Raw genomic sequence first — 57,671 nt, forward strand, 5'->3', positions numbered from 1 at the left:
CAAAGCTGAACTGAGAACCGCTCTTCATCGCCATGCCACCGCCCCTTCGATCGCTCACAAACAAAGTGAATCATATTCGTCGGGTTTTGCAATGGTCCCACAATGGCGCATACTTCGCCTGCCTTGAGATCGAAGGACACGCTCCTGACTGCGTCAGTGCGTTGGCCTCTTCTTTCGAATGACACCGAGAGCCCTCGCACTTCGAGCAGTGGTACCTTCTGTTCACTTGGGGAGGTCATGCAATTCCTCCTGACTCGCGTCCTTGCCGTTCTGTCGTGACGTGACACCAGACACTTCCATCAGAGACTTTCGTCGGCAGTGGAGATGCAAGCCTACATTGAGGCATGATGAAGTCGCAGCGGCCAGCAAAACCGCAACCGTGGGGCCGATCCTGCGGCGATGGCACGCGCCCTTTGATCTCCGCTAACCGTGGCCTCTGACCTGTTTGGGGCCGCCTGTATGGCCGGGCAGCGAGCAGAGCGCTTGTGTAGGGATGAGCAGCATGAGTGAGCATGGACTTTGCCTCGCGCGTTTCGACTACCTTACCGGCATACATCACCATGATCCGGTTGGCCCATCGTGAGACGAGCGTGAGGTCGTGCGTTATCAGGACCAGAGCCATTCCCGTTTCACGTTTGAGATCGGCGAGTAGTGCTAGAATATCGGCCTGGACAGTTGCATCGAGCGCAGTCGTCGGTTCATCCGCGATAAGAATATCAGGGCGATTTGCGATTGCCATGGCGATCAAGACGCGTTGCCTCATCCCGCCCGACAACTGATGTGGATAAGCCTCCATGCAGCCCCTAGGGTCCTGCAACTTCACCCTACGGAGCAGATCGACGCCTTCTTCCAATGCCGCACGCTTGCGAACGGATCGATGCGCACGGATAGCCTCGACAATCTGCTCGCCGATCGTAAGAACCGGGTTGAGTGCGGACATAGGATCCTGAAAAATCATCGAGATCCGGTCGCCTCTTAACGACCGCCACACTTTCTCAGACTGTCGTGACACGTCCTGTCCAAGAATTTCGACGGTTCCACCGGAAATTCGCACGCGATCGGGAAGAAGCCCCGCCAGAGCAAGGGCAGTCAGCGATTTTCCGCAACCGGATTCTCCAACGATCGCCAGAGTTTCACCTCTGACGACCTCGATATCAACACCGCAAACGGCGTCAACATGATGCCGATATCCCGGCACGGCTATCGCAAGATTGCGGGCGCGCAGCACGGTATCGCTGGTCAAAGCCGGGCTCCCCGTCGAAGCAGTTGCCCAAGTCCGTCGCCGATCAGGCTCAGTCCGAGGACTGCCAGAACAATTGCGGCACCCGGAATGAGGGTCATGTACGGTGCGGTCAGCAAAGCATCGCGAGAGGCGCCGATCATGCTTCCCCAACTGAGATGGTTACTGTCGCTCATCCCGAAAAATGCAAGGCCCGCCTCCGTCAGCACGGCGAGCGCTGTCAGAATGGAGGCTGACACTATCACTGGGGGCAGGGCATTCGGCAGGATATGATTAAAGACCGCGCGCAGGTGTCCGCCACCCATGACGACGGAAATTTTTACGAAGTCGAGTTCCCGGAGCGCCATAGCTTCTGCACGCGCAAGGCGGGCGACCATGGACCAACTCGTCAGTCCAATGGCGATTATGATGTTCGACAGATCAGCGCCCAGGATCGAGACCAGAATAATGGCAAAGAGGAAGTGCGGAATGACCTGGAAAAGTTCGGTAATCCGCATGAGGGCATGATCTATCCATCCTCCAAAATATCCCGACACGAGACCAATAGTGGTGCCAACACATGTGGCAATCAGTGTCGCAGCTATTCCCACGAGCAACGAGACGCGGCTTCCGTGAACAATCCCGGAGGCTATATCCCGGCCTAGAATATCTGTGCCCAACGGAAATTGCGGATCGTCTCTAGGAGCCAGGAACGGCATGCCGACCATTTCGAATGGGTCAGTCGGATAAAGCACATTCGCTAGAAAAGCCGTCGTCAGTTGCACGAATAGAATGAGCAAGCCGACGTGCAGAGACCACGGAAGCGTTCGCCAGGTTCGAAAAAATTGCCATAGTCTGTTCGGGACACGGAACATCACCTCAGGAAATGCCTGTCGTTCGGTATCGGTCGTCATTTCAAAGACACCCTTGGATCGAGTACGGCGTAAAGCATGTCCACACACAGATTCACCAGCACAACGAGCGTGCCGGTGATCAAAACCAACCCTGCGAGCAAATTGTAGTCACGCTGTTGCACCGCTTCGAAAGCAAGCCTTCCAAGACCCGGCCATGCGAAGACGGTCTCGACTAGAATTGCGCCGCTCAGAAGTGAACCGGCCTGCATCCCGACAAGTGTGATGAGCGGCAACGATGCGTTTCGAATGACGTGCCGCAAAACGGTCCGAGAGGCGACAACGCCCTTTGCTCTCGCCGTCCGGACGTGATCCTGGACGTATACTTCGAGCATGGACCCGCGCGTGAAGCGTGCGTAGATAGCAGAGTAGAGTGCTCCTAGCGTAATCATCGGCAGCACTAGGTGGCGGCCTACGCTCGCGGCATATTGGAAACCTGTCTCGATGCCGTGAGGCGCAACAAAACCACCGATCGGCAGCCAGCGAAATTTTACGCCAAACAGGATCATGAGACCAATTCCCAGAAGAAATCCCGGCGTGGCGTAAATTAGGAGAGCCATACCGCTGATGACGCGATCCTGCCATTTCCCGGCATGCGCGGCCGCGATCGCGCCACCCGTCATGCCTAAGGCGACAGCGACCACCATTGCCGACCCCGTCAAAAGTAGTGTTGGTAGAAGTCGCGATCCGATCAAATCGACGACGTTCATATTATTGCGGAATGAGAAGCCACGATCGCCGGACAGGACGTTGCGGGCGTAGAGAAGGAATTGAACATAAATTGGTTCGTCCAATCCGAATCTGGCTCGCAAATTTGCCAGATACGCGGCGTCTCCTCCGCCAGATTCTCCTGCCAAAACTTGCGCGGCATCTCCGGGAGCAAGATGCAGCAGGGTAAATGCCGCCAGAAACAGAAGGAAAAGCGTCGGGACCATCTGGCATGCCCGCACGGTTACGTAGAGCAACCGACCGTTCCGCTTTCCTATCTTTTCACCAGAATGGGGCTTACCTTCCGTCATCCTTCCAGCCACGCATCTTTGAGTGAGTCAAACACAGCAATTGAGCCCGTGCCGAGACCATGAAGACGCTTGGAGGCAATTGTGAACTGCCGGTTTTCGGCCAGCGTAAATGTCGGAATATCCGTTTGTGCGAGAACCTGAATTTTCTTGTAAAGCGCAACGCGCTTATCTTCGGTCGATGCCACATGGGCAGCCTCGATCAAGGCGTCCATTTCCGGGGAGCTGTAACCTGAACCGTTTGACCAGGGTATGTCCTTCAAAATGGCTTTGGTCCAGATCACGCGATCGATACCGATCTGCGGGTCACCCAGACCTGCGCGATATGATATTGCAAAATCAAAGTCGTTTTGCGAATAGACGCGGCGGAAAAACTGCGGGAGATCCTGATTGCGGATCGTTGCCTCGATCCCGATCGCCTTGAAAGCCTGTCGGGCGAACTCCGCAAATCTCTGGAAGCTCTCGCCAAACGGTAGCCAGTCGATGGTGATGGCAAATCTTGTACCGTCCGCCTTTCTTGCGTATCCGGCCTCATCGAGAAGCTGCTCCGCGATCGAGCGGTCGAATTTGTACGCGGGGAGCCCCTCGTTCGCGTAAAATTTTGTCTGTGTGGACAAAACAGGCGACGTCCCTGGCTTCGCCAGCCCTCGGGTGGTGACCTTGACGAACGCGTTTAGATCGAAGGCATGCGCGAAGGCACGGCGTACACGGACATCGTTGAATGGTGGCCTGCGGACGTTGAAATCGGCGACAATGGCCGACGCCAACCATTCATAGCCGTGGAAATCCACGTTCAGCGTTTCGCTCTTTTGTGCCAATGCCAGATCGCTGAGAGAGATTGGGGTGAGAGTACCCAGTTGAATGGCGCCGGATTCAAAAGCTGCGTAACGGGCGGTTGCATCAGGGATAACACGATAGACGATCTGATCGAGATATGGCTTCCCACTATCCCAGTAGTCGGGGTTGCGCTCGAGGACGATACGATCGCCGCGCACCCATTCCTTGAAGCGGAAGGGTCCTGTTCCGATCGGATTTACATTGTGGGGGTTGGTGAGAACATCCGTGCCTTCGTAAAGGTGTTTCGGCAGGATTGTCGACTCCAGGCCGTTCAACGCACCGAGAATGACGCCGGACGGGTTATTAAGTTTGAAGATGACGGTGAGTGGATCAGGAGTTTCCACCACGTCGACGGCCGCGAAAGTTGCCCGCGCGCGGGGATGAATTTTCATCCAGACGTTGTCATAAGTATATTTGACGTCAGCGGACGTAAACGGTTCGCCATCGTGCCAGCGAACGCCTTGCCGCAAATCGAAACGAAGTTCTTTACCGTCCTCGCTCGTTGTCCACTTGGTCGCCAGTTCCGGCTTGATTTCGAAGTTGTCGCCGAAAGTAATCAGTCCGTCGAAAATTTTGGCTGACACTGTCTGCACTTGTCCGGTCTGAACCACTGCTGAGGTGAGAACGTTTGGCTCGCCCGGATACACGACTGCGACAAGGGTTCCTCCGCGGATCGGCGTGTCAGCAAAGCTTTGCCCGGAAAATGCAAGGGTTGCAGCGGCACCCGCGAGAAAGGAACGCCTGCGCAGTGTTAAAATCGATGTACGAGAGTTGCTCATGGGGTCTCCGCGCCGGTTATGCAAAAAGGAATGCCTTCCCGGCATTCACAAGAATGGTGTCAGACTGGGGAGCATGGACGCGACCGCAAAGCACGTCACGAAAATGACGTTCAAGTGGATTTGCTCGGTCAAGGCCGTGATTTCCAGAAACGCTCAAAGCAAGTTCGAGAGCCTTCACAGCATTGTTGGTGGCGATATGCTTTACCAATTGCGCATGAACCGGATCGGGGACAGGGGCAGCATCGGCAGTGTGTGCCGCGTTTTCGATCAAGACTCGATTGACAAGAAGCAGAGCCTCAATTTCGCCGACAACGCCTTGGATTCGAGGTACAGTCGCCAACGAAGCGCCGAGGTTGGACGGGGCACGCTCTTTAAGGAAACTGCGGAGCCAATCCCTGCCTGCCTTGGCTATCCCGTCGTAGAGCGCAGCCGTGAGAATGCATGACCAGACGTCGATGATGGCCCGGCGCGACGCAAGTTCGGGCGAACCCGCCGGCAGGAACCCAGTGGCCGCGTTCTCTGGCAAATGCACATCGTTGAACCTGATCTCGTGGCTAGCGGTTGCGCGAAGCCCGGCGTGATTCCAGGTGGGAACGATTTCCAGACCGGGAGAGTTGCTTGGCACCAGCACGGTCCCCACCCTCGGATGCTCTTCATCGGTCCTCACAAGCGTCAACCACCATCCGACAATCGGGCTGCCGGTGGCATAGGCCTTACGACCGTTCAGTTTGAAGCTGCCATCGGTTTGCTGGCTGACGACGGTTCCCGGTAGTCCGCCGCGCACCGCCGAGCCAAGATCCGGCTCGGCCTGCAACGCATTCAGAACGCCGGTGCCCTTAAGGGCCGCCGCGGCGATCTCTTCATATGCCGGAGAAGGTTTTTTCCCCAGCAAGTGGTGCATCATGCAGTTCATCGCAACGAGCAGCCCGGTTGATGCCTCGCCTGCTCCAACAGCAGAGACAAGTCGAGCCGAGTCGGCCAGCCCTCCGCCCAGTCCTCCGAGCGAGGTGGGCACAGTGAGTGCGAGGAGCTTGTGCTCAGTCAGCCGTCTGAAGTTATCAAACGGAAACGTCGCATCTAGGTCGTATCTGGCAGCTGTTTTGGCAAACTCGTCTGTCAGGCTTTGAAGGAGCAGATCCGTTAGGATTGCTGGCGGTCGATTGTGCGTGTTCATGAAAAACTTTCGTTTCTGACCCGGTTGAGGGCGCCACCGCGATTTATGCGTGTGCGGCGACGGCTGCTTCCTGATCCAAAAACGGATAGTCGATGTAACCTTCTGGCCCGTTGGTATAATAGGTAGTGGTATCAGGTTCGGTTAGCGAAGCGCCGGCACGGAACCGCTCCGGCAAGTCCGGGTTGGGAGATATAAAGTCTCCCGAAAGAAACAGCGTCCGCGTAACCGGTCACAATTGCCTCTTCCGCTGTTTCCCGATCGTATCCGCTATTCAGGATCAAGGCCCCGTCGAACAGCTTCCTGATGATTGGCGCCAGGAAGGGCTGGCCAGGTCGGGGACCTGCTCCACCTTTCGCCTTGGAAACGAGCCTTTGATGCAGTGGAATGTCGCCGGTCTCATCGTAGCTCCTGCTTTCGAGCAGATGGATATAGGCGATGCCCCTGCGATTGAGTTCTTTTGCGACATAAGAAAAAAGGCTCAAGGGATCGGAATCGTCAATCTTGTCGGCGCGGAAATAGGGAGACAAACGAACGCCAACCCGGTCTGCTCCAAACTCGGAGATTACAGCATCGACCACCTCCAGCAAGAAACGGGCTCTGTTTTCGACTGAACCGCCATACTCGTCGGTTCGCTTGTTGGTCGCGTCCCTCAGAAACTGATCGATCAGAAATCCGTTGGCGGCGAGAAGTTCGATACCATCGAAACCGGCTTCACGGGATAAAGCTGCCGAACGCCTGAAATCTTCGACGATTGGTGCTATCTCGTGCAGTTCGAGCGCACGTGGCACAGGAAACTCTTCGAGACCTTGAGTTTTCATGATGCCACCAAAAGCGGCGATGGCCGAAGGAGCTACAGGATGTTCGCCGTCCGGCAGCCCAGAAAGCAATGCCTTGCGACCGACATGCGTGAGCTGCTGGAAAATCACCCCACCGGCTTCATGGACGCTTTCGACAACTTTCTTCCACTCTTGGCTTTGGTAATGGGTGTGATTTGCGGTCGAGAAGACCCTGGTCGCGCTGGATGGAGATACATGACAAGCTTCGGTGATAAGTAGGCCAGCTGATGCGCGCTGGGTGTAGTGGATCGCGACCAGCTCCTTGGGTGCCCGATCTGCATCTCCGCGTGCTCGACCTAGAGGAGCCATGACAATGCGGTTCTTCAATTCATAACGTCCGAGCGGGAAAGGTTCGAGTAGCTACATTTTTTGCCTCCGGTTCAGGAAGGCAGCTTGAATACTTCGCACCCTATATTGAAGTTCGAATGTTCTTAATTTTATAGATTTTGTAGATAATATAAGTCGTAGATTTCCAATCTTGCAACAGGATTTCACTCATCATCTAAAATAGATTGAGATCGCAGTGAAAGAGTTGGCACAAGATCGCTGTGTCGAGCACGCTCCGCAACAATACCGTGAATAGCAGTTAGGTTTCGGTAAAGTCGGGGTCTTAACACTGCGCGAACATGAAACGCCCTTTTTACTTTGCAACCTCAACGAACAGTCTAGATGCAGGGGACAACTGCTAAGGCAGCCGATTAATTTAGGCCGGACCAGCCCACATCCGGGCGTCGTGGCCTTAGGCTGTATTGGCGGCCTCCACCGGCAAGGTGCCAGAAAAGGGCGCTGCGCCGCGTGCAAGCTTGCCCGCAAAATGTGATTGGCGGTCAAGTGAAGCCGACATCACTGTTCGCCTCCGCAAGCTCCAGCGGCTAAAGCTGGGGCTTGCAAGCACATACTTGGCACCATTGCTTAGTGCGCGATGTCGACTACGACCTTACCGATGTGGTTTCCGCTCTTAAGTCGCCGGAAAGCATCCCTGAAGTCCGCGAATGGGAAGATCTGATCGATAGCAGGCTTCACCTGATGCATGTCCATCGCGCGGAGCAGAGCCTCGAAGTTCTCCCGTGGCCCAATCGCCGATCCCGCAACCGAAAGTGAACGCGCCAGAATGTCGTATGGTGGTAATCCACCGCCGAAACCGCTGGTAAAGCCCACAATCGTGATGTCGCCTCCAGGTCGGGTCGAGGCTGCAGACTTCACGATGGTCTTCTCGCCAGCGATATCGATGGTCTTGTCGACGCCTCTGCCATCGGTGAGAGCGAGGATTTTTCGATCCCAGTCTAGATGGCTTCGGTAGTTGACCACGCCATCGGCTCCCAGCTTTCTGAGGATTTCGGCCGTTCGTCCGAGGAGGTGATTGCCAGCACGCGAGCACCGAACATCCTTGCGACCTGAAGCGAGAATAGCGCAACTCCGCCGGTTCCCTGCACTAGAACGGTTTGGCCGGGCTGGAGGGGCGAAGACCGGTTGAGGGCGGTCCACGCCGTAACGGCGGCGCAAGGCAGCGACGCCGCCTCGACATAGGAGAGATATTCCGGCAGATGCACGATCGCATTCTCATGCACCACGAGATATTCCGCGAGCCATCCATTCGTCGTCATGCCCAGACTGTCGAGCTGGTACTCTGGTCGAGGCAGTCCACCAATCCATTGCGGATGGCAAGACGCGCTGACGCGGTCACCGACCTTTGTCCGCGTGACCCCGTCGCCTACCGCGACCACCTCACCTGCGCCGTCAGACAGGGGGATGCCGTTGGGCTGGGTTGGCCCGCCATATTCCCCGTCGAGAATAGCCTGGTCCCGGAAATTGAGGGAGGCGGCGTGCACGCGGATCAGAACATCGTTCCAACCCGGGGTAAACGTCGGCTCTTCATGTATTTCCAGTTCAGGCTTGGTGTCGGATGTCCATCGGACAGCTTTCATATCTTAAGTCCTTATACGATTTCGTGGGAAGGCGCGGCGATTGCGATGATACTCAGTTGGAGGGAAATCGCTTTCGTGCTGAGCGCGACGTTACATCTGCACTGCCCGTGCAAGGCGAACGGGCCAGTCTCCGTCTGGGTTGGTCGTGCCGTCGCCCATGCGCTCCATGATGGTTTCGAATACGATATCCCGGCGCTTGGCCAAGCGAGATCTCTCGGCCGCTGCGAGCGCACCTTCCATTTCGTTTCGCATCAGGTCGGTGCAGTAGGCGGGCGCGCCGGGCTGCTGTCGCCACGAGTTGGCCAATCCACCTGCGTCGAAAGCGTCAAAGCCAGTATCCTCGACCAGCAACATCGTGACCTGCCGAGCCTGGTCGCGGTCAGCCGCGACGGGAATTGCGATACGTCCCCGTGCGCCAGCAGGCTTGCCGTTATCTGTCGTTTGGCACTTAAACGTAAGAATGCGGCCGTTTATTTCTTGTTTGGCATTTAATTTGAGATTCTACAGGCAAGGAATCTCAAATTAAGTGCAACTGCGAAGAGGTCCGTGATTGACGTGCGCAGTCCACGATCTCGTCTATGTCTCTCCCGAAGCGAGCTTTGTTCTCTCCCATCAAATGGCTTCGCAGCATGTGAAGCATCTCCGGGCCCGCACGCTGGACGATGGCTACACCAGCTAAAAGAGCCGGCCTCAAGTGCAGCGGCAAGAGCGCGCTCGCTCGCGACGGAAGTTCGCTATTTTGCACCCTGAGGACGTCGTCGAGATCAGGAATAATGACGCCGAGCACCCTATAGTTTGATGGTTGGTAGTGATCGGGCAAAGGACTTGGGACGCGCCGCATCAGGAGGAGGCGAGCAACTTCGCTTGGCGGCATCCAGTTTTGCATGCCTAGCTCGGCCTCGTCGTCGAGAAGCTGTTCTCCTATAAGAGCACTATTGTGATAGCGACTGAAGGGAGAGCGTCGCGGCACCCCGTCAGCGTTCTGAAGGAGGTTACCACAAAGCGGACAGGTGATGCGCCAGCCGAGAAACCGGATACGAAGAACGGGATGCAACTCGTCAGTAATCGGACTACAGCTGCAACATAATTGCCGGGGCTCGCTTGCAATCAGGCGCCGCGACGACCGCGTGATGTTCGAGAACGTCATGCGCAACACCGTGGCGGGATCAAGGCGACCAAGATTTCGAACTGCTCATTTGCAACCCAGCGGCTCAGCGTGAACTGTTCGAAGCGGCGCGCCAATTGTACATCGCCGCCAATGGCCTCACGGGCGTCATTGACCCCGAAGCAGACGAGCGAGATCTGAAGGCGGTTGCTTAGAAAGCGCAATGTGTTGAGGACGATGCGTTGCTCGCGATATGTTCCAGCGAGAATGTTATGCACTTCGTCAATCACCAGCACTTGCACGCCGATTGCTTCCATGATGCGCAACGCAGCCTGCTCCATTTGTGCAATATCGGCGCGCGGCCGCTGTGGTGCGCCGAGGAGCGTCAGAAGTTCGGCATAAAACCGTCTCTCACCAGGCCGGCTGGTCATCTCCATTGCGAGAACCGGCGTTTTCAGTCTGCCGGTGAGCGAATTGAAGCTTGGCGGATGTTGCTCACGGAAACGATTCATGATCATTGTTTTGCCCATTCCACTGTCACCGTATATGGCAATGGAAGGCATTCGCGTCCCGCGTGGATGATCGACGAGGAGGTTGAGGCGATCAAGCACCTGCTTGGCACGAGGATAAACGAGCCAGCGACGTGATCTTATCGCGCGGATGCGCTGTTTGTCTGCTTCACCGAGCAGTACCGCGGCATTCGCAGTCAGGTGAGAGATTTCCGTGTTCATGCAAGGTCATTCCGTGTCCTCGAAAGCAACAGGTTTGCTGGAGTCGATCCCCCGAAGCGAGCCCCAACTGCCATCATCCACTTTCGTTTTCGCGCGGGCAGGGCGGCCTCGCCGGGCAGTCGCTGTCGCCTTGACCGCTGCATCCACCAGCTTGCGCTGCTCGATCGCTGTGCCAACGATGATGCGGGTATTCACCTCTCGTCGCCCCTTCGCCCGAAGCGCTCGGCGCGCCGCCAAGGCTTCGTGCAGTGTTATCGAAGGCAAGGTAAGATCGGCGTAGCGAGCTTCCACGAAGTTTCCCGATTGTCGCCGCACGAAGACACGAGACATGTCCCGAGGATCGTATTTGACGAGCAACCGGCGATTTGCATTCCCGACGTCGGCACTGAGGGCTGCCGACCAATAACGCAGTCCAAACAGGTGGATCCCGGTTGGTTGCAGTGTGCGCTCCTGCTCGGGCAGGAATGTCAGCCAAAAACGCAAGCGATCCTGCGGCAATCGGAGCGGAATTTCACCCTCGTGCTCGCGCCAGACGGCGATTGGCGGGCGGCCTAGACTGCCGTGGATCGACTGATGGTAGTTACCAACAATGTCGAGGGCGATGTATCGCTCGAGTTCGCGCAAAGTCAGCGCCGAATGCCGCTTCGAATCGTATTCGCCAAGCTCCTGTGCATTGCTGAACGTCGTACCGGGTAGTAAGTGGAGTTTTCCCATCTGGGTGCCGATCAACCGTTCGATATGGCCACCGAACCGCGGTTCGCCGGGTGGACGCCAATTGATCGCCATGCCCGCATCCTCACACCCCCTCTTGAAAGCACGACTCCTGAAGTCGCTGCCGTTATCGACGTGCAACGTCTCTGGAAGTCCGGCTACGGGCCACGGTTCGATGATCTCGCGCTCCCGCAGCCAAGGCGATTTGTCAAAGACGGAGTTTAGCAAGCATAAACTGGTCGAGAGCCGGGAGGGGGCGTCCATCGTAAGGTAGAAACCTGTCACCATCCGACTGCAGACGTCCATTGCCAGCGTTAGCCAAGGCCTCCCGATCGGTTGACGCGTCTCCTCGTCGACAACAAAAATATCTGCTTTCGTGTGGTCGACTTGGACGATCTGGAGTGGACGCGAGGCGGTGAGGCCTCCTGGCACGGCCGTTGTCCGCTTCACGATTTCGGATTCGCCGCGTCGTTTGGCGCGTTTGCGAAAGTTGATGTCCTGGATACGAGTTTCGATCGTCCGGCGGTGAGGCGGCTTGAGCCCTGCCGAAATGCAGTTGGTTTGCACATCCCGGACCAATTGAGAAACGCCCGGGCGGTTCTTATTCAAGTAGTATCGGCTGATGCTGGTGCGGATGATTTCCTCTCGCTTGTCGTCGAGCATCCTGCGGCCGTCAGGCCGGCCGGGTTTGCGCTCCACCAGCGACATTACCGTTCCTCCAGCTCGAAATAGCTTGATAAGACGGAATGCAGTTGCGCGACTGACTTTGAGTCCCGCAGCAAGCAGCGCCATGTCCCCTGCTGTTATCTTGCCAGACCGACGCATCAGAAATTCCCGGATGGCCTCCGTTCGCCGTAACGCCTCATCCCAAAGCGCTTCATCAACCTCGTCGGGAAATGGATCGTTCATTGCAGAAACACCGTCGATTTCGTCGAAGCCTGAATCTCATATTAAGTGCCAAAATCCAAGACAAAATCTCAAATTAAGTGCCAAGTCTCAAATTAAGTGCCGGGCTATCTTGTTGAAACTGCTAATCCGGAATCTTACGGTTAAATGCAAAACGACATTATCTGCGAGAGATCCCGAGCCGATCGCGTTCCATGCTTTTGCGACGTGACGACCGATTTGCTCGCTCACCCAATGGCTTTCGATCTGTCCTGAATCAAGAGCTTCGATCCTTCCGTCGCGGAATGGATAGTAGTTCGATGTGTCGATCACGACCACATCCTCAGGCACCTTCTCGAGTGTTGGTGCTATTCCGGCGAGAGCTTTTAGCGGAATGGAGAGGATGACGACATCGACGTCGACGACCGCTTCCTGCGCCGTCACTGCGTGCGCGCCCGATGACAACAGGCTGGTATCTATCGTTTCTGGGCCGCGGGAGTTTGCCACCTTCACGTCGTGGCCCGCTGCGCTGAGCTTCTGGACCAGCGATTTTCCGATGTGGCCGGTCCCCAATATTCCAATTCGCATGATGTTTTCCTTCGCGTGCTCATTGCGGTATGGCGGCATTTAATGGTAGGCTGCTGTTACAGCAAGAACCCACCGGTTAGTGGTATACACACCAAAAGGTAAGTATATGAAGCGTGACTGGCGATGCGAAGATCCTCAACAGCAACTCGTCTGGGCAGCGATTGCCGCGGAAGGCCTGCGCGTTTTGGAGGGAAAGTGGAAGATCGTGATTATCGTCCAGCTCTTTTCCGCGAATGGGCCTATTCGCTTCTCGGAGCTTGAGCGTCGCATCGAGGGAGTAAACCAGAAGATGCTCATCCAGCAGCTTAAGGAACTGGAGAAGGACGGTATCATCATAAGGACAGTTTATCCGCAGGTGCCGCCCAAGGTAGAATACACGCTTAGCGAACTCGGAAAGGCTCTCGGCCCGTCTTTGGAAGCACTCATCGAATGGGCGCTACTGAAGTGTCCTGAGCAAGGCTGAGATACCGTGGGTGTAAGGTCACCGTTCCAGACGAAACTTGGCGTGTCCTTGCTGAAGATGCCCCAGCGTGCTGTCGAAAGAAGTCGGCGTTGCAAGGCGAGAGGGTTGCGAGGTGCCATCAGCACACGGTCGTGTTCCCATAGAAGGAATATGGGCAGCCTTTAGCGCTGAGGCCCGGACGGCGTATCGAGAGAATCCACTGCTTGCCCACGCGATGTCGCTCAATATTCTCTGCCACCTGGGTTGCGGCCGATGCAAACAGCCATCTAGGGGTCAAACATCAAGGGCCTGGTAGGCCTTTCGGGTCAATAACACGTCCCATGTTGGATGCGCTGTCAGAAATCCTCGAACAGATCAATCAAACAAGCACTTGGTGTCCAGGAGCAACTTCCCGATATTGTCTTTCGGGAGCGATATAGCCGACCGGGCGCACAGGGCTCTTCAACTCCTCCGTTCCGGCATTGCGCCTGATGCCGCGTCGTGCGGGATCGGGGACGGGCACTGCCGCGATGAGATTCTTCGTGTAGGGATGCTGCGGGTTGGAGAAGATATCCGCGCGCGGCCCGATCTCCACGATCTCTCCGAGATACATCACCGCAACGCGATGGCTGACGCGCTCCACCACTGCCATGTCATGGCTGATGAAGAGAAACGCGATTCTGAACTGCTCCTGCAAATCCATCAGCAGATTGCAGACCTGAGCCTTGATAGAGACATCAAGCGCCGAGACGCTCTCATCCGCAACGATGACCTTTGGATTGAGCGCCAGTGCCCGCGCGATGGCCACACGCTGGCGCTGGCCGCCGGAGAATTCGTGCGGATATCGATCCATCATCGTTGGCGAAAGCCCGACCCGTTCCAGCAGATCGGCGGCTTTCTTGCGCGCTTCGGATGGCGATGCTGTGCGATGCTTAATCATCGGTTCCGCCACTGCCGACCCTACGCTCATGCGCGGATTGAGGCTGGAGAATGGATCCTGAAAGATCATTTGCACGCTGCGGCGCATGGAGCGAAGCCCTGTCGGATCAAGCTTCAGAACGTCAAAGCCATCCAGCGAGACCTCGCCGGACTGAGGTTCTACGAGCCGCGTAATGGAACGTCCGGTCGTCGACTTTCCGCAACCGGATTCTCCCACCAATGACAGCGTTTCGCCCTGAAACAGATCGAAGCTGATATTCTCCACCGCATGTACGGCACCGGTGACACGACCGAAAAGGCCGGAGCGGATCGCAAAGCGGGTAACGAGATTTTGGACCGAAAGAACGGGCGTCAAACCGCCTTCCACGGTATCTGCGAGTTCAGGGCTGTCGCCAACCTCACCCGTCTGCATGTCAACCTTGGGAAAACGTAGCGGTCGCTCATGGCCATCCATCGAGCCCAGTTTTGGAACAGCCGCAAGCAGCGCCCGCGTATAGGGGTGCTGGCCGCGATGGAAGATATCCGAGGTATCGCCGGTTTCGACCTGATCGCCGCGAAACATCACGATTGTCCGGTCTGCGATTTCCGCGACCACGCCCATATCGTGGGTGATGAAGAGAACGGCCATGCCTTCCTCTTCCTGAAGCGTCTTGATCAGATCGAGGATTTGCCCCTGAATGGTTACGTCGAGTGCTGTCGTGGGCTCATCGGCGATCAGGAGCTTTGGCCGGGATGCCAGCGCCATGGCAATCATCACACGCTGGCGCATGCCGCCGGAAAACTGATGCGGATATTCATCGAAACGATTGGCCGCATTGGGAATGCGCACTTTCTCCAGCAACCTGACGGTTTCCGCTCTGGCTTCCGCCTTCGTCATTTCCTTGTGGCGGATCAGAACTTCCGAAATCTGCCGCCCCACCGTGAAAACGGGGTTGAGCGATGTCATAGGCTCCTGAAAGATCATGGCGACATCATTGCCGCGAACGTGGCGCATCTCCTGTTCAGATAGCGAAAGGATGTCTTTGCCATTCAGCTCCACATGCCCCTCGATACGGCTGACCAATGGATCGAGGAGCCGCATCAGCGAGAGAGAGGTAACGCTTTTGCCGGAGCCGCTTTCGCCCACAATCGCAACCGTTTCGCCCGCTTTCACCTCGAAGGAAAGATCGCGAACGACTGTCTTCCATTCATCATCGACCTTGAAGGAGGTCGTCAGATTACTGACGCGCAGGACCGTTTCACCAGCAGAATGCCCGTTGATCTTCATGGCTCATCTCCCCACGGCATAGGCCTGCATCAGGCGCGGCGTTGCGGCAGCGCGGAGCAGGCCGTCGGCGCCTCTTCTCGCAGCGGTTAGACGACCCACCGTCCAGGGATCGGCTGGCGTAACATCGTGTCCGCGTTTTTTGAGCTCGTCCAAGGCGGCTTCACCGATGCTGGTCTCGATCATCACATTGCCCGGCTGGCGCGTGCGTGGGTAGAAAGAGCCGGGGAAATGCGAGGTGTGGAACAGCGGCAGGTCGATTGCTTCCTGAAGGTTCAGGCCGAAATGCGCATAGCGCAGGAAGAAGGATAGCTGCCATTGATCCTGCTGATCCCCACCCGGCGTACCGAAGGCCAGCGTGGGGCGACCTTCAAACAGTGCGAGCGATGGCGTCAACGTGGTACGCGGGCGTTTGCCCGGCGCAAGAGAAGTTGGCAACCCCTCTTTCAGCCAGAACATCTGCGCGCGTGAATTGAGGCAGAAGCCGAGGCCGGGAATGATGGGCGAACTCTGCAACCAGCCGCCCGATGGGGTGACGGACACCATGTTGCCTTCCCGGTCGATAACGTCGATGTGGACCGTATCGCCGCGTTTCTCAGTCAGGTGAGACATTGTTGGCTCATAGACCGCGCCTGTGCCCTGCATGGAATTGAGCATGGATAGTGTCAGGTCACGCTGGTTTTCAAAGCCCGGCAAAGCGCCCGGACGAAGGTCCATGGAAGCCTCGTCGGTGATCAGGTTGCGGCGTTCGTCATTATAGCTATCGGACAACAGGGTCTGCATCGGCACCTGAGCAAATTCCGGATCGCCATAATAAACCTCACGGTCGGCATAGGCGAGCTTCATGGCCTCTACGACCGTGTGGACGAACTCCGGCCCCGCAGGGTCCATGCTGGCAATATCGATGCCCTTCAGCAGCGCGAGCGATTGCAGCAGAACCGGGCCCTGCCCCCATGGTCCCGTCTTGGCAATCGTCCAGCCGTGATAGTCATAAGTAGTCGGCGCTTCGATGGTGGCCTTGAACCCGGCCATGTCGTCGGCGGTCAAGACGCCTTTATGGCGCGTGCCGCTGGCATCCATCACTTCGGCATGTGCCAGATAACCCGCGATCTTCTCGGCCACAAATCCTCTGTAGAAAGCATCGCGCGCGGCTTCGATACCTGCTTCGCGCCCGTCCCTGGCTTCGGCTTCCTTGACGATCCGCTTCCATGTCTCGGCAAGAACAGGGTTCTTGAAGTTGGAAAGCGGCTGCGGAACGGCACCGCCCGGAACCCATGTCTCGTAAGATGTCGGCCATTCCTTTTCGAAGAAATCGGCAAGCCCGGCAATCGAGGCGGAAACCCGCGCCAGCATCGGGTGGCCATTTTCGAGGTAATGGATCGCGGGTTCCAGCACGTCACGAACGCTCATCGTTCCGTAATCGCGCAGCATCAGCATCCAGCCATCGAACGCGCCGGGAATGACGGTCGAGAGCAGGCCGTCTCCGGGAATGATATCGATGCCTTCGTTTCTGTAATGCTCGATCGTGGCGCCTGCCGGTGCCGGTCCCTGCGCGCAGATGACCTCGACCTTGTCCTTTTTCTTCGAATAGATCACGGCGGGCATATCACCGCCCGGCCCGTTCAGATGCGGCTCCAGGACCTGAAGAACGAAGCCAGTTGCGACGGCGGCGTCGAAAGCGTTGCCGCCCTTTTCAAGGATGCTCATGCCAACGGAGGAAGCAATCCAGTGCGTGGATGTCACGACACCGAACGTACCGAGGATTTCAGGGCGGGTTGTGAATGCAGTCATGTCTAAAGTCCTTGAGTATATCAGTGTTCACGCGGATCGAGCGCATCCCGCAGGCCATCGCCCAGAAGATTGAAGCCGATCACGACGAGGAAGATTGCAGCACCCGGCCACATGGCCATCCAGGGTGCCTGTGAAAGATAGTTTTTCGCCACGTTCAACATGGAGCCCCAGCTCGCGGCAGGAGCCTGCTGTCCCAAGCCAAGAAAGGAAAGGCTGGCTTCGGCAATGATGGCTGTTGCTACGGTGAGTGTCGCCTGCACGATGATCGGCGGCACGATGTTCGGCAGAATGTAGCGCAACATGATATCGTGATGACCAAGGCCGATGGACCGCGCACCTTCGATATAATCCTCCGTCTTGACCGCCAGAACCTGAGCGCGCGTCAGGCGGATAAAGATCGGCATGGCTGAAAGACCGATGGCAATCATCGCGTTGGTCAGGCTTGGCCCCAGAAAGGCGGCAAGCGCAATCGCCATGATCAGGAACGGCATGGCGAGGAATGCTTCTGTGATGCGCGAGATGACCTGATCCAGCCAGCCACCGAAATAACCGGAGATGAGCCCAAGCGGTACGCCAGTCGCCACAGCAATCGCAACCGAAATCACGCCTGCCATCAGCGAGGCCTGCGCACCCCAGATCATCCGTGAGAGAATGTCTCTGCCGATATCATCGGTGCCGAACCAGTGCGCCGCCGAAGGTGCCTTGCGGATGGCGCTCCAGCTGGTCGCATAGGGATCCGCCAGCGGCAGGAGTGGCGCGAGGATTGCCAGAAGCGCGAAGAAAACGATGATGACGAGGCCCGCAATCGCGCTTTTGTTGCGCTTCATTTTCTTCCATGCGCGGTTTTGCGAGCGCCGGGCGACGGGCGTGGTTATCTGCAATGTCGTGCTCATATTGCAGTCCTCATACGCGGGTTGAGGAGAACGGAGACGACATCCGCAAGCAGGTTCATCAGAATGAAGCCGATGGCGGTGCACAGCACCACCCCCTGAACCACGGCGTAGTCACGCGTAAAAACGGCATCGACGATCAGCTTGCCGAAGCCGGGAATGGTGAAGATTTGCTCCGTCAGAACCGCACCGGCCAGCAACTCCCCAAACAGTAACGCCGATAGGGTGATGATGGGCAGAAGCGCGTTGCGGAAGGAGTGGCTGAGCACCACCTGCCAGTTGGACAGGCCCTTGGCTCTTGCCGTGCGGATATAGTCCGACTTCATCACCGAAAGCATGGCGGAGCGCGTATGCCGCATCAGCGTTGCCGCGAGGGCGTTGCCCAGCACGAAGGACGGCATGATCATGGTCTGGATCGACCGCACCGGATCGACAAAGATGGACTCGTAGCCAGACGCTGGAAGCCAGCCGAGTTGGACGGAGACCAGCAGGATCAGCATGATGCCGAGCCAGAAATTGGGAATGGACAGGCCTGAGAGAGCGACGATGTTCGAGACATAATCGATCCAGGTATTCTGCTTGACCGCCGCGAGGATGCCGATGGGCACGCCTATGACCAAGGCGAAGAACATGGACATGATAGCAAGCTGGATCGTTACCGGGAGCTTTTGCCCAATGAGTTCGAGAACCGGCTGATTGGTTCTGAGCGAAACGCCGAAGTCACCCTGAACCACGGAGCCGAGCCAGTAGAAATACTGATAAACGACGGGATCGTTCATCCGGTATCTCTCACGCAGCAGCTCGATAACCGCCGGGTCACGCTCCTCTCCGGCCATGGCAAGGATGGGATCACCCGGCAGGAGTTTCTGCAGCGAGAAAACGAAAATCGAAATGATAAGCAGCGTCGGTATGGCAACCAGCAGCCGCTTGCCGATGTAAATATGCATGGGACCGATCCTTGAAACGCGAGACGCGCCGGGGACTGGACGCAGGCGCAAAACTCAAGCGCCTGCATCGCGATGTCAGTGGTTTTACGTGCCTTTCTTCACGCCCGTCAGACGGATCATACCGTCTGCCGACGGGGTGAAGCCGGTTACGGCTTTCGACGTCGCATAGAGATAGGCCTGATGCCCCAGATAGATCAGCGGCAGGTCTTCATCGAGGATTTTGGTCGCTGCATCGTATTTCTGCTTGCGAACCGCATTGTCTGTCGAGGCACGAGCTTCGTTCAGCAGCTTGTCCACTTCTGGATTGCAATATTTGACATCGTTGATGCCGCCCTTGCAGGTCACGAACTGATGGATATTCCCATCTGGATCAGAACGCCCAGACCAGTCGGAACGGGAAAGGACATAGTTGCCCGCCGTCTGCTCGGATAAAAGCGTAGCGAACTCTGTCGCCTTCAGCTTTACATCGAAACCAGCCTCCGCAACCATAGCCTGGATGACTTGCATCATCTGGGTCTGCGTCGTGTTGTTGGCGTGCTGCAATTCGATTTCGTAGCGCTCGAAGCCTGCCTCCTTCATCAAGGCCTTGGCTTTCTCGACATCCCGGGTTGGCACGGGAATATCCTTGTTGTACCAAGGGCTGCTCGGCGGCCAAGGCTGGTTTCCGGCCATGCCCGTCCCTTCATACACAACCTGATCGATCGCTTCGCGATCAATTGCCAGCGCGAAAGCCTGGCGCAGACGCTTGTCCTTGCCGAATGGATTATCCGCCTTCGGACCATTGCCGACATTGGCATATAAAGCCATGTAACCAGGGCCAACCACCTCGCCATAGGTAAGCTTTGGATCGTCCTTCACCGATGCGGCATCGGAAGCGGAAATACGCTCCGCCAGATCAAGATCGCCTGCGCGCAGATTGGCAAGGCGAACCGTCGTGTCGGGGATTGGCAGGAAGGTCACCTTGTCGAGGAAGATGCTGTCCTTGTTCCAATAGTCAGCAAATTTCTCCAGCACGATGCGGTCCTGCTGGATGCGCTCGACGAACTTGAACGGACCGGCACAAACAGGCTTAGAGCCGAAATTCGCTCCGAGTTCCTTGCCAGCCTTGGGCGAAATCATCATACCCGCGCGGTCGGAAAGTTGTGCCAATAGGCTGGCGTCCGGGCTCTTCAGCGTGAATTTTATCTGATATTCGCCGGTGGCCTCAACCTTTGCAACAGATGCCAGCTCGCTCTTGCGGCGCGATTCCGGCATCGTCATGTTACGCTCGATCGTATAGACCGCAGCTTCGGCATTGAAAGGCGTCCCGTCATGGAACACGACGCCTTCGCGCAGGTCCATTGTCAACGTTCCGCCATTGTCACCCCACGCCCATTTGGTCGCCAGCTGGGGAACGACCGAAAGGTTGTTATCCAGATCCACCAGCTTGTCGCACATACTGGTATAGACCAGACGGCCTACAAAGGTTCTCGATTGTGCCGGATCGAGCACATCGGCATCGTCCTGCAAGCCGATGCGGATATCGGCGGCAAGTGCCGAAGACGATAGCAGCGCTGCGCCAAGCAGATAGCTGGAAAGTTTCGCGATTTGTCTCATGTCGTTCTTCCTCTGGTCGGTTTTTTAAGGCAGCCGGTTTTCCGGTTCTTGCCGATCTGGTTTGTCGGTCAGGCGTCTCCCTGCGATGGGTGGTCGAGATGATCCATCGATGTCTGTCGAATGAGGCGCTCCTGAAGCGTCAAAAGGTGGTTGCGCATGGCTTCACCGGCCTTCGACGGATCACGCGCGGCAATCGCGTCGATGATCTCGGCATGCTGATCGCGCGATTCCTTCAGCGTTTGATCCAACCTGCGTGCACGTTCGCGAACGGCCTGCCATGAAGGGTCCTGCCGGACACGGTTAATGACATCGAACAGCGACAGGAAAAGCTGGTTACCCGCACTCTGGGCGATAAGACGGTGCAGGGAACCGTCCCAAAGCTCCCGCCAGTCGGCATCTGTGCGCTCGTAAATCTTGGCGCAGGTTTCGCGCATACGCATGATATCCGCAGGCTTCGCACGCATGGCCGCCAGCTGCGCCAGTTGCGGCTCAATGCGCAATCGCACTTCCATGATTTCCATGAAATTGGTTCCGGGCACCAGGCTTGCCGCATGGTCACCCCAGCTGTCCGGCTTCTGCCCGAGAAAAGTTCCCGCGCCCTGCTTGCGCCAGATCAGCCCTTCGGCCTCCAGAACTTCGAGTGCCCGCCTCACTTCACGACGGCCAACGCCCAGCCTCTCGCTCAGTGTCCGCTCTGTAGGCAGTTTTCCATCCCGACCAAAAGCGCTGACACCAATCAGCTCACGCAGGCGTTCAAGCGCGTAATTGGCGTTTTCCGGGCCAACGATGTTGGAATTATCGTTCATTGGTTCGTACCAATTTCATATTGGTTCAATGAACAGGTGAGGCGCCTCCTCGTCAAGCCTAAAAAATACCCAGGGGAATTTTTTAGGCAGATTCTGTTGTTGTGTTATCACCACCGCGCCGCCGAGGGAAAATCTCGCCCATGTCTGCCGCACAAACGTCACCCATCTCTCAAGCAGGAAAGTCCGGCGTTTTGTGGTGCGGGACGGTTCGCTGTCGCGTTTCCTGGCGGGCCGAGCGGTTTCTTTAGAAGAATCGGCCGTTTGAATCGCCCTGCATGATGCTCGCCCTAAAATTTTGCTGAAAACCGCAAATGATTAGAAGGATTTTGCTTTCCTGATTTGCGCTTCTGTGGCTCTTGTGATGCTTAAATAGAATTTTTAACGATTATTCATTCAGAAATGACATGATGGAAGATCGCAAAACCGAAGCAGTGTCCGTGAGTGCCGGAGGCTTGCAGGCGCTGGAGGCGCTGCTTGCAAGGGAGCTCGCGCTGCTTGAGCGGCCGGCAAAGCCATGGGTGCCGCGCAGGCAACTCGACGGTGTCGAAGTGCTTGATGTGGCGGTCATCGGTGCAGGGCTTTGCGGGCTGACTGCGATCGCCGCACTGTCATTTGCCGGAATCGACAATGTAAGAGCCTTCGACAAGGCTTCCAGCGGTCTGGAAGGGCCGTGGGTGACGAGTGCCCGCATGGAAACATTGCGTACCCGCAAGGAACTCGCCGGGCCGGCGCTCGGAATTCCCTCCCTGACATTCCGCGCGTGGTTCGAGGCACAGTTCGGTGCACGCGCCTATGAAGACATGGTGCTCATACCGCGTGAAACATGGATGGCCTATATGGTCTGGTATCGCACTGTGCTGGCGTTGCCGGTGAGCAATGATACCGCGCTTGTAAGCCTGGTTCTGCGCGAGGACGGCCTGCTCGATCTCGTTTTGCTGGGGCCGGAAGGTCGCCGCAACGTTCTGGCGCGGCGGGTGATCCTCGCAACGGGGCTCGATGGCCTCGGCGCGCCGAGATTGCCGGATGTGGCGAAAACCGTTCCCGCCCGCTTCGTGCGCCATAGCGCCGATATATTCGACGTGAGCGCATTGCGGGGCAAGCGTATCGCCGTAGTCGGGGCCGGTGCCTCGGCGATGGACAATGCGGCTGCGGCGCTCGAGGCGGGGGCCACCCGGGTCGATCTTTTCATTCGCAGACACGATATTCCGCGCGTCGAAAAATTTGGCGGTATCGCCAGCATTGGCATGACCCACGGTTATATCGGCCTGTCCGACGCTGATCGCTGGGCCTTCATGGTCGAGGCGGAGCGGACGCAGATCCCGCCGCCCCGCCACAGCGTGCTGCGGGTCTCGCGCCATGCCAATGCCTTCTTCCATCTGGCCAGTCCTCTTCTCAGCCTGACAGAGGTGGACGATGCGGTGGAAATTGAAACCCCGAAGGGTCGTTATCCGGCCGATCTCGTCATTTTCGCGACCGGTTTCGATGTCGACTTTGACCGACGCCCCGAATTTTCGAGCCTAAGCGGTCGCGTCCTGCTCTGGCGCGACGCCTACCAGCCGCCCGCCGAACAAAGCAACGATGCGCTGGGGTCCTATCCTTATCTTGGATCGGCCTTCGAGTTTCTGCCGAAGCCCGATCTACCGGCCCGGGAGGCGGAGACGATTTCCCGGATCCACTGCTTCGCCTATCCTGCCGTTCCTTCCCACGGAAAAATAACCAGCGGCATTCCAGCCATAAGCCCGGGGGCGGAGCGTCTGGCGCAGGGCATTGCCCGGTCTCTCTTCGTTGAAGACCGCGCCCGTCATTTCGATACTTTCATGAACCACGACGCCGCTGAAATCACCGGCGAGGAATGGCGCGATGCGGACGCGCAAGACGAGATCAAGGAGCATGCCAATGGCTGAAGCGGCGCTGAAACTGGAGATATTTTACGGCATTTCCTCGCCATGGGCCTATTTCGGCGCGCCTCGGGCCGCAGAGGTTGCCCGCTCACACGGCGCCGCAATCGTGCTGCGGCCGATCCGCATCATCGAGGCCAATGGCGGCATTCCACTGCGCAGTCGCCCGGATGCCCGGCAGCGCTATCATGCCGTGGAACTGGACAGGTGGCGACGCCATCTCGACATGCCGCTTAACCTGACGCCGAAATTTTACCCCTGCGCCACAATCGAACGTGCGGCGCAACTCGTCATCGCCGTGCAGAAGGCCGGGCTTGATGCGATCGGCCTGTCTTTCGCCATCCAGCGCGCTCTGTGGAGCGAAGATCGCGATATCGCCGATCTTGAGACGCTGCGCGCCCTCGCGCAGGCAGTTATCGGTCCTGAAGGTGCTGCGCTTGCGCGCGATCCGCAGCCGAAGGACATCCTGGCGGAGTGGCAGGGAAATCTGGCTGAGGCCGAACGTCTCGGAATTTTTGGAACACCGACCTACGTGGTGAACGGCGAGCTTTTCTGGGGGCAGGACCGTCTGGAATTCGCAAGCCGCGCCCTAGCTGCGCTGAAGCAGCAGCTTTCAACAGCCGCAGTGAGGACATCCGCATGAGCGACGCCGCAAAATTCCACAATCAGGCCATTATCATCGATGGTCTGCAAACCTGCCAATGGAGCCGGTCGATTTTCGAGGACATGCGCGCGGGCGGCCTCACCGCCGTTAATGCCTCAAGCTTGATCTGGGAAAATTTCCGCGAGGGCATCGCCTATGTCAGCGAATGGAAACGTTTCCTGCGGGAAAACGACGATCTTATCCGCCCGGTGCGCAAGGTTGCGGATATTCATGCGGCCAAGGCGGAAAATAAAACGGGCATCATCATCGGCTGGCAGAATACCTCGCCGCTCGAGGACAGGCTGGATTATGTCGAGATTTTCAAGGATCTCGGTGTCGGCATTATGCAGCTGACCTACAATACCCAGAACTATTCCGGTGCCGGTTACCTTGAAGAAAACGACAGCGGCCTGACAGGCTTCGGCCGCGAGGTGCTGGCGGAGATGAACCGCGTCGGCGTTCTCTGCGATTTGAGCCATGTCGGTGACAGAACCACGGCGGATGTCATTGCCCGCTCGCAAGCGCCGGTCTGCATTTCACATGTGCTGCCACGGGCGCTGCACGACGTCAAGCGCAACAAGCCGGATGAACTCTTCAAGGCCTGCGCGGAGAAGGGTGGCATCATCGGCGTCAGCCTTTTTGCGCCGGGCCTTGCCGCCGGAAACGATGCTACGGTGGAGGATTATCTCGACGCCATGGCCTATGTCATCGATCTCGTCGGCGAAGATCATGTCGGCATTGGCACGGATTTCTCGCAGGAGCGGCCGCGACCTGGCCCGTGGCAAATCTGGGCCAACCGCGACAAGGGCACGGCGCGCACGCTGACGGAATTTGCGACCGTCAAGCTTTCCAAGCCGAAGGGCATCGAGCGTATCGGGGAAGTTCCCAATATCACCGCCCGCATGCTGGCGTGCGGCTGGAGCGAGACACTCGTCCTCAAACTTCTGGGCCAGAACTGGCTGCGCGTGCTTGATGCCGCCTGGCAGCCCGCAAGATAACGGTATCAAAAACAAACGGAGGCAACTGAAATGAAAAATGCTCATAAGCGCCGCAAGGCCGCTCTCGTCGTCGGCATTGTTGCCGCCGCGATCGCATCGCTCTCGGGAACCGTCTTCGCACAGGATGCGACGAAGGGCACCGTCAACATCGTCGGCTTCTCCGGCGTCTTTGCCGATAACTACCAGAAATTCATCATCGACGCCTTCAGGGCTAAACATCCGGGCATTGAGGTCAATTATCAGCAGAGCAAGAATTCGGCCGAAACGCTTGCGCTTCTGACCCTTCAGCGCGCCGAGCCGAAAGTCGATGTCGCCCTGATCGACGTTTCGGTCGCGATCAAGGCGAACAAGGAAGAGTTGTTCACCAAGCTTGACCCCGCCAAGGTGCCGAACCTTGCCGAGCAGCCGGAATGGGCGCGCATCGACGACGACCGTGCTGTCGCCTTCTCGCAGGATAATCTCGCCATTCTCTACAATGCCGACGCGGTGAAGGAGCCGCCGACAAGCTGGGCCGATCTCGCCGATCAGAAATACAAGGGCAAGATCGCCGCCAAGCTTTCCGATACGCGCGGCGTCATTCTTCTGCCAATCCTCACCAAGCTGAAGGGCGGCGACTACAAGACCTCCATCGATCCAGGCATCGATTTCCTCAAGGAGATTGCCCCGAGCGTCTCGACCTTCGAACCTGCGCCGGATTGTTATGCGGTGGTGCAGAGCGGCGAAGTTGATCTTTCCATCTGCTGGAACGGCCGCGCGCAATATCTGCATGACACGCAGGGCGGCAAGATCGGGATTGCCCTCCCGAAGGAAGGCTCCATCGGCCAGACGAACACGATCGGTCTGGTCGAAGGCTCCGCCAATAAGGAGGCCGCTGAACTCTTCGTCAATTACGCGCTGAGCGCCGAGGCGCAGGCAACCTTCGCCGAAAAGAGCTTCTATGGTCCGGTCAACAGCAAGGTTGCGCTGAGCGAACCCGTTGCCGCTCGCATCTATGGCAGCAAGGAAGCCCAGGCCGCGCAGTCCTCACTCGACTGGAACTTCGTGGCAGACAAATATTCGGCGTGGATACAGCGGATCAACCGCGAGGTCATCGCGGCGAATTGAGACAGGAAGCAGAGGACGCCATGGCCGATCATCATGTCGAGATCGACAATCTCGTGAAGACCTATCCGGGCGCCCTCAAGCCCTCTGTCGATCACGTCAGCCTTTCGCTACCGCGCGGGGAAATGCTGGCGCTGCTCGGCCCCTCCGGCTGCGGCAAGACGACGATCCTGCGCATGGTCGCCGGGCTTATTCCGGTGACGGCAGGCGAAATCAGGCTGGATGGACGCGATATTTCCGCAACCCCGGTGCACAGGCGCAACATGGGCATGGTGTTTCAGGCCTATGCCCTGTTTCCGCATATGAATGTTGCCGAAAACATCGCCTTCGGGCTGGAGATGCGCGGCATCGCCAAGTCTGAGCGCAAGGAGCGGGTGGAAAAGGCGCTCGACCTCGTCAAGCTTTCCGGTTTCGGCGAAAGGCGTGTCTCCCAGCTCTCGGGTGGCCAGCAGCAGCGCGCGGCGATTGCACGTTCGCTCGTCATCGAACCTGCGCTGTTGCTTTTCGATGAGCCTCTCTCCAATCTCGACGCCAAGCTGCGCGACGAGATGCGCGATGAAATACGCGATATACAGAACCGCACTGGCGTCACCAGCATTTTTGTGACGCATGATCAGGATGAAGCCCTATCGATGGCCGACCGGCTCGCGGTCATGTCTGAGGGGCGGCTGGAGCAGATCGGCACGCCGCGCGAGATTTTCGACCGGCCGAAAACGGATTTCGTCGCCTCGTTCATCGGGGCCGGCTCCATCCTTGCCGGAGCCGTCGTCGCGCCGGGCCGCGCGGAAATTCCGGGTCTCGGTTTCCTGCATTTCTCCGGCGCCGTCCCTGTTGGCCAGACAGCGCGGTTCCTGGTCCGCCCGCATCGCTTTCTCCTTGGCGATGGCATCAATGCTTTCTCCGGCATTGTCGAGCACGTCACCTATCGCGGGCAAATGCTGACGCTCGGCGTGCGCGCGGGCGATCATCGCTTACAGGCCGATCTGCCCACCCATGCCGCGGCCCTGCCTGCGAAGGGCGAGCGGGTCACGCTTTCCGTTGCGCCCGAGGATGTAACGCTGATCGGGGAGGCGGCCTGATGGCGGCGGCAAGCCATGCTTCCGGCGGCGGCACGTCGCATCGTGGCGTCTTGCTTCTCCTGCTTCTGCCGGGGCTTGTGGCGCTGCTGACGACGTTTCTGTTGCCGCTCATCTGGCTGGTGCGCGCCTCATTCGCATCCTCGTCCATGGCCGCACTTCGCGGCGGCGACTGGACGCTCGAATCCTACAGAACCGTTCTGTTCGACCCGTTTTACTGGAAGATTGCCTGGAACACTCTTTATCTTGGGGCGAATGTCGCCATTTTCGCGGTCATCCTCTCATATCCCATTGCACTTTTCCTCGCCCGCACTCAAAGCCGCTGGCGCGGCGTGCTGACGGCACTTGCCGTTGCGCCGCTTCTCACCTCCTCGGTGGTGCGCACCTACGGCTGGATGGTCATTCTGGGGGACCGGGGCGTTATCAACTCGGCGCTGCAATCCTCCGGGCTCACCGACGGCGTCATCCGACTGACCAATAATTACTTCGGCGCAACCGTCGCGCTGATCGAAATTCTGATGCCCTATGCGATCCTTGCGATGCTGAGCGGCTTCGGTCGGCTGAACACGCAACTGGAGGAAGCCGCCACCATGCTGGGCGCAAACCGCCTGCGTGTCTTCACCCGCATCGTGCTGCCGCTTTCGCTGCCCGGCGTTCTCACAGCCGCGCTTCTCGTGTTCGTCCTTGCGATTTCCTCCTTCGTCACACCACGCCTGATGGGTGGCGGCCGTGTCTTCGTCATCGGTACAGAGGTCTATAACGAGGCGACGGTGACGCTGAACTGGCCGCTGGCGGCGGCGCTTTCGGTGCTGCTGCTCGTGCTGTTCGGCAGCGTGATCGTAATTTACCAGCGCGCCATGCGTGCGCTTGAGACGTGAGGCCGGCCATGAATGCGAAATTCGGACGTCTCGCCCACGCGCTTTTGCTGACGCTGCTCTATCTGTTTCTTCTGGCACCGATCATCGTTGTCTTGATCATTTCCTTCGATACGCGGCAATATCTCGCCTTTCCGCCGGACAGTCTGTCCTTCGGCTCCTATGCCAAGGTTTTCGCCAACGCCAAATTCATCAGCGCCTTCTGGCGCAGCCTTGGCATTGGCCTGCTTGTCGGGTTGGTCTCGATCTTTGCCGGGCTGCTTTTGTCGCTGGCGCTGTCGCGGCATGAATTCCGCGGCAAGGGCGCGATCAACTTCCTCATCCTAGCCCCCTTCCTCGTACCGCATATCGTGCTTGCCGTCGGCGTGATGCTGGTGCTTGGGCCGCTTGGCCTGCTGGACAGCTATACCGGCATTTTCCTCGCCCATCTCGGCATCACCACGCCATATACGGTGCGCACCATCACCATGAGCCTGATGGCGGTGGATCGGCGTATCGAGGAGGCGGCGCGCGTTCACGGCGCATCGTCCGCCATGGTGCTGTGGCGCATCACGCTGCCGCTGGTTCGGCCCGGCCTCATTGCCGGGGCGGTTATCGCCTTCCTGATTTCCTTTGACGAAGCGACGATCTCGCTCTTCATCGTCTCGGTCAAATCCTCGACGCTGCCGACGGAAATCTATCACTATCTGGAATATTCCACCGATCCGCAGATTGCCGCTCTATCCGTCATCCTCATCCTGATTTCGGTCGTCGTCGTGGTGGCGGTCGAGCGGTTGATCGGGCTTCGTCAGGTGTTGTGACATGACGATGGTGAAAGTGGCGGCCGGTGCGCTGCAAGGGATCGCGGAAAATGGAATTCATGCCTTTTTCGGTGTGCCCTATGCCGCGCCTGTCACGCTGGAGCGCCGCTTCGAAGTGCCGCAGCCCGTCGTGCCATGGCAAGGCACAAGGGATGCCACCCGGCTTGGCCCCGTCTGTCCGCAAATTCCGACCTACGGTCCGGTCGGCACTGCCGCGACCTCGAAACTGGCCTTCGGTGAGGATTTCCTCACCGTCAATATACGGACGCCCGATCCGGCGGGCAGAGCCCCGGTGCTGTTCTGGATCCATGGCGGCGGTTATGCGGTCGGTTCCGCCAATGAGCCGGTACTGCAAAGCGGCGCTTTCGCGGCCAGTGGCATTGTCGAGGTCACGGTCAATTACCGTCTGGGTGCACTCGGTTTCCTTCATGTCGAAGGCAAGCATGACAATCGCGGTCTGCTCGATCTTGTCGCAGCACTCGAATGGGTGCGCGACAATATTGCCGCCTTCGGGGGCGATCCGGACCGGGTGACGCTGGCGGGGCGTTCGGCGGGTGGCTTTGCCGTCGCAACGTTGATGGCAATGCCAGGTGCGCAGGGGATATTCCACCGAGCTATGCCACAAAGCGGCGCAAGCACGGCTATCGCTTCGATGGAAGATGCTGCGAAGCTGACGCGCCGGTTCGTGACCGCCGCCAATGCCGATGAGACTTCGCTGGTGGCAATGCCCATGAACCGGCTGCTCGAAATCCAGCGCGATCTCTGTAACCAGTCCTATGAACAGCATGATTTTACCCGTGATGGCGCAGCCTCGATGCTTGGCGTGCCCTTCGTTCCGGTCATCGATGGGGTAAGCCTGCCGGAACATCCGGAAATTGCCGCGCACGAAGGCCGCACCGCCGCCGTGCCGATGATGATCGGTTGCACGACGGGAGAATATGTGACCCACGCGACGGCGCAGCCGAAAATGGACTTCGCGCTTTGCGCGGAATTGCTGCATGAGCGGCTTCTGCCGTGTGGCCTCACCGGCTCTCTTATTGTCGAGCGTTATCGTAGCGCGTTGCCGGGACACAGCCCGCGCGGCATCTGGCGGGCGGTTGCCGGCGATCTTGTCTTCCAGCTTCCGGCGATCCGTTTCGCCAGGCTGCATGCCCGTCGCAACCCAATCTATAAATATCTCTATGGCCCGCTGGTGGACGATGAACTGGGCGCGCCGCACGGGGCGGAAGTCGGCTGCGTCTGGTATCGCGATGGCTCGAACAGCCGTGAATTGCCGGAAAGACAGCGGGTCACGGACGCGGTCTTTGCCCGCGCGATCCACGATCTCTGGGTTTCGTTCATCAGGGATGGCCGGCCAGCCGCGCCGAACGGCGACTGGCCACTTTATCAGGCTGAAAAGCCAAGGGTTCTGTGGGCAAAGCCGACCGGATTTGACGTCGTGCCCGACCCCTTTGACGGGCGCGCGGCGCTTTGGCACCCGACTGGTCATGCGGATCGCAGATCGGTATAGCGCTTGCTGAGGTTCAAGAAGAAGCACATGTCTCGGGGCGGAGTGGAAAATGGTGTCTGACTATCTCGATACGCGGCAGCTCGAGGCTTTCGTGGCCGTTGTTTCGATCGGCAGCATCACCGGCGCTGCCAAGGCGCTGGGCAAGTCGCAACCCGTCGTGACACGTCTTATTCAGGATCTGGAGGGCGAAATCGGTTTTGCGCTGCTGCATCGCAACGGCCCGCGCATCACCCCCACCGAAAAGGGTGTCGCCTTTTTTTCCCAGGCGGAACTATTCCTCAGTGGCCTCAGGACGATCAGTGAAAGTGCACGGCACATCCGCGCCGCGCGCCGCACGGCTATAGAGGTTGCCTCCATTCCAGCGATTGCCGCCAGTCTCCTGCCGAGGGCGCTTGCAGCACTGCCAGACGACCGGTTTCCCGACCACGTGCACCTGCAGAGCATTTCCTCGGAAAATGTCGTGCAGGCGGTGATGGCCGGTACTGCGGATCTGGGGGCCGTCAGTCTTCCGCTCGACAATCCCGGTATCGACATCCATTGGCTGGGTGAGGTGCCATGTGTGGCCGTGGTGGCGGAGGATCATCCGCTGGCACAAAAGGCGGTGATTTCCGCGGAAGATCTCGCCGGACACCGGCTTATCGCGTCCGCCAACCCATTCCGCCTCCGCATGCGCATCAACGATGTGCTGTCTGGCCTCGGTGTTGACCTTTCTTCCGTAATCGACAGCAATGCGACCTATGTTTCCCTTTCTCTGGCGCGCATGGGTCTCGGTGTTGCAATCGTCGAATCGATTACCCTCTGGGGCCTGCCGGTAGAGGGTGTCCGCGTCATACCGCTCTCGTTCCATATCCCGTTCCAGTGGGGTTTGGTCACGGCAGCTGGCCGGCCGGTCATCTTCGAGGTGGAACAACTGGTCGCAACGGCAAAGCGGCTGGTGACTGATATCCCCCAAGCGGTAGTCTACGATAAAATATCGCAAATCCAGTAGTTTGGCTGTCCATGAAGACCAGCGCCGTCAGAGGTTGCCACCATTGCCTGCAGTATCCGCTTCCGCCCCCTTGATTGGAGCGCCAAGCGTTGTCGTGAACCATGTGACAACCCGGTCGATGATAGGTGGCTGGTACCAGTTCAGATCGCCGTGACCGGCACCTTCTACGAGAACATAATCGACCGTGTTTCCACTTTTCTTAAGGGCTTCATAAAGCTCCACGCTCTGGAGGGGTGACACGAGCGTGTCGGCGCTTCCATGCATGATGAGGAACGGTGGCTTTTTGCCGGAGACATGTCCCATCGGGCTTGCCTGCAACGCCTTCTCGGGATCACTTTCTATCGACGCGCCCGGGAAGTCCGCAAAGGCGGGGCCATTTACCAGTAGCGCCTCGGTTACGGCCGGAGATTGATGCACCTTTTCAATCGCTTCGGGAAAGCCTTTGCCGATCTCCAGCAGATTGGATATGCCGTACATCGTGACGGCTGCCTGAACGTCGGAGGATTTGTCAAGGAACTGTCCGGTATCGAAGGACTTCTCGCCATTCGTCATGCCCATCATCTGGGAGACGTAACCTCCCGCAGAATCGCCGAGCACACCGATACGGTTCGGATCGATGCCGTACTCCTTGGCATGTTCGCGAAGATAACGAATGGCTGCCTTGCCGTCCTCGACCAGGGCAGGATACTTGTTTGGCACCGTGCGATACTGAGCAGCCGCGACGACGAAGCCTGCCTTTGCAAGCGCCATCCGCAGATCGACGAATTTCTCATGCTCCGCCGAGATAAAGCCGCCGCCGGGAAAATAGACGATAGCCGGTTTCAGATCGTCGTTCCGGGGTACGAGCAACGCCATTTCGAGCTGGGTCACCGCGCGCAACTGTTTGACCTGGGAGTATACCACACCGCTGATCGCATCGATCTGGCCTAGCGTTTTCTCCACGCGAACGACCTGAGCACCATCTGTATAGCCAGGCAGCGCCGTCACCGTATCAGCCTGTGCAAGACTACTGGCCACGATTGTTGCTCCTAAAACCAGCGAACTGAGAACCATTCTCTGCGTCGTTTTCATATCTGTCTTCTCCTGCGGGGGTAAGAGTGAATGATGGTTTCAATGGGATGCCAGGTAGCTTTTTCATTGCAAGAACGCGATCCTGCACATCAGATCTATATGTCTTGCCTCCCGTCAAGCTCCATGTGAAGCGGACGCGGCGGCGACTATTTGGTCATAAAAATTGATAGTTTCTCGCCTTCCCATCGGTTGCTGGTTGCGCGTCAATGACAATCAAGAAATAAGTGATATAAGCGACGGAGGATGGAGGGCGCTTGATGGATGAGGCGAATACAATCAAGGCGATGACGGGTATCGAAGGGCTCGACGACATCCTTTCGGGCGGGCTGGCTCGCCGCCATGTTTTCCTTCTTGAGGGCGCGCCGGGTACGGGCAAGACGACGGTTGCTCTCCAGTTCCTGATGGAAGGTTCGAAGCTCGGTGAAAGCTGCCTTTACGTCACACTCTCGGAAACCGAAGAAGAGCTTAGAGACGCGGCTGCATCTCATGGGCTGGAGCTGCCTGACAATCTAAAAATCTTCGAACTCGTTCCCCCTGAAAGCCTGCTCGACGCCGACCAGCAACAGAGCTTGCTCTATTCGTCCGATCTTGAGCTTGGTGAGACGACAAAGCTGATTTTTGAGACATTCGAGCGCGTCCGCCCGAGCCGCGTCGTTATCGACAGTCTTTCGGAGATCCGCCTGCTTGCCCAAAGTTCGCTGCGCTATCGCCGCCAGATTCTTGCTTTGAAGCACTATTTCGCGAAGTCAAACGCCACAGTCCTCCTACTTGACGATATGACCGCCGACGTTCTGGACAAAACCGTTCACAGCGTCGTGCATGGCGTCATCCATCTCGAGCAGTTGGCACCCGATTATGGGTCGGAACGCAGGCGACTGCGCGTCATTAAATACCGTGGTCAGGCGTATCGCGGCGGCTACCATGACTTCATCATCCGAACGGGCGGCATCCAAGTGTTTCCAAGGCTGCGAGCCGGAGAACACCGCACCAAATTCGACCGGTCGCCAGTCGGAAGCGGCGTTCCGGAACTCGACGGTCTTCTGGGAGGTGGCATAGAGCGCGGTTCCAGCGCCTTGCTCATCGGCCCGGCGGGAACAGGAAAAAGCCTTTTTGCTTTCCAGTTTGCGGACGCAGCCGTCAAGCGCGGCGAGAAAGCTGCCATTTTCGTTTTCGACGAGGAACTCGGACTACTCTTCGACCGCACGAAAGCCTTGGGTTTCGACCTGGAGAAGATGCGCGATGACGGCTATCTCCACATCGAACAGCTCGATGCGGCAGAGCTATCTCCCGGTGAGTTCGCTCAGCGTGTTCGCGATCGTGTGGCGTTTTTTCAGGCGAAGACCGTCGTCATAGACAGCGTAAATGGCTATCAAGCGGCAATGCCGGAAGAGAATGCTCTCATCCTTCATATGCATGAACTGCTGCAGTTCTTGAACAGGCAGGGCGCAACGACCTTCCTGACCGTCGCTCAGCATGGACTGGTCGGAGACATGCGAGCGCCGGTCGACGTCACCTATCTTGCTGATACAGTGATCCTGCTTCGTTACTTCGAAGCAATGGGCAGGGTCCGGCGTGCCATATCAGTCATCAAGAAGCGAACAGGAAAGCATGAGGAAACGATCCGCGAGTTCATGATCGGCGACCGCGGCCTGACGTTGGGCGAACCGCTATCGAACTTCCAGGGCGTGTTACGAGGCGTACCGACATTTATTGGTGACGGTCAGGCGTTGCTCGATCAGCCGAAGAAGGATCCGTGACATTCCAGATCGATCTGTCGTCAATCTCATTTATGCTCCTGGCGGTCGCGATGCGCAGATTGCATCATCGCTTCTGACGGAAGCTGGCTTTGCCTCCATCCCTGTTCGCGATCTGGACGATTTGGCGACGAAAATCGGCGATGGCACTGGTTTCGTTGTGATCACCGAAGAGGCTGTCAGGAGCGCTGACCTTAAGGCTGTCGCGGACTGGGTAAGGTCGCAAGCGAGCTGGTCCGACATGCCGTTCATCGTTCTCACACATCGCGGCGGCGGGCCGGAGCGCAACCCGGCTGCAGCGCGCCTCTCAGAAGTGCTGGGAAATGTCAGTTTTGTAGAGCGACCGTTTCACGCCACGACCTTCATCAGCGTCGCCAGAACCGCCATGCGAGGCCGTCGGCGGCAGTTCGAGGCCCGGGTCAGGATCGAGGAGCTCGACGAGGGTGAGCGCAAGCTCGCCACCGCACTATCGGCTGGCCATCTGGGTACTTGGGAGTTCGACATCGCGACGGGGGCTCTTACGACGTCGCCGACCTGTCGCGCCGTTTTCGGGCGCAAGCCCAACGAGGCGTTTTCTTACGAAGATTTGCGGGAAACTATCCACCCCGACGATCGCTCCCGAATGGAGCAGGCTGTCTCGGCAACCATCAAGACCGGTGTTGATTATGCTATCGAATACCGGACGATCTGGCCTGACGGGACGCATCATTGGGCGGAGATCAGGGCGCAGCTTCATCGCAGCCGCGACGGTCGCGCTGTGAAGATGGTGGGCGTTTCCGCCGATATTACCGCCAGGCGAACCGATGAGGAAAGACAGCGACAGCTGAACGAATTGTTGGAAGAACGGGTGGCCTTGCGCACCGCGGAACTCCAGGCCGCGCACGCTGAGGTTCTTGCGGAAGTCGCTCAGCGCGAGAAAGCCGAAGAACAGCTTCGCCAGTCGCAGAAGCTCGAGGCCATCGGGCAGCTTACAGGTGGCATCGCGCACGATTTCAACAATCTTCTGATGGCTGTCCTTGGTAATCTTGAACTCATTCGCAAGGCAGTCAACTCGGATGCGCGGCTCGTTCGCCTTGCTGACGGGGCGCTTCAGGGTGCCAGGCGGGGTGCGTCGCTGACCCAGCGCCTGCTCGCGTTCGCCCGACGGCAGGACCTTCAGGTGAACCCTGTAGACATACGTAACCTCGTGTCTGGGATGGAGGATCTTCTCACACGGTCGGTAGGTCCGGAAATCGTGTTGGAGATAAGTCTTCCAGCCGACCTGCCACTCGTGCTTGCAGACGCTAATCAGGTTGAGCTCGCACTTCTGAACCTCGCCGTGAACTCACGTGATGCCATGCCGAACGGGGGTAAGCTGTCGATCGCGATTGACGAGCGAGAGATCGCAGTCGATGGCGGTAACCTCCAAGCCGGGCGCTATGCGGTGCTGACGGTTACCGACACGGGAAATGGGATGGATGAAGAAACGCTCAAAAAGGCTGTCGAGCCATTCTTTTCAACGAAAGAACTAGGAAAAGGGACTGGACTTGGCCTCTCAATGATCCATGGTCTGGCACTTCAACTCAGCGGCCAGTTTTTGCTGAAGAGCCAGCTGGGCGTCGGTACGACCGCAGAACTCTGGGTTCCCGTTGTCGATACCAGCTACGTTACGGCCGTCGACTCTTCTGCGGTTGCGGTTTCCGGTTCCACAGCGGTGGGCCTAAAGCGAATTCTTCTTGTGGACGATGATGTCCTGATCGCCATGAGTTCTGCTGACATGATTGCCGATCTCGGCCATGAGGTGGTCGAAGCGCATTCCGGGGCAGAGGCGCTCGATATCATACGGCAAGACGGGCAGATCGACCTTATGATTACCGACTATTCCATGCCGGGCATGAATGGTGCCGAGTTGATTGGCGCGGTGCGGCAAATCCGGCCAGATCTTCCCTTGCTTCTGGCAACTGGATACGCGGATCTTCCTTCTGGCGTCCAAGTGGAGGCGACGCGTCTTGCAAAGCCCTACACGCAGGACCAGCTCGCCACCGAGATCGGTAAATCATTGGCATCGCGGTCGCTGTAAACCCGCCTCAGTGCGGTCTGTGGTCGTGGACGTCAACGTGACGGGATCTAAATCAGGGGAGCCTTCGAAACCGGTTGCTTACGAAGCCAGCAGGCTACTCACCAAAAAAGCCGGAAATCTTTACGCGAATCTCAAACCGCGACATGTTGCGACCAAACACCTATAGGCCAGTGCGTCAGTATAATGAAAAGCTGAAGACGACCTCCGCCATCACGCGAGCCACGGTAATATATTTTCCATCATAGTCAGTCCGTAGAACGAGCAGCCTTTATTAGTCTATAAAACTTGTAGATTGTGTCGTCATTCAGATCGAGGGATGACTATGTATAGTCTCAGTTTGCTGGACAAAAGTCCTGTCGCTTCAGGTGAAAATGCAGCCAGCGCTTTTCGCGATACCGTGAACCTTGCCAGGCGGGCAGAGGAACTGGGTTACAAACGCTTCTGGGTCGCGGAGCATCACAATTCGCAGGAGGTCGCAGGTTCTGCGCCGGAAGCGCTGGTGGCCTGGATTTTGGCCAAGACGTCGCGCATCCGGGTCGGTTCCGGCGGAGTGATGCTACAGCATTACAGTTCCTACAAAGTCGCGGAAGTATTCAACGTTTTGTCGTCGCTGGCGCCAGGGCGTGTGGATCTGGGCGTGGGGAAGACGCCCGGCGGGTTGCCACTTGCAACGTCTGCTTTGCAGCAAGCCTATGATCCGGCGCTAAAGCCCGATTTTGAAACGGCATTCGGGGAGCTTGATGTCTTTCTCTCCGGTGCAGCTCCCGCCAAACATGCATTGGCGGGACTTGAGGCGACGCCTCTTCCGCCAGTGAGGGCGGAGAAATTTCTGCTGGGTGCGAGCCCTGAGAGCGCCCGGCTTGCTGCCTCCAATGGCTGGAATTTTGTGTTTGCCGGTCATCTGAATGGTGATGCGGACATATTGCGGAACAGTCTTGAAACGTTTCGCGCTGAAAGCGGAGGCAAGTCAGCTGTTCTGGCGCTCTCTGCCTTTGCTGCGAATGATCCCGCCCATGCTGCATCACTGGTTGCGGAGCAGCGTATATTCCGGGTGTTTCTCAGCAATGGCAAGGCTTTCAACCTTGGCAAACGCGAGCAGGCAGAGGAGTTTGCCCGGCAGGCCGGTGACACGGATTACCGCATTGAGGAGCACAAGCCGAACGTGCTGCATGGCACGGCGGAAGACATTCACTCGGCGCTTCGCCGCCTTTCGAATGATCACGGCATCGAAGAATTCATCATAGAGCCGCCCCATGTCGGCGCAGATCAACGACTGTCTTCAATAGAGCTGCTGGCGACACATCGCCTTTCCGCAGCTGCCTGAAAGATTAGGGAGTCCAGATAGATGACCAGAAAGAAAATCAATTTCGGCGTTATGCTCCATGGTCCCGGCGGGCATATGAATGCGTGGCGGCACCCGAAGAGCCCGGTGGATGCGAGCGTCAACCTCGAGTTTTTCAAGAGACGATCCTCAAGGCGGAAGCGGCGGGCTTTGCCTTCGCCTTCGTGGCGGATGGGCTCTACATCAATGAAAAATCCATCCCCCACTTCCTCAACCGCTTCGAGCCTCTGACCATCCTGTCGGCACTTGCTGCCGTCACGTCCAGAATTGGATTGGCGGGAACGGTGTCGACGTCCTATAGCGACCCCTTCACGGTGGCGCGCCAGTTCGCCTCGCTCGATCAGATCAGCGGCGGCAGGGCGGGATGGAACGCGGTGACGACGCCGCTTGAAGGAACGGCCAGGAATTACAGCCGCGCGCATCCCGAACACGCCCTTCGCTATGAGATCGCCGACGAATATCTCGAGGTCGTCAAAGGGCTTTGGGATAGCTGGGATGACGATGCTTTCGTGCGCAACCGCGAAACCGGCCAGTTCTTCGACAAGACGAAACTGCACACGCTCGGCCACAAGGGCCGGTTCTTCTCGGTCGAAGGGCCGTTGAACATTCAGCGCTCCGCGCAGGGGCAGCCGGTGCTTTTCCAGGCCGGCGCCTCTGATGCCGGTATCGGGCTTGCGGGCAAACATGCAGACGCCGTGTTCACCAATTCCGTTTCGCTGGAAGAAAACCAGACCTTCCTCAAGCGCGTGAAGCAGAGTGCCGTGGCGCAGGGGCGCTCCGCATCAGATGTGAAGATTTTCCCCGGTATCGGCCCAATCGTTGCCGAAACGCAGGAAAAGGCGGAGGAGAAATACAACATTATCCGCAATCTCATCACCATCGACGACGCGCTTGCCTATCTCGGTCGCTTTTTCGATCACCATGATTTCAGCGTATATCCGCTGGATGAGCCTTTCCCGGAACTGGGCGATATCGGCAAGAACAGCTTCCGCTCCACGACCGACCGCATCAAGCAGCGGGCGAAGGAGAAGAACCAGACCCTGCGCGAAGCAGCGCTTGATGCCGCCACGCCGCGAGAAGGCTTTATCGGCACGCCGGACAAGGTGGCTGACGAGATCATTCGCTGGGTAGAGCATGATGCCGCAGATGGCTTTATTCTCGGGTTCCCGGTGGTTGCGGAAGGTCTGGATGATTTCATCCGGCTGGTGCTCCCGGTTCTCCAGCGGCGCGGATATTTCGAGCCCGATCTGGAAGGGCGCACGCTGCGCGACCATCTTGGGCTGCCTTACAAGGAAAGTGTTTATGCGAGTGCTGAGAGTGAAACAGGCAGAGCCATTGCCTGATCATGCATAGTCCCCGCTTCGACTGAAATTGAAACATGCGCGGTGACGTCATCGCCGCGCAGGAGGCCAAAATCATGAATATCCGCATCGACGGCGCGCGTCATAGTGACGACGCCGAACGGGGAATCCTTGCCTTCATAGAGGAGAGCATCGCCTTTCGCCGCGATCTCCATCGGCACCCGGAACTGTCACTGAAGGAGAAGCGGACCTCCGGCCTGGTCGCGCGCTACCTGCTATCCTACGGATATGAGGTGACGGAAGGCGTCGGCGGATATGGTGTCGTTGCCACGCTGACGCGCGGCAATAGTGACAAGCGCATCGGCATCCGTGCGGATATCGACGCCTTGCCGATCATCGAGGAAACAGGCCTTGCCTATGCCAGCGAAAACCACGGCGTCATGCATGCCTGCGGACATGATGGGCACACGACGATCCTGCTGACGGCAGCGCGGTATCTTGCCGAACATTCCAATTTCTCCGGAACTCTTACGTTGATCTTCCAGCCTGCCGAGGAAATCGGTGCATGTGCGCGGACCATGATCAAGGACGGATTGTTCGAACGCTTTCCCGTCGATGCGGTTTTCGGTCTGCACAATTGGCCGGGTGTCAGTGCCGGACATTTCGGCTTCGTGGAAGGTCCAGCCATGGCCTCCGTCGACAAGGCGACGGTTCGGATCGTGGGGAAGGGTGGGCATGGCGCCGAACCGCACCAGACGGTGGATCCGGTGCTGGCATCCGCCGGTTTCATCACGTCATTCCAGAGCATCGTTTCGCGCAATGTGGACCCTAGGGACATGGCCGTACTGACGGTCGGTTCCATCCATGGCGGCACCGCTTCGAATGTCATTCCAGAAAGCGTGGAGTTGAAACTCACCGCCCGCGCATTCACGCAAAGCGTCCGGGAAACCATCGAGGCTCGGTTGATCGCCTTGGCGAAGGCGCAGGCGGAAAGCTATGGCGCGCGGGCCGATGTGGATTACCACCATGGCTTTCCGCCAGTCATCAATCATGCACCACAGACCGCTTTTGCCCGCGACGTAGCACATCGTCACTTTCCCGCAGGACAGATCGAAGAGAGTTTCCAGCCGCGCACGGCAAGCGAGGATTTCGCCTTCATGCTTCAGGAGCGGCCCGGCTCCTATCTCTTTGTCGGAAACGGCGAAAGCGCGCCTCTTCACAGCCCGCATTACGATTTCAACGATGCCATCATCGCGCCCGCCGCCCGTTTCTGGGTGCGGCTGGCGGAAGCCTATCTTTCCTGAGCGAGGCGAACACGCACATGAGCGACAGATTTCTCTATACCTCGATCCTCGATCCGCTGGCAAAGCCGCTTCTGGACGAGTTGTTGTTCGAATATGACAGCCGCTACGGCACCTTCTTCAGCGCTGCGGGCGCGAAGGAAGAGATGACCAAATACCCGCCCGAAGCCTTCAGCCCGCCCTATGGCAACTTCCTGCTGTTGCTTAGAAACGGTCAGGCAATCGGCGGCGGCGCTTTCATGCGTTATGACGATGACACGGCTGAATTCAAACGGGTTTGGACACACTCTTCCTATCGCAGACAGGGATTGGCGAAGAAGGTTCTGATCGAGCTTGAGCGTCAGGCCGCGCGGCAGGGTTACTCCCGCATCTATCTGACGACCGGTTTCCGTCAACCGGAAGCAGTGGGGCTTTATCTTTCGAATGGATATACCGCGCTGTTCGACAGGACCGTCGACCCTGAAACGATCAAGTCGTTGCCCTTCGAAAAGTGGCTGTCTGTTCCTGCGATCGAAGGTGTTTCCACTGCCAGCAATGCCCATTACCAACTTTCCGCCAGCCAATAGGGGCCACAGCGATGACTATAGTGTCAGATTTTCCGCATGCGCTTGGCAACGAGCAGAAGGCGCAGGCCGTAAGGGGTGACTATTCCCATCTGAAGATCATCCCGGCGCGCTACCCGCTGCGCACGGCAGGCACGATCTTTTCAGTTTTGCTTATCGCGAGTGTTCTGCACTCCGTTTTTGGTAATCCCCGTTGGGGCTGGGATGTGTTTGCGCAGTGGTTCTTCGCGGAACCCGTTCTCGTCGGTCTCGGCAGAACCCTGCTTCTGACCGCATTGGGTGGTGCGCTCGGATTCATCTTCGGCACGCTGCTGGCCTTGGCGCGAGTTTCCGGTTCGCCGCTGCTTGCTGCGGTATCGTGGACCTATATCTGGATTTTCCGCTCAATCCCTCTCATCGTGCTGCTTTTGATCCTCAATAATCTCGGCTATCTCTATGAGACCGTAACGGTTGGCGTTCCTTACACCGGCATCAATTTCTTCAGCTGGAACACGACACAGCTGATCACGCCCTTTGCGGCGGCGGTGCTGGGTTTGACGCTCAATCAGGCCGCGTTCGCCTCGGAAATCATTCGTGGCGGCATTCTTTCGGTCGATCAGGGGCAGTTGGAAGCGGCCTCTGCGCTGGGCTTGCCGAAGGGTCGTCAAGCACGGCGCATTATTCTTCCGCAGGCCATGCGCTCCATTCTGCCGACAGCGTTCAACGACATCATCGGTCTCGCCAAAGGCACCTCTCAGGTCTATATCCTCGCGCTGCCCGAGTTGTTCTACACCATCCAGATCATCTATCGCCGCAATCTGGAGGTCATTCCGCTGCTGATGGTCGCTACCGTCTGGTATCTCATCATCCTCACGGTTCTGTCGATCATCCAGCACTATATCGAACGGCATTTCTCCCGCGGCGCGTTGCGCAATCCGCCCCCCTCCTTCTTCACGACGCTTTATCGGACCTTTATTCCGCGCAAGACAGTTGTCGCCGTGAGTAAAGAGCCGCTGGCTCCGCCGGTCCGGGCCGTTCATGCCACCTCGTCGGTGCGTCAAAAGGGATTTCAACTCGGCAATCGCGGCGGCAATGTCACCATTCACGGCGTTTCCAAATCCTTCGGCTCGCTGAAGGTGCTGGATGACATCACTCTTAGCGTGCCCGCCGGAAGCGTCACGACCATTCTCGGTCAATCCGGCTCGGGTAAATCCACGCTTCTGCGCTCGATCAACCATCTGGAACGTATCGACAGCGGCTTCATTGCCATCGATGGGGAATTGATCGGCTACCGGCAGGAAGGCGACAGGCTTTATGAGCTGAAGGAGCACGACATTCTGAAGCGCCGCGTCGAAGTCGGCATGGTCTTCCAGAACTTCAATCTCTTCCCGCACTTGACCGCGCTCGAAAACATTACCGAAGCGCCGATTACGGTGCGCGGCATCGGAAAAGAACAGGCGGAAGCGGAGGCGCGGGAGCTTCTGGCACGCGTCGGTCTTTCCGATAAGGCAGACGCTTACCCGCGGCAATTGTCCGGTGGCCAGCAGCAGCGCGTGGCCATTGCCCGTGCTCTTGCCCTGCGCCCCAGGGTCCTGCTCTTCGATGAACCGACCTCGGCCCTCGATCCCGAACTGGTCAATGAGGTTCTGGACGTCATCAAGGAACTGGCCCGCTCCGGCGTCACGCTCATCATCGTCACCCACGAAATCGGCTTTGCCCGCGAAGTGTCAGACACGGTCATCTTCATGGAGCAAGGCAAAATCCTCGAAACGGGGAAGCCGGAGAAGCTGTTCAGCAAACCGGACCATCCCCGCACCGCAGAATTTCTCGCAAAAGTTCTCTGAACGCTCACACAAAGGAACCCTCATCATGACTTCCAGAACGAAATTGCTGTCGGTCATCGGCGGCGGTCTGCTGACGGCTGCTCTCTCGCTCGCCCAGATGGCTCAGGCACAAGAGGCCGATCTCTCACCGGAGCAAAAAGACCGCCCGCGAGCAGAGAAGGTTGATGCTGCAATCAAGCTGATACCTGCGGACTTCAAGTTCACCCATCCGGGTAAGCTCACTGTCGCATCGGTTCCCGGCAGTCTTCCCTTCGCCGTCTACGCTAGCGATACGAAAACGCCAGTGGGTGCCGAGCCGGATATCGCGCAGCTGGTGGCAGACAGTCTCGGCTTGGAGCTTGAACTCGTGCCTGTAGCCTGGGCGGATTGGCCGCTCGGTCTTGCGTCGGGCAAGTTCGATGCCGTCGTACACAATGTCACCGTAACAGAATTGCGGAAGGAGAAATTTGACTTCTCCACCTATCGAAATGATCTCCTTGGTTTCTACGTTGCCAATGACAGCAAGATTGAGAGCATTTCGAAGCCGGAAGATGTAGCGGGGCTCCGTGTGATTGTCGGAGCCAGTACCAACCAGGAGCAGATATTGCTGCGCTGGAATGAAGCCAACATAGCCAAGGGTTTGAAGCCTACCGAAATTCAATATTATGATGATCCAGTCGTGCAGGACCTTGCGCTCGCTTCCGGTCGCGCAGATGCTTATCTTGGGCCGAACGCGATCTCCGCTTACAAGGCAGCCGTTGATAAAAAGTCGAGGCTGGTCGGGACATTTTCCGGCGGCTGGCCCGAAACAGCGGAGATAGCGGCAACCACACGCAAGGGCTCTGGTCTTGCGGAAGCGATTACGGCAACTCTCAACGAGCAGATTAGAAATGGCAATTATGCCAAGGCTTTGGCCCGCTGGAACCTTTCCGCCGAAGCCATCACCGAATCCCGCACCAACCCGCCGGGCTTGCCGAAAAGCTGAGTTGAAGCTCGTCTCCTCAGCCAGCAGCGCGGGCTCCTCCCGTCCGCACTGCTTCTCCTTACTCAGCGGCAGAACCGCTCATATTCGTTAAAGCAAATATCTTTTCAGCTCTCGCCTCCATCCTCATCGCTTCGGCGAGTGCCAAGCATCGTGTTTTCAGCGGACGATGCATTCGGAAATCAAGCTGCTATGGAGCCATCATGCGCTGAGAAAACAGGGGCTTGCTCGGCGCATGATGGCTGCTCTTGAAGAGCGGGGCGGCGGGGAAGAATACTTTCCAACTATGACAGTCGAGGAGTGGCTTGCGGGCGAGAAGACATTGTATGTCGAAGGACAGCCGCGGCTGTCAGCACGCCGTACGCTAAGGCGGCGACCGAAACAATCAGGAAGAGGGTATGAAGACTTGCTCCGAACCACAATACGGACGCCCAGCCGATGAAAGCAGCAAGGATCATACGCACGGTTCCAGCAAGGACGGGAAGCAGAACGCGTTTGATCCCCTGACTGGCGAAGTAGAGCGCCAAGCCCGCGCCAACCGCGCCATAGGCCGGCGCAACAGTTTGGAGATACAACGATCCTAATTCCTGAACATTCGTGTCCTTGGTAAACAGGCTCATCCACATTGTTGGAAAGAGAGCGGCCACAATTCCGATTGTCTGGGTGATGGCGAACGCGACTGCTGCACCGCTCCACGCGATACGATATGCCCGCTCGACCTTTCCGGCCCCCATATTCGTTCCAACCATCGTGACGATTGCGGTTCCGAGACCGAAGACTATCGGAATCTGCAAATAATCCATACGCGACGCAATGCCGAATCCAGCAATAGCATTGGCTCCGAAATGGCCGACGGCAGCCGTTACGAACGTAACGGTGAGGTTAACCTGAACCGTTCCGACGGCAGAAGGAATGCCAACACCGAGAATATCCTTGAACAGGCGGCGCTCAAGAGGAACGATCCTCAGTTTCAACACTTTATCCGACCCGCGGAGATAGAACGTCAGTACTGCGGCGGCTGCGACATAGTAGATGACAACGGCAATACCTCCGCCCGCCACCCCGAGAGCAGGGAAGGGTCCGTAGCCGAAGATCAGCATTGGCGACAAGGCGAGAAGAAGTGCCGCCCCGACTATAATGACCTTGGCCGGAACACCGACATTACCAGCACCACGAAGTGCTGCCGAGAGCAATGCTGTAATCCAAATCGGTATCGCACCGGCAAACACGATTCCAGAGTAGATCAACGCCGCCTGAAGAGTTTGATCCGTGCCCCCCATAGAGCGATAGAGAGCCGGGCCAAATATGAGGGCGGCAGTTGAAAACACGGCTCCGAAAATTGCAGCAAGCACAATCGAGTGCCAGACGAGTGCATCGGCGTCCGCGTATCGTTTAGCTCCAAGTGCTCGCGCTATCGCCGACGATACCCCACCACCGATGCCTCCGTTGGACATCATCTGCATCAGCATCAACACAGGAAACACCAGCGTCACGCCAGCCAGTGCTTCCGTACCCAAAAAGCTGACGAAATATGTTTCCATGACGCCGACCAGCGTCTGGACGACAAGGACAAGCATGGTCGGAAAGGCTAGTCGCAGCAGAGTGGCGGTTATCGGTCCATCGGTGATGTCGGTCCGGCTTGCGTGGGTGGGGCCTGCGGGCTGCGTGTTAGCTGATCCTGACATAGGATGTCCTTTAAGGCTTGCGCCGTTCGCTTGGCCAGGCAAGTAAAGCACCGGGAACAGCCGTTTGATAGATTGTAATAAACATCTATTTTATATAGAAGTTATTCGCAATCTAAATTATCTTGGCTGGCTAAAATAATGCAGGAACGCGACGATCAGGTCACATCTACAGTCGGTGCAGGCAACTGAGGTTGAAGGATTATCCGCCTTGTCTCGCAACGAGACAAGGCGAATTTCTATCGATCTTTTCAGCATATGAATTGCTTCATATGGTCGGTGTCTCATTCGATAGAGACGGCATCAGGCCATGTGTTGAGAAAGACGGATCACTTCTGCCGGTTTGCGTAGACCGGTTGCGACGACGGACACCTTCAGGCGGCCACTGAGGGCACCATTGAAGGTCGCACCAACCACAATGTTTGCATCGGCGTCGACTTCCTCGCGAACGCGCGTTGCGGCTTCGTCGACATCGAACAGCGTCATATCTTCGCCACCGGAGATCGAAACAAGGAGGCCCTTTGCGCCTTTGACGGACGCTTCGTCAAAAAGTGGGTTGGCAATGGCAGCTTCAGCGGCAAATCTGGCGCGGCTTTCACCTGATGCTTCACCCGTGCCCATGACTGCTCGACCCATATCGCGCATAACTGACCTGACATCGGCAAAGTCGAGGTTGATTAAACCCTCCTTGACGATCAGGTCGATGACCGAGCTGACCCCGGCATAGAGGACGTTATCCGCCATGATGAACGCATCTGCAAACGTCGTTTTCGCATCGGCAAGCCGGAACAGGTTCTGGTTTGGAATGACAATCACCGTATCGGCGGCTTCGCTGAGACGTTCGATACCTTCTCTGGCTGTTCGCATGCGCTGGGTGCCTTCAAAATTGAACGGCATGGTGACAACGCCTACAGTCAGTATGCCAGCTTTGCGGGCCGCATCCGCAATAACGGGCGCAGCACCGGTTCCCGTTCCTCCGCCCATGCCTGCGGTCACAAAACACATGTGAGTTCCATGGAGATGGTCCATGATCTCATCAAGGGTTTCTTCCGCAGCAGCATGGCCAATATCTGCCAGTGAGCCCGCACCAAGACCTTCCGTTACCGTTGGCCCGAGCTGGATGAGCCTTGGCGCTGTCGACATGGACAACGCCTGGGCATCGGTATTCGCAACGACAAATTCAGCGCCCTCGAGATTTTGCGCGATCATGTTATTGACAGCGTTGCCACCGCCACCTCCCACGCCGATGACGGAGATCCGCGGTTTAAGGTGCATAATGGCGTGGGGTGAAGCGAAGGTCGTTTGTTCCATAGCGGGGAGCGTCCTAGTGGAGACTTTGTTTAAAGGTGGCCATGCGAGGGTGGTCGGTTCATTCATGGCGTAAGACTGCCTCTCTCCGACCATCGTTTAAACACCGCACTGGCATTGACACCACCAAAGCCAAAGCCATTGGAGATCGCGTATTCCGTATCAAGCGGACGAGCCATATTCGCAACCAGGTCGATGCCATCGGCTTCCGGATCAGGTGAGTCAAGATTCAAAGTCGGGGGTGCGATTTGGTGTTTGAGCGCCAGGATCGTAAAAATCGCCTCGAGACCACCTGCGGCGCCGAGCAGGTGCCCGGTTGCCGATTTTGTTCCGCTAACGGCGATCGACTTACTCTCCCCGAACAGGCCTTTGATGGCTCTGATTTCACCGAGGTCTCCAACCGGGGTAGAGGTCGCGTGTGCGTTCAGATGTCCGATCTTGTCGGGTGAAATGCCTGCTTGGGCGATGGCGATCTGCATCGCCCGGCGGGCGCCGCTTCCATCTTCCGGGCCAGAGGTAATGTGATGGGCGTCCGCTGTCGTGCCGTATCCGACGAGTTCCGCAATCGGCGTCGCCCCGCGGGCGAGCGCGTGGCTGAGGGTCTCGATGACGAGAATGCCTGCACCTTCACCCATCACAAAGCCGTCGCGGGATGCATCGAACGGGCGTGAGGCTTCAGCTGGATTGTCATTGAAGCCAGTCGAGAGCGATCTTGCTGCTGCAAAGCCACCAAGGCTGACAATATTCATGCAGGCCTCGGCTCCGCCACACACGGCAATGTCGGCTTCGTTCGACCTGATCAGCCGTGCGGCATCGCCGATCGCCTGAATGCCAGCAGCGCATGCAGTGACCGGTGCTCCAAGCGGTCCTTTAAAGCCGTGGCGGATGGAAACCTGTCCTGCTGCAAGATTGACGAGAAAGGAAGGAATGGTGAAAGGCGAGAGACGACGGACGCCACGCCCATCGACCGTGCGAACAGCATCCGTGATTGCAGGAAAGCCCCCAACACCTGACGCGATGATCGTCGCTGTTCTCAGTTTTTCGTCTTCGGTAACTGGTTTCCAGTTCGCTTGAGCCAGAGCCTCTTCTGCCGCTGCCAGCGCAAATATGATGAAACGGTCAACCTTGCGCTGGTCCTTCGGGGCAAGGATATTGTCTGGATCAAAGCCTCCATCCGGGTCCTCATCCAAAGATGGGACGACACCTCCCGCTTTAGATGGCAGATCGCCGACAATGTCGTCACTCAGTCGTCGTATTCCGCTTTTGCCTTCCAGGAGCTGAGACCAAGACGTTTCAACATTTGTACCAAGGGGGCTGACTGCACCCATTCCCGTGACAACGATACGACGCATTTGTATTTCCACCTGTCAGTTATCAGAAAATTGGCATGCCTTCGGCGTCCGACCAAAAACCCAGTCGTGAACTTGGAACATGCGGTTTTCGCTATTTTTCAGATACGGTCGTGACTTCAACTAGAGCTGCGCCCAGCTATCGCTAACCGCGTATGAAAAGCCGTCCGTTAGGCGCTGCCATCGCGGCCAGCTACCCGCCGGACCTCGCTCGCGGCTGCATCAAGGACATCCGACGACAATTGTTCATCATCAATGATTCTGGACAGCGTTACTGCACCGACCATCATCGACAATATTGCCATGGCTTTTTCACTGCGCCCTGTTTCGTCACCCTCGCCGATCATTTCTTCAAGCACCTCGAAATGCGCTTTGACGCCATCCTCAAACGGGCGTCGAACTTCAGAAGTCTGACGCGCTGCATCGGATCCGAGAGCAACAAGCGGGCATCCTTCCGCCTTTTCGTCGCTGTGATTCTGCGACAGGTAAAACCCTATAACCGCTTCCAAAGGATCTGACTCAGTGGCGGCCGCGGACCACCGGCGGGTCGCGCTTTCAAGCGCGCGCCGCGAAGCCAGTGCAGCAAGATCCTCCTTGGACGCAAACTGCTTGTAGAATCCTCCCTGGGTCAGGCCTGCACCACTCATCAGGTCTTTCAGCCCGATGCCATCGAAACCGTGCTCTCGAAACAGCCGGCTGGCGACGGTGATCACCCGCTCCCTGTTTTCTCCTGCCTGTACGCGGCTCACTCGCATGTGGACCTCCTTATAGATTTCATGTGAAATCTATATGTCTTTTAGAGTTAGAGTGCAATCTAATAGTTTCAAGCGTGGCTTCGTCAGGCCATATCAATGGCTTCGAGCACCGCCGTTGCATGCGATGAATGCCCGAATTGACGAAGCACAATCCTCAATGGCAGTCTGGAAGAGAAAGTGTGGTGCGTCTATTACTTTAACCTCTAGCCTCTGCGCAATCGCCCTTAAATTTGTTGCCATGGTTTTCGGTATCAGCCGATCTCGGGATGCTTGCAGATAGAGGACCGGCTGTTCGATTGCGGCACCATTTCCGAGAAGGTCTACGTCCAGAGCTTCACCCGCCCGTGCCGCAAGAACCCGCGGAGCAACCGAGGCAAGCGCCTTCCGCAATTTCTCGCGTCGTTGCGGGGTAGAATCTTCACCAAGCAGGATGCTCGAAAGCAGGTGGCGCGGAACTATATCTGGCGAGATTGCCGCGGATAATAACTTGAGGATTGGTTTGAAAGGAAGATCGAGTCGCCCGAACGACGCTGCCAAGACGACCGCCTTCACCTTTTTTGGCTCTATTTGTGCAAGACGCAGTGCTACCGGCCCGGAGAATGATTCACCTACGACAAAAACGTCACCGACCGGAAGCTGGTCCCGTGCGAGTTGCGCCAGAGCATCATAATTCAGGAAGACATTGCCGGGATACGATATGATCTGAACATCGATGGTCGCGCTGAGTTCATCGGCAATATCTTGCAGCATTATGCCAGTGCCATCCAGGCCGGGCAGCAAGATCAGCGTCCCATCAATCTTCCCTACCATGAGAGCCGTGCTCCTGTGACGCGGTAATTAGCTTTGGTTTGCCTGTTCACGACCGGCTGCTTTCGAGATGATGGTTCTGAGCCAGTGGTGCGCGGGGTCTTGTGTTCTTCTGCTGTGCCATATTTGTGTGAACGGGAAAGACGCTATTTCGAACGGTGGGTCGAACATGCGGACGTTTTGTCCCAACTCACACGCGTCCAATGCCCGTCGAGCAACGGTCAGGACCAGATCCGTATCAACGACCAGACGCGCAGCCAAGCCCCAGTGCGGAAGGGTCGTCGCCACACGTCTCGCGCGCCCGATCTTGGAAAGCTCGATATCGATCTCGCTTGGCGTTCCTTCCTCCATGGTCACCAGAATATGAGGGTGATCCAGATATTGATCCAGACTGAGAGACGTCTTCTGTCGAAGTGTGTCCACGGAAGCAAGACACGAAAATCGCTCTTCGAACAGCAGCATCTTCTCCATCTCTGGCGTACAGTCTGGAAAAACGCCAAGAGCGAGATCGACTTCCCCTTCCAGCACCTGCCGCATCATCGCCTGACGACCTGAGTGAGTGACGACAATGTCGATGCCAGGCGCCTCTGTCCTGATAAGACGGGTCATCGCAGGGAGAATGACGGAAGAGCCATAATCCGACATTGCTATATGGAACTGCCGAAACTCGCTCGCGGCATCAAACTGCGCTGGGCCAATAACCGTTCTGACTTGCTGCAACGTCGTTTTCAGGATCGGTGAAAGATATCTGGCCTTCGATGTCAAAACGAGAGAACCGTTTTTTCTGGCCAGAAGCGGGTCATCAAACAGAATTCGCAGTCTCGCGAGCGCGTGGCTGACCGCTGGCTGACTCATGCCGAGCCGCAAAGAGGCTCTGGACACATGTTGTTCGGTCAAAAGTGCGTCCAATACCACGAGTAGATTGAGATCGACGTTTCGAAGATTATTCGCTTGATTCATGATCGGGATGATATTTCGGAATTTCCATTCCGTAAATGGATAGTTCATTGATTGGCCCAAGGAGGCCGATCAGCCATGAACAATTTCTATTTTCTCACAGCAGCGATCATCACGGGTGCAGCCGTGCCTTTTCAAGCGGGGGCAAACGCTGCGCTTGGCCGTTCACTGTCCCATCCCCTGTGGGGCACTGCCATTTCGCTTTGTGTCAGTCTTTTATGCATCATTCCCGTCATGCTCGCAGCACGGGTACCCCTTCCGACACTTGTCCCCGCCCTTCAGGCTCCCAACTGGATCTGGATTGGTGGTGTGGTTGGGGTCATCTACGTCACTGGCGCGCTCATGATCGCACCGAAGCTCGGCGCGGCGACATTCATCATTGCGGTAATTGTCGGCCAAATGATCGCGTCAGCCACAATCGACGCGTTTGGATTGATGGGCTTTCCCAAGCAGGCTCTCAGCGCATCGCGTCTGATTGGTCTCGTCGTCGTTGTGGTCGGCATCTGCATCATGCAAATCCCCGCAGTTTTTGGAAATCAGAAAATTTAGCAATCAGCAAACTGAGGCATAACGCATGAACATCTTACATATCGACAGCAGCATTTCTGGTGTCACATCAGTCAGCAGAACGCTATCAAAAGAAACTGTTGCTCGTCTGGTCAGCATCCACCCTTACGCCAAGGTTAGTCACCGGGATCTCGTTCTCGACCCTCCGTCTCACTTTGTCGGTGCCGATGATGCGATTTCAGGCCAAACGCTTCTACAGGAGTTTCTCGATGCCGATGTCGTTGTCATCGGCGTAGCCTTTTACAATCTTAGCATTCCGAGCCAGCTTAAGGCATGGATCGATAGGATCATCGTGTCTGGCAAGACCTTCCGGTATGGCGAGGCTGGTGCCGAAGGGCTGGTCGGCGACAAGCGAGTTGTAATCGCTCTCGCACGCGGTGGGAAGTACCGGTCAGAGGGCAGCTTGGCCGCTTCGGAGCATGCTGAAACCTATCTTAAGTCCATTTTCCAGTTCATCGGTGTTATCGATATTGACGTCATCGTCGCGGAAGGCATTTCAATGGGCGAGGGCGAACGCGAGGCCGCAACGCAATCTGCGCTCAATCAAATCGCCAATCTCTCCTGACGCGTTTCTCGCAAAACTGTGCAAGGCTTGTCGGTGAAGACATGCTTGGTTGTCACGGGGCTGATTGGTCGAATCCATTCGTAATCCGTAGGCAATGAGAGCGGGTATCTCTCGAAGGGTAGAATAAAAGTCGCGTAACTCGAAATAAGGTGCGTAAGCTGAGCCGACTTTCTCGAAGCCGGCTTGGCGAAAGGCCATTTTCGACCGGGTGAGATGGAAGAACTGGGAAACGACGATTGCAGTATCCATGTCCTTCTCACGCAGAATCCGGGTGACATTGTCTGCCGTTGCACGCGTGGTTGCACCGAACTCGTCCAAAAGGATTTGGTTCGCCGGTATGCCTTCTTTGACCAGATAGTCACGCATCACCAACGCTTCACTGAAGCCTTCTTTACCCGTTCCTCCACTGACAACGATGAATGATATTTGGCCATTCTCAAAAAGTGCTCTTGAGCGATCCAGCCGCGCTCTCAGTCTCGGAGATGGAGTTCCATCCGTTTCGACCTTTGAACCGAGCACCACCCCCGCATCCGCGTTCGCTGTACGCTCAATAAGGCCATCGACCGCGATGAGCGTTGAGACCATCACCATAAGAAAAACTGCGGAGACTAGAACCGTGAGTATTGATTTCATTCGATCTCCTGAACGTCAAAAGGAACGAACCGCTTCAAATTCATTTTTCAGAAATCTTGCGAATTCTTCTGCCAACAATGTTGGTGTCGCCCCAAGGAAGACACCAAAGTCCGCACGCGGAGCCTCTGGTAGACCAAAACGGTGGCCGACGGTTTGGCAGTCGGAGGTGAGTGTTTCGGGAAATAGAATGCCCATCCCCAAACCTGCGCGTAGCGCTGCGATCATGGCGGGTAGCGTCTTGACCCGACATCCCACGCACCACGAGATATTATGTTCCGCAAGCGACGAAATCATCCGGTCCTGCCAGGAACAAGTCGTATCAAAAAGTACGAGAGGCAAAGGCTTCGCCTCATCGACTTCCATCAATCTGCTCGCGCTCCACACAAGCTGGTGAGAAATGTGACTGCGTGGCGGAGTAGCAAAGCTGGAGGGGTCCGCGATGACCAAGTCGCAGCGACCGTCATTCAAATGCCGTGCGAGGTCGCTCGAATATGACGAAATAAGTTCCAATTCCGCAAGCGGATGATTTTGCCGAAACTGCGCGAGGATGAGTGGCAGGCGGGTAACAGCGAGATCTTCGAAGATGCCTAATCGTAGTCGTCCAGACAGACGTTTATCGGTCAGCCCCCGCTGCATGTCCTCGGTAAGCGCCAGAATCCTGCGAGCATAGCCGAGAAAATCTTCTCCGTCGCTGGTGAGGGCGACACCGCGGGGAGAGCGCTCGAAAAGCTTTACGCCTAAATCCCGCTCGATCTTTTGTAGCTGCATGCTGATCGCGGCCTGCGTTCTGGCAAGGCTATCGGTCGCTTTACTGACTGCGCCGACTTCGGCGACGGCCACGAAAACTCTGAGCGCGCGGATATCAAATGTCACATCCATAAGAAAAACTTATATTGAAATAAGTATTATAAGGATATCTTTGCGATGTGGTGTTTGGCAAGAGGGGGACGATTGTTCAGGAGATTAGTTTATGGATTACAGAGCTCGCCTTGAGGCTTGTGGTGTCAGCTGGCCAGAGTTGTCACGGCCCAACCTGCCATTTGTCCCCGCGCACATTGTCGGTGACTTCCTTTACGTATCGGGGCAAATTCCCGAGGTGGGAAGCGAGATTGCTGCAATCGGAAAGATTGGCGCTGAAGTCGATGCGGAAGCCGGATTGCAGAGCGCCCGTATCTGCGCGGCAAACGTCATTTACTGGGCGCACCACGCTCTGGGTGGCGACTTGGACCGTGTGGTCAAGGTCGCAAAACTGACGATTTTTGTGAACGCCCTCCCTGGGTTTGCGGGATTTTCGCAAGTCGGCAATGGCGCATCCGAAGTTATGAACGCGGTATTCGGTGATCGTGGTGAGCATGCCCGTTCAGCCGTTGGCATGGCTGGGCTGCCGGCAAACGTACCTGTCGAGGTCGAAGCCGTTTTTCAAGTCAGGTAGTTTTTAAAATGCCGGTCATTCACTTCAACCACAGTGGCGCTGGTTTACCAGATCCGGAAACCACGCAGGCGATCATTGCACAGCTGCTGGCTGAGCAGGATTTAGGACCTATGGAGGCAGCCTCGCTCGTAAGCCTTGAGCGAGAGGCAACGTATGACTTGGCAGCGCAACTGCTCAACTGTGGCCGCGAACATATCGCCTTCGGAACGGGTCACGGACAGCTATATAACGATATCGTGTCTGCAATTCCGATGCATGCCGGTGATCGGATACTTGTCAGCCGCCAGGAATGGTACGGCAACATTGACGCGTTTCAGCGCATGGCAAATCTGACGGGAGCAAAACTTTCCGTCATGGCGTCGGATGAAACGACAGCGGTCGATGTGGATGCGCTCAGGGCATCTTTGTCCCCAAATGTCAGGGTGGTGGCGCTTACCTGGGTCGGTGCGAGCGGAGCGCTTGTCAATCCAGCTGCTGAAATCGGGCGGGCGATCAGGGACAGCGGATCGAGAGCCTTTTTCATTATCGATGCCAGTCAGGCACTAGGCCAGATTCCCGTCGATGTTCAGGAATTGTGCTGCGACGCTCTCGTCGCCTGCGGACGAAAATTTCTACGAGGCCCTCGCGGGACAGCGCTGGCTTTCGTGTCTGAACGATTGTTGCGAGAGATATCTGCCGGGCAAAGCGGGGATGCCGCTAGGCCGGGATGGAATGTTCGCCAGTTCGAGCCCGGTGAACAATCTGTCGCTTTACGGCTGGGTTTGAAAAGCGCTTTGCAGAAAACGCTTGAGAGTAACGTTCTTGAGGTTCAGGCAATAATTCAAGCTAAAGCGCGTCTTTTACGCGAGTCGTTAAACGACGTGCCGGGATTGAATATGCTCGATCTTGGCGCGCAGAAAGCGGCATGTGTTACCTTCACCATTGAGGGCGTGGCCTGCACGGAAGTTAAGGATCGGCTGGGTTCGCAGGGCATCTCAATCGGGATGCATGGGAAAGACTATACGCCCTACGATCTCGGAATTCGCGGCATTGCTGAGATACTTCGAGCGTCTGTCCATCTCTCCACGACGGACAGCGAGCACGCGACATTTATGCATGCAATACGGGATATTGCTGCGAATAGAAAAACAGGTATCAGGGCGCCGAAATGAGTATTTCGAATACGAGAAAAACTGCTCTTCTTTTGGGCGGCGGAAAAGGCCTCGGCTTCGGCGTTGCTGAAGCTTTGGTAAAGCAAGACATTAACGTAATTCTCGTCGGTAGAGATGAGAAAACATTAATGTCAGCCAAGAGCGCTTTGTCAAAATACCCGGTTGACGTCAGTGTCCTTGTTTGTGATCTCTCTGAGGGAGCAAGCGTTGCGGCCATGATCAAAGCTGTCGACGATTTGGTCGACGGCGTGGACATTGTCCTCCTGAACGGTGGTGGGCCTCCCCCTCTGCGTGCTTCGGATTTTGATGCGAACATCTGGCGAACTCAGTTCATGTCGTTGTTTTTGGCGCAAACAAAGATTGCCACCCATTTCCTGGGTGGAATGCGCCTGCGCGGGTTTGGGAGAATCCTCGCCGTTTCGTCGACGAGTATTCGAGAGCCGATACCGGGGCTTGCTGCATCAAATGCGCTAAGATCGGCGCTCGCCGGCTGGGCTAAGACGCTTGCAACAGAAGTTGCTTCGGACGGGGTGACTGTAAACCTCATCCTGCCCGGGCGCTTCGCAACTGAACGCACTGAACGTCTGGACCAGTTGGACGCCGAGGAGCAGGGAACGGATCCAGCCGAAATCGCGGCGCGCAGCCAGCGTGAAATACCGATTGGTCGGTACGGTACTCCACAAGAATTCGGTGAGGTCGTGGCATTTCTCGCCAGTGATCAGGCGCGCTACATCACGGGCGTGGCATTGCCCGTAGATGGCGGGCTAAGCCGGTCTATGCTGTGAATCTTTGTAAAACCGGATCGCATAGTGAGGCTCGGACTGGGACAGCAGAAGCTTCCTGGCACCTGAGCGCAGCGATGGAACGAGCCTAAGTAAATTAGAGGACATCAATATGGATGACGTGGTCCTGCCAGTTCAAAAGCAGCTCGAGGCTTACAATGCACGCGACATCGATGCGTTCATGCCTTGGTGGGCAGAAGATTGCGAGTATTACGCATTTCCGGATACGTTGCTCGCGGCGAACGCGGCGGAAATCAGGGCGCGTCATGTAGAGCGTTTCAAAGAGCCCGACTTACAGGGTAAGTTGCTGAAACGTATCGTTGTAGACGATGTCGTGATCGACTACGAGACGGTTACGAGGACGTTCCCTCAAGGCATTGGCGAGATCGATGTCATCTGCATTTATGTCATCGCCGAAAGTAAGATCGCCAAGGCATGGTTTAAGATCAGCGAGCCTAGAATGAAATAGCCTGTGTTGATCTCCAGTGAGAACTGAGGATGGGTTTATCTGGAGTGCTGGATCGTAGCGATCGATCATTTCATGCAGATCTCAACAGACGTGATCAGGTCGTTTATATCACGACCGGATACTTCTTGGGCTCCGTGTCATCGGCCATGTTGTCACGATACCAACTTGGTTTCTTGAGATTTCCGCGCCATCCATACACTGCCAATAGGGCTTTCGATGATGTACGTATGGCGTGGCTCACCTCGCTTCCATGCAAAACGAGATCTCCTTTGCGCTTTGTCATGAATTTTGCAGACGCGCCATTTTGAAATTCAGCTTCGCCTTCTACGACAAGATAAAACTCCTCCGCCGCATGGGCATGCGCCGGATAGAAGGTTTCTGGCCCTAAAATAAACAAGCCGATTATTAACCGTTCACTCATGAAGCGACCGGAAGGACCAAGACACTCGCCCGTGGCGAACCGCCCTAAAAAGTCGTGAGACCAAGGCGTTTGTCGATAGAACTCAGTCCAACGAGCCAAACCAAATGTATTGCGCACTGCCTTGAGAAGGGGCGAGCTATCCCCTTCGCCATCAAGGAGCATTGGCCCGTATCGCAGGCCGCGGACATCAAGCGATGTGTTGGACGTTGGCTCATCCAGCATTCCGGCCTCTGATAAAATTTCATCTGCAAAAGCGGATGTCAGAACACGTTCATCTGAACAGAGGAGGCTCGAAACCGCCTTTGTTTTCAAAGCCGAAGCCGTTTCTAGCAGCAGAAGACGGATTGCTGATCGATCGCTCATTTGAAGCTCCTTAAAATCATGGAGCGAAAATAACGTCCGACGGCCCAGGTGCCAGTTCAAATGGCTGATCCAAATGATGAGCTTCTCTAAACTTCGATGAGCTACAACGATAGTCAGCTATGGGGCTGGGCTAGTTAGGCCCCATCAACCGCTCACGCTCGAATGAAACTGACATCGTTTGACTTGAAGCCGTCAAACACCTCATCTGGCACATCAGTCTCCATAATCACGGATGACACCCCGGATAGCGGAACGATACGATAGGCCGAGGCCGCACCCAGTTTCTCTCGCGTTACCATGGTGAAGACTTCGCTGGATTGACGGCATATCAATCGCTTCAGCGCGGCCTCTTCCAGATCGCCTGTCGTTGCGCCAGCTTCTGGATGAAGGCCGGTTACGCCCATGAAATAAGCATCGATGCGCATGTTGGCGATTGCATCCGCCGTGCCGGTACCCATGGCAACGACGGAGTGCTTGAACAATCGACCCCCAATCAATTCGACCTGGACACATGGATGGTTTGCCAGTTCGACGGCGATGCTTGGGCTATGCGTTATAACCGTCACCTCAAGATCGCGGGGGAGTTGGCGTGCCAGCTGGACGTTGGTCGTGCCGCCATCGAGAAAAATGATTTGTCCGTTAGAGATCAACTTGGCACCGGCCTTCGCCAGTTGAATTTTCGTGGAGATGCCGACCTTTTCGCGAGCGGCAAAATCCGCCGTTGCCGAGGACGCTGGAAGCGCCCCGCCGTGCACGCGCTGCAACAGTCCTTCGCTGGCGAGTTCGCGCAGATCACGGCGTATCGTGTCTTCTGACACCCCGATTTCCTGACTGAAATCCTTGGCGACCACCCGTCCTGTGGTGCGAAGAACATGTTGGATAAGCGCCCTGCGTTCAGTAGTGAGCACGTAAAACCTCTTTTGCACGAAATTACTTGACTCTGCACGATAATGCGTAAATTTACCGCTGCATAG

General features: G+C 57.0%; 52 protein-coding genes and 3 pseudogenes. 25 read left to right on the plus strand and 30 right to left on the minus strand.

The window, feature by feature from the left end; all coding sequences use genetic code 11:
* The 10 genes and pseudogenes from G6L28_RS22790 to G6L28_RS18785 form a co-directional block, all read right to left on the minus strand.
* Nucleotides 1–239, minus strand: a pseudogene (locus tag G6L28_RS22790) (hypothetical protein); the annotation flags it as partial.
* Entirely contained in the window at nt 236–1,243 is a 1,008-nt protein-coding gene (locus G6L28_RS18750; RefSeq protein WP_174065454.1) for an ABC transporter ATP-binding protein, read from the minus strand. The pseudogene G6L28_RS22790 and the gene G6L28_RS18750, both read right to left, overlap by 4 nt.
* Entirely contained in the window at nt 1,240–2,133 is an 894-nt protein-coding gene (locus G6L28_RS18755; RefSeq protein WP_234902647.1) for an ABC transporter permease, read from the minus strand. The genes G6L28_RS18750 and G6L28_RS18755 overlap by 4 nt, the downstream gene beginning before the upstream one ends.
* Complete coding sequence (locus tag G6L28_RS18760; RefSeq protein WP_174065456.1) at nt 2,130–3,149, minus strand: ABC transporter permease; 1,020 nt, start codon at nt 3,147–3,149, stop codon at nt 2,130–2,132. The genes G6L28_RS18755 and G6L28_RS18760 overlap by 4 nt, the downstream gene beginning before the upstream one ends.
* On the minus strand, nt 3,146–4,762 hold the full coding sequence (locus G6L28_RS18765; protein ID WP_174065458.1) for an ABC transporter substrate-binding protein: 1,617 nt from the start codon (nt 4,760–4,762) through the stop codon (nt 3,146–3,148). The genes G6L28_RS18760 and G6L28_RS18765 overlap by 4 nt, the downstream gene beginning before the upstream one ends.
* A 16-nt stretch (nt 4,763–4,778) precedes the next feature.
* Nucleotides 4,779–5,936: an acyl-CoA dehydrogenase family protein gene (locus G6L28_RS18770; protein WP_174065460.1), complete on the minus strand. Its 1,158-nt coding sequence runs from the start codon at nt 5,934–5,936 to the stop codon at nt 4,779–4,781.
* A gap of 131 nt (nt 5,937–6,067) precedes the next feature.
* The gene (locus G6L28_RS18775; RefSeq protein WP_337795778.1) at nt 6,068–7,099 is read right to left on the minus strand and encodes an alkene reductase; all 1,032 of its coding nucleotides are present in this window, start codon (nt 7,097–7,099) and stop codon (nt 6,068–6,070) included.
* A gap of 585 nt (nt 7,100–7,684) precedes the next feature.
* On the minus strand, nt 7,685–8,080 hold the full coding sequence (locus tag G6L28_RS22740) for a zinc-binding dehydrogenase (protein WP_202033763.1): 396 nt from the start codon (nt 8,078–8,080) through the stop codon (nt 7,685–7,687).
* Nucleotides 8,056–8,697: a zinc-dependent alcohol dehydrogenase family protein gene (locus G6L28_RS22745; RefSeq protein WP_202033765.1), complete on the minus strand. Its 642-nt coding sequence runs from the start codon at nt 8,695–8,697 to the stop codon at nt 8,056–8,058. The genes G6L28_RS22740 and G6L28_RS22745 overlap by 25 nt, the downstream gene beginning before the upstream one ends.
* 90 nt (nt 8,698–8,787) lie before the next feature.
* On the minus strand, nt 8,788–9,051 hold the full coding sequence (locus G6L28_RS18785) for a hypothetical protein (RefSeq protein WP_174065462.1): 264 nt from the start codon (nt 9,049–9,051) through the stop codon (nt 8,788–8,790).
* Nucleotides 9,052–9,247: 196 nt separating this feature from the next.
* Between G6L28_RS18785 and G6L28_RS23080 the strand changes: the two genes are divergently transcribed.
* Nucleotides 9,248–9,376, plus strand: a complete 129-nt coding sequence (locus G6L28_RS23080; RefSeq protein WP_272955854.1) for a hypothetical protein — start codon at nt 9,248–9,250, stop codon at nt 9,374–9,376.
* 485 nt (nt 9,377–9,861) lie between these two features.
* Here G6L28_RS23080 and G6L28_RS18790 read toward each other — a convergent pair.
* The 3 genes and pseudogenes from G6L28_RS18790 to G6L28_RS18800 all read right to left on the minus strand — a co-directional run.
* Nucleotides 9,862–10,533 (minus strand): annotated as a pseudogene (locus G6L28_RS18790) (TniB family NTP-binding protein); the annotation flags it as partial.
* 6 nt (nt 10,534–10,539) lie between these two features.
* On the minus strand, nt 10,540–12,153 hold the full coding sequence (locus G6L28_RS18795; RefSeq protein ID WP_174065464.1) for a Mu transposase C-terminal domain-containing protein: 1,614 nt from the start codon (nt 12,151–12,153) through the stop codon (nt 10,540–10,542).
* Between the two features lie 87 nt (nt 12,154–12,240).
* Entirely contained in the window at nt 12,241–12,717 is a 477-nt protein-coding gene (locus G6L28_RS18800; protein ID WP_174065465.1) for an NADPH-dependent F420 reductase, read from the minus strand.
* Nucleotides 12,718–12,823: 106 nt separating this feature from the next.
* Here G6L28_RS18800 and G6L28_RS18805 point away from each other — a divergent pair, with 106 nt between their 5' ends.
* On the plus strand, nt 12,824–13,180 hold the full coding sequence (locus G6L28_RS18805; protein ID WP_174065466.1) for a winged helix-turn-helix transcriptional regulator: 357 nt from the start codon (nt 12,824–12,826) through the stop codon (nt 13,178–13,180).
* A gap of 358 nt (nt 13,181–13,538) precedes the next feature.
* On the opposite strand, the gene G6L28_RS18810 is transcribed toward G6L28_RS18805, so the two are convergent.
* The 6 genes from G6L28_RS18810 to G6L28_RS18835 all read right to left on the minus strand — a co-directional run bounded on the left by G6L28_RS18810 (nt 13,539) and on the right by G6L28_RS18835 (nt 21,392).
* Entirely contained in the window at nt 13,539–15,365 is a 1,827-nt protein-coding gene (locus tag G6L28_RS18810) for an ABC transporter ATP-binding protein (RefSeq protein WP_174065467.1), read from the minus strand.
* Nucleotides 15,366–15,368: 3 nt separating this feature from the next.
* Entirely contained in the window at nt 15,369–17,153 is a 1,785-nt protein-coding gene (locus G6L28_RS18815; RefSeq protein WP_174065468.1) for a gamma-glutamyltransferase family protein, read from the minus strand.
* 20 nt (nt 17,154–17,173) lie between these two features.
* On the minus strand, nt 17,174–18,046 hold the full coding sequence (locus G6L28_RS18820; protein WP_174065469.1) for an ABC transporter permease: 873 nt from the start codon (nt 18,044–18,046) through the stop codon (nt 17,174–17,176).
* Nucleotides 18,043–18,990, minus strand: coding sequence for an ABC transporter permease (locus G6L28_RS18825; RefSeq protein WP_174065471.1), 948 nt, complete (start codon nt 18,988–18,990; stop codon nt 18,043–18,045). The genes G6L28_RS18820 and G6L28_RS18825 overlap by 4 nt, the downstream gene beginning before the upstream one ends.
* 84 nt (nt 18,991–19,074) lie before the next feature.
* Nucleotides 19,075–20,586 (minus strand): ABC transporter substrate-binding protein, encoded by a 1,512-nt coding sequence (locus G6L28_RS18830; RefSeq protein WP_174065473.1) that lies wholly within the window; start codon nt 20,584–20,586, stop codon nt 19,075–19,077.
* Between the two features lie 68 nt (nt 20,587–20,654).
* Complete coding sequence (locus G6L28_RS18835; RefSeq protein WP_174065475.1) at nt 20,655–21,392, minus strand: FadR/GntR family transcriptional regulator; 738 nt, start codon at nt 21,390–21,392, stop codon at nt 20,655–20,657.
* Between the two features lie 407 nt (nt 21,393–21,799).
* Between G6L28_RS18835 and G6L28_RS18840 the strand changes: the two genes are divergently transcribed.
* The 9 genes from G6L28_RS18840 to G6L28_RS18880 are packed head-to-tail and all read left to right on the plus strand — an operon-like array spanning nt 21,800 to nt 31,281.
* Nucleotides 21,800–23,296, plus strand: coding sequence for an FAD-dependent oxidoreductase (locus G6L28_RS18840; protein ID WP_234902649.1), 1,497 nt, complete (start codon nt 21,800–21,802; stop codon nt 23,294–23,296).
* A complete protein-coding gene (locus G6L28_RS18845; protein WP_174065479.1) occupies nt 23,289–23,933 on the plus strand; it encodes a 2-hydroxychromene-2-carboxylate isomerase in 645 nt (214 codons plus the stop codon). The genes G6L28_RS18840 and G6L28_RS18845 overlap by 8 nt, the downstream gene beginning before the upstream one ends.
* Complete coding sequence (locus G6L28_RS18850; protein WP_174065481.1) at nt 23,930–24,931, plus strand: dipeptidase; 1,002 nt, start codon at nt 23,930–23,932, stop codon at nt 24,929–24,931. The genes G6L28_RS18845 and G6L28_RS18850 overlap by 4 nt, the downstream gene beginning before the upstream one ends.
* A gap of 30 nt (nt 24,932–24,961) precedes the next feature.
* Complete coding sequence (locus G6L28_RS18855) at nt 24,962–26,035, plus strand: ABC transporter substrate-binding protein (RefSeq protein ID WP_174065483.1); 1,074 nt, start codon at nt 24,962–24,964, stop codon at nt 26,033–26,035.
* A gap of 20 nt (nt 26,036–26,055) precedes the next feature.
* Nucleotides 26,056–27,111: an ABC transporter ATP-binding protein gene (locus G6L28_RS18860; RefSeq protein ID WP_174065485.1), complete on the plus strand. Its 1,056-nt coding sequence runs from the start codon at nt 26,056–26,058 to the stop codon at nt 27,109–27,111.
* Nucleotides 27,111–27,986 (plus strand): ABC transporter permease, encoded by an 876-nt coding sequence (locus G6L28_RS18865; RefSeq protein ID WP_174065487.1) that lies wholly within the window; start codon nt 27,111–27,113, stop codon nt 27,984–27,986. The genes G6L28_RS18860 and G6L28_RS18865 overlap by 1 nt, the downstream gene beginning before the upstream one ends.
* An 8-nt stretch (nt 27,987–27,994) precedes the next feature.
* Nucleotides 27,995–28,783: an ABC transporter permease gene (locus G6L28_RS18870; RefSeq protein ID WP_174065488.1), complete on the plus strand. Its 789-nt coding sequence runs from the start codon at nt 27,995–27,997 to the stop codon at nt 28,781–28,783.
* Between the two features lies 1 nt (nt 28,784).
* Nucleotides 28,785–30,293: a carboxylesterase/lipase family protein gene (locus G6L28_RS18875; protein WP_174065489.1), complete on the plus strand. Its 1,509-nt coding sequence runs from the start codon at nt 28,785–28,787 to the stop codon at nt 30,291–30,293.
* A gap of 49 nt (nt 30,294–30,342) precedes the next feature.
* Entirely contained in the window at nt 30,343–31,281 is a 939-nt protein-coding gene (locus tag G6L28_RS18880; RefSeq protein ID WP_174065490.1) for a LysR family transcriptional regulator, read from the plus strand.
* Nucleotides 31,282–31,308: 27 nt separating this feature from the next.
* On the opposite strand, the gene G6L28_RS18885 is transcribed toward G6L28_RS18880, so the two are convergent.
* On the minus strand, nt 31,309–32,352 hold the full coding sequence (locus G6L28_RS18885) for an alpha/beta hydrolase (RefSeq protein WP_174065491.1): 1,044 nt from the start codon (nt 32,350–32,352) through the stop codon (nt 31,309–31,311).
* Between the two features lie 257 nt (nt 32,353–32,609).
* On the opposite strand from G6L28_RS18885, the gene G6L28_RS18890 reads away from it, so the two are divergent.
* The 8 genes and pseudogenes from G6L28_RS18890 (at nt 32,610) to G6L28_RS18925 (ending at nt 43,459) form a co-directional block, all read left to right on the plus strand.
* Nucleotides 32,610–34,109, plus strand: coding sequence for an ATPase domain-containing protein (locus tag G6L28_RS18890; protein WP_174065492.1), 1,500 nt, complete (start codon nt 32,610–32,612; stop codon nt 34,107–34,109).
* A complete protein-coding gene (locus G6L28_RS18895) occupies nt 34,102–36,165 on the plus strand; it encodes a PAS domain-containing protein (protein ID WP_174065831.1) in 2,064 nt (687 codons plus the stop codon). Before G6L28_RS18890 ends, G6L28_RS18895 begins: the two co-directional genes overlap by 8 nt.
* A 322-nt stretch (nt 36,166–36,487) precedes the next feature.
* On the plus strand, nt 36,488–37,489 hold the full coding sequence (locus tag G6L28_RS18900) for an MsnO8 family LLM class oxidoreductase (RefSeq protein WP_174065493.1): 1,002 nt from the start codon (nt 36,488–36,490) through the stop codon (nt 37,487–37,489).
* Nucleotides 37,490–37,510: 21 nt separating this feature from the next.
* Nucleotides 37,511–38,850: pseudogene (locus G6L28_RS18905) on the plus strand (LLM class flavin-dependent oxidoreductase).
* A 74-nt stretch (nt 38,851–38,924) separates the two neighbouring features.
* Complete coding sequence (locus tag G6L28_RS18910) at nt 38,925–40,112, plus strand: M20 aminoacylase family protein (RefSeq protein WP_174065494.1); 1,188 nt, start codon at nt 38,925–38,927, stop codon at nt 40,110–40,112.
* Nucleotides 40,113–40,129: 17 nt separating this feature from the next.
* The gene (locus tag G6L28_RS18915; protein ID WP_174065495.1) at nt 40,130–40,675 is read left to right on the plus strand and encodes a GNAT family N-acetyltransferase; all 546 of its coding nucleotides are present in this window, start codon (nt 40,130–40,132) and stop codon (nt 40,673–40,675) included.
* 11 nt (nt 40,676–40,686) lie between these two features.
* Entirely contained in the window at nt 40,687–42,495 is a 1,809-nt protein-coding gene (locus G6L28_RS23085) for an amino acid ABC transporter permease/ATP-binding protein (RefSeq protein ID WP_174065497.1), read from the plus strand.
* A 25-nt stretch (nt 42,496–42,520) separates the two neighbouring features.
* A complete protein-coding gene (locus G6L28_RS18925; RefSeq protein WP_174065498.1) occupies nt 42,521–43,459 on the plus strand; it encodes an ABC transporter substrate-binding protein in 939 nt (312 codons plus the stop codon).
* A 281-nt stretch (nt 43,460–43,740) separates the two neighbouring features.
* Here G6L28_RS18925 and G6L28_RS18930 read toward each other — a convergent pair whose 3' ends face one another.
* The 6 genes from G6L28_RS18930 to G6L28_RS18955 form a co-directional block, all read right to left on the minus strand.
* Nucleotides 43,741–45,141, minus strand: a complete 1,401-nt coding sequence (locus G6L28_RS18930; protein ID WP_174065500.1) for an MATE family efflux transporter — start codon at nt 45,139–45,141, stop codon at nt 43,741–43,743.
* A 300-nt stretch (nt 45,142–45,441) separates the two neighbouring features.
* A complete protein-coding gene (gene ftsZ, locus G6L28_RS18935) occupies nt 45,442–46,449 on the minus strand; it encodes a cell division protein FtsZ (RefSeq protein WP_174065502.1) in 1,008 nt (335 codons plus the stop codon).
* A 62-nt stretch (nt 46,450–46,511) separates the two neighbouring features.
* Entirely contained in the window at nt 46,512–47,798 is a 1,287-nt protein-coding gene (gene fabF, locus G6L28_RS18940) for a beta-ketoacyl-ACP synthase II (RefSeq protein WP_174065504.1), read from the minus strand.
* A gap of 167 nt (nt 47,799–47,965) precedes the next feature.
* The gene (locus tag G6L28_RS18945; RefSeq protein ID WP_174065506.1) at nt 47,966–48,550 is read right to left on the minus strand and encodes a TetR/AcrR family transcriptional regulator; all 585 of its coding nucleotides are present in this window, start codon (nt 48,548–48,550) and stop codon (nt 47,966–47,968) included.
* Nucleotides 48,551–48,643: 93 nt separating this feature from the next.
* Nucleotides 48,644–49,360, minus strand: coding sequence for an alpha/beta fold hydrolase (locus G6L28_RS18950; protein ID WP_174065508.1), 717 nt, complete (start codon nt 49,358–49,360; stop codon nt 48,644–48,646).
* Between the two features lie 27 nt (nt 49,361–49,387).
* Nucleotides 49,388–50,365 carry a LysR family transcriptional regulator gene (locus G6L28_RS18955; RefSeq protein WP_337795779.1) on the minus strand — a complete coding sequence of 326 codons (978 nt, stop codon included), beginning with the start codon at nt 50,363–50,365 and terminating at the stop codon, nt 49,388–49,390.
* Between the two features lie 27 nt (nt 50,366–50,392).
* Between G6L28_RS18955 and G6L28_RS18960 the strand changes: the two genes are divergently transcribed.
* Nucleotides 50,393–50,863 carry a DMT family transporter gene (locus G6L28_RS18960; protein ID WP_174065512.1) on the plus strand — a complete coding sequence of 157 codons (471 nt, stop codon included), beginning with the start codon at nt 50,393–50,395 and terminating at the stop codon, nt 50,861–50,863.
* A gap of 25 nt (nt 50,864–50,888) precedes the next feature.
* The gene (locus G6L28_RS18965) at nt 50,889–51,446 is read left to right on the plus strand and encodes an FMN-dependent NADH-azoreductase (protein ID WP_174065514.1); all 558 of its coding nucleotides are present in this window, start codon (nt 50,889–50,891) and stop codon (nt 51,444–51,446) included.
* Here the strand turns inward: G6L28_RS18965 and G6L28_RS18970 are convergent.
* Together G6L28_RS18970 and G6L28_RS18975 are read right to left on the minus strand one after the other, a co-directional pair.
* Nucleotides 51,378–52,079 (minus strand): YdcF family protein, encoded by a 702-nt coding sequence (locus tag G6L28_RS18970; protein ID WP_174065516.1) that lies wholly within the window; start codon nt 52,077–52,079, stop codon nt 51,378–51,380. The genes G6L28_RS18965 and G6L28_RS18970 overlap by 69 nt on opposite strands.
* Before the next feature lie 15 nt (nt 52,080–52,094).
* Nucleotides 52,095–52,958 carry a LysR family transcriptional regulator gene (locus tag G6L28_RS18975; RefSeq protein WP_174065518.1) on the minus strand — a complete coding sequence of 288 codons (864 nt, stop codon included), beginning with the start codon at nt 52,956–52,958 and terminating at the stop codon, nt 52,095–52,097.
* A 91-nt stretch (nt 52,959–53,049) separates the two neighbouring features.
* Here G6L28_RS18975 and G6L28_RS18980 point away from each other — a divergent pair, with 91 nt between their 5' ends.
* The 4 genes from G6L28_RS18980 (at nt 53,050) to G6L28_RS18995 (ending at nt 55,913) form a co-directional block, all read left to right on the plus strand.
* On the plus strand, nt 53,050–53,511 hold the full coding sequence (locus G6L28_RS18980; RefSeq protein ID WP_174065520.1) for a RidA family protein: 462 nt from the start codon (nt 53,050–53,052) through the stop codon (nt 53,509–53,511).
* An 8-nt stretch (nt 53,512–53,519) separates the two neighbouring features.
* A complete protein-coding gene (locus tag G6L28_RS18985; RefSeq protein ID WP_174065522.1) occupies nt 53,520–54,662 on the plus strand; it encodes an aminotransferase class V-fold PLP-dependent enzyme in 1,143 nt (380 codons plus the stop codon).
* Entirely contained in the window at nt 54,659–55,447 is a 789-nt protein-coding gene (locus G6L28_RS18990; RefSeq protein ID WP_174065524.1) for an SDR family oxidoreductase, read from the plus strand. The genes G6L28_RS18985 and G6L28_RS18990 overlap by 4 nt, the downstream gene beginning before the upstream one ends.
* Before the next feature lie 109 nt (nt 55,448–55,556).
* Nucleotides 55,557–55,913, plus strand: coding sequence for a nuclear transport factor 2 family protein (locus tag G6L28_RS18995; RefSeq protein ID WP_174065526.1), 357 nt, complete (start codon nt 55,557–55,559; stop codon nt 55,911–55,913).
* Between the two features lie 103 nt (nt 55,914–56,016).
* Here the strand turns inward: G6L28_RS18995 and G6L28_RS19000 are convergent, their stop codons facing one another.
* Both G6L28_RS19000 and G6L28_RS19005 read right to left on the minus strand, forming a co-directional pair.
* Nucleotides 56,017–56,697 (minus strand): dimethylsulfonioproprionate lyase family protein, encoded by a 681-nt coding sequence (locus G6L28_RS19000; protein ID WP_174065528.1) that lies wholly within the window; start codon nt 56,695–56,697, stop codon nt 56,017–56,019.
* A 152-nt stretch (nt 56,698–56,849) separates the two neighbouring features.
* Nucleotides 56,850–57,605: a DeoR family transcriptional regulator gene (locus tag G6L28_RS19005; RefSeq protein WP_174065530.1), complete on the minus strand. Its 756-nt coding sequence runs from the start codon at nt 57,603–57,605 to the stop codon at nt 56,850–56,852.
* Between the last annotated feature and the right edge of the window lie 66 nt (nt 57,606–57,671).

It is taken from the genome of Agrobacterium larrymoorei (genome assembly GCF_013322225.1).
GTDB lineage: Bacteria > Pseudomonadota > Alphaproteobacteria > Rhizobiales > Rhizobiaceae > Agrobacterium > Agrobacterium larrymoorei_A.

Bases quoted from the DNA above. Each gene is read 5' to 3' on its own strand.
- G6L28_RS18955 (WP_337795779.1), bottom strand. From the start codon at position 50,365: ATGAACTATCCATTTACGGAATGGAAATTCCGAAATATCATCCCGATC.
- G6L28_RS18870 (WP_174065488.1), top strand. From the start codon at position 27,995: ATGAATGCGAAATTCGGACGTCTCGCCCACGCGCTTTTGCTGACGCTG.
- G6L28_RS23085 (WP_174065497.1), top strand. From the start codon at position 40,687: ATGACTATAGTGTCAGATTTTCCGCATGCGCTTGGCAACGAGCAGAAG.
- G6L28_RS18960 (WP_174065512.1), top strand. From the start codon at position 50,393: ATGAACAATTTCTATTTTCTCACAGCAGCGATCATCACGGGTGCAGCC.
- G6L28_RS18835 (WP_174065475.1), bottom strand. From the start codon at position 21,392: ATGAACGATAATTCCAACATCGTTGGCCCGGAAAACGCCAATTACGCG.
- G6L28_RS18770 (WP_174065460.1), bottom strand. From the start codon at position 5,936: ATGAACACGCACAATCGACCGCCAGCAATCCTAACGGATCTGCTCCTT.
- G6L28_RS18840 (WP_234902649.1), top strand. From the start codon at position 21,800: ATGGAAGATCGCAAAACCGAAGCAGTGTCCGTGAGTGCCGGAGGCTTG.
- G6L28_RS19000 (WP_174065528.1), bottom strand. From the start codon at position 56,697: ATGAGCGATCGATCAGCAATCCGTCTTCTGCTGCTAGAAACGGCTTCG.
- G6L28_RS18985 (WP_174065522.1), top strand. From the start codon at position 53,520: ATGCCGGTCATTCACTTCAACCACAGTGGCGCTGGTTTACCAGATCCG.
- G6L28_RS18890 (WP_174065492.1), top strand. From the start codon at position 32,610: ATGGATGAGGCGAATACAATCAAGGCGATGACGGGTATCGAAGGGCTC.
- G6L28_RS18930 (WP_174065500.1), bottom strand. From the start codon at position 45,141: ATGTCAGGATCAGCTAACACGCAGCCCGCAGGCCCCACCCACGCAAGC.
- G6L28_RS18990 (WP_174065524.1), top strand. From the start codon at position 54,659: ATGAGTATTTCGAATACGAGAAAAACTGCTCTTCTTTTGGGCGGCGGA.
- G6L28_RS18975 (WP_174065518.1), bottom strand. From the start codon at position 52,958: ATGGATGTGACATTTGATATCCGCGCGCTCAGAGTTTTCGTGGCCGTC.
- G6L28_RS18900 (WP_174065493.1), top strand. From the start codon at position 36,488: ATGTATAGTCTCAGTTTGCTGGACAAAAGTCCTGTCGCTTCAGGTGAA.
- G6L28_RS18755 (WP_234902647.1), bottom strand. From the start codon at position 2,133: ATGACGACCGATACCGAACGACAGGCATTTCCTGAGGTGATGTTCCGT.
- G6L28_RS18860 (WP_174065485.1), top strand. From the start codon at position 26,056: ATGGCCGATCATCATGTCGAGATCGACAATCTCGTGAAGACCTATCCG.
- G6L28_RS22745 (WP_202033765.1), bottom strand. From the start codon at position 8,697: ATGAAAGCTGTCCGATGGACATCCGACACCAAGCCTGAACTGGAAATA.
- G6L28_RS18970 (WP_174065516.1), bottom strand. From the start codon at position 52,079: ATGAAATCAATACTCACGGTTCTAGTCTCCGCAGTTTTTCTTATGGTG.
- G6L28_RS18795 (WP_174065464.1), bottom strand. From the start codon at position 12,153: ATGAACGATCCATTTCCCGACGAGGTTGATGAAGCGCTTTGGGATGAG.
- G6L28_RS18995 (WP_174065526.1), top strand. From the start codon at position 55,557: ATGGATGACGTGGTCCTGCCAGTTCAAAAGCAGCTCGAGGCTTACAAT.
- G6L28_RS18950 (WP_174065508.1), bottom strand. From the start codon at position 49,360: ATGGTAGGGAAGATTGATGGGACGCTGATCTTGCTGCCCGGCCTGGAT.
- G6L28_RS18800 (WP_174065465.1), bottom strand. From the start codon at position 12,717: ATGCGAATTGGAATATTGGGGACCGGCCACATCGGAAAATCGCTGGTC.
- G6L28_RS18830 (WP_174065473.1), bottom strand. From the start codon at position 20,586: ATGAGACAAATCGCGAAACTTTCCAGCTATCTGCTTGGCGCAGCGCTG.
- G6L28_RS18765 (WP_174065458.1), bottom strand. From the start codon at position 4,762: ATGAGCAACTCTCGTACATCGATTTTAACACTGCGCAGGCGTTCCTTT.
- G6L28_RS18915 (WP_174065495.1), top strand. From the start codon at position 40,130: ATGAGCGACAGATTTCTCTATACCTCGATCCTCGATCCGCTGGCAAAG.
- fabF (WP_174065504.1), bottom strand. From the start codon at position 47,798: ATGCGTCGTATCGTTGTCACGGGAATGGGTGCAGTCAGCCCCCTTGGT.
- G6L28_RS18815 (WP_174065468.1), bottom strand. From the start codon at position 17,153: ATGACTGCATTCACAACCCGCCCTGAAATCCTCGGTACGTTCGGTGTC.
- G6L28_RS18760 (WP_174065456.1), bottom strand. From the start codon at position 3,149: ATGACGGAAGGTAAGCCCCATTCTGGTGAAAAGATAGGAAAGCGGAAC.
- G6L28_RS18820 (WP_174065469.1), bottom strand. From the start codon at position 18,046: ATGAGCACGACATTGCAGATAACCACGCCCGTCGCCCGGCGCTCGCAA.
- G6L28_RS18980 (WP_174065520.1), top strand. From the start codon at position 53,050: ATGGATTACAGAGCTCGCCTTGAGGCTTGTGGTGTCAGCTGGCCAGAG.
- G6L28_RS18885 (WP_174065491.1), bottom strand. From the start codon at position 32,352: ATGAAAACGACGCAGAGAATGGTTCTCAGTTCGCTGGTTTTAGGAGCA.
- G6L28_RS18880 (WP_174065490.1), top strand. From the start codon at position 30,343: ATGGTGTCTGACTATCTCGATACGCGGCAGCTCGAGGCTTTCGTGGCC.
- G6L28_RS18785 (WP_174065462.1), bottom strand. From the start codon at position 9,051: ATGTTGCTGGTCGAGGATACTGGCTTTGACGCTTTCGACGCAGGTGGA.
- G6L28_RS18855 (WP_174065483.1), top strand. From the start codon at position 24,962: ATGAAAAATGCTCATAAGCGCCGCAAGGCCGCTCTCGTCGTCGGCATT.
- G6L28_RS18945 (WP_174065506.1), bottom strand. From the start codon at position 48,550: ATGCGAGTGAGCCGCGTACAGGCAGGAGAAAACAGGGAGCGGGTGATC.
- G6L28_RS18825 (WP_174065471.1), bottom strand. From the start codon at position 18,990: ATGCATATTTACATCGGCAAGCGGCTGCTGGTTGCCATACCGACGCTG.
- G6L28_RS18965 (WP_174065514.1), top strand. From the start codon at position 50,889: ATGAACATCTTACATATCGACAGCAGCATTTCTGGTGTCACATCAGTC.
- G6L28_RS18805 (WP_174065466.1), top strand. From the start codon at position 12,824: ATGAAGCGTGACTGGCGATGCGAAGATCCTCAACAGCAACTCGTCTGG.
- G6L28_RS18850 (WP_174065481.1), top strand. From the start codon at position 23,930: ATGAGCGACGCCGCAAAATTCCACAATCAGGCCATTATCATCGATGGT.
- G6L28_RS18925 (WP_174065498.1), top strand. From the start codon at position 42,521: ATGACTTCCAGAACGAAATTGCTGTCGGTCATCGGCGGCGGTCTGCTG.
- G6L28_RS18910 (WP_174065494.1), top strand. From the start codon at position 38,925: ATGAATATCCGCATCGACGGCGCGCGTCATAGTGACGACGCCGAACGG.
- ftsZ (WP_174065502.1), bottom strand. From the start codon at position 46,449: ATGGAACAAACGACCTTCGCTTCACCCCACGCCATTATGCACCTTAAA.
- G6L28_RS18865 (WP_174065487.1), top strand. From the start codon at position 27,111: ATGGCGGCGGCAAGCCATGCTTCCGGCGGCGGCACGTCGCATCGTGGC.
- G6L28_RS18810 (WP_174065467.1), bottom strand. From the start codon at position 15,365: ATGAAGATCAACGGGCATTCTGCTGGTGAAACGGTCCTGCGCGTCAGT.
- G6L28_RS18875 (WP_174065489.1), top strand. From the start codon at position 28,785: ATGACGATGGTGAAAGTGGCGGCCGGTGCGCTGCAAGGGATCGCGGAA.
- G6L28_RS18845 (WP_174065479.1), top strand. From the start codon at position 23,289: ATGGCTGAAGCGGCGCTGAAACTGGAGATATTTTACGGCATTTCCTCG.